Source organism: Microlunatus antarcticus, assembly GCF_014193425.1.
Taxonomy (GTDB): Bacteria; Actinomycetota; Actinomycetes; order Propionibacteriales; family Propionibacteriaceae; genus Microlunatus; species Microlunatus antarcticus.
In genome coordinates, this window is record NZ_JACHZG010000002.1 from 1 (window position 1) to 57,671 (window position 57,671).

The following is a 57,671-nucleotide window of genomic DNA, read 5'->3' on the forward strand; positions in this document are numbered from 1 at the left end:
GTCGAGCGCGAGCGGGCGCACGCGTACGCCGAGAAGGCCATGCGGGAGGCCGCCCAGCACACCGGCTACGTCGACCCGGACGAGGCGTACGAGTCGGCCGTGCACGCGGCGGTCGACCGGGCGTACGACGACCGCGACCTGCGCGGCGCGTGGGACGAGCTGGTCGCCTTCGTGACGCCCCACGGCTGGTCGAACGCGCTCGGCCAGAAGCTGGTGCAGATCACCATGCCCGGGGTGCCCGACGTCTACCAGGGCACGGAGCTGTGGGAGGACTCGCTCGTCGACCCGGACAACCGGCGACCGGTGGACTTCGCGCAGCACCGCACCCTGCTGGCGGGGCTCGACGGTCCTCCCCCGGTCGACGCGTCCGGCCGGGCGAAGCTGTGGGTGACGCGGCACGCGCTGCAGGCCCGGCGGGACCGGCCGGAGCTGTTCACCGGCTACGCGACCGTTCCGGCGAGCGGGCAGCACACCAACCACCTGGTCGCCTTCGACCGGGGCGGGGCGGTCACGCTGGCCACCCGGCTCTCGGTGGGGCTCGCCGGCCACGGCTGGGGCGGTGCGACCGTCGAGCTGCCCCGGGCGAGCGTCGACGTCCTCACCGGGCGCGTGTTCGCGGGCACGGTCGAGGTCGCCGACGTGCTGGACCGCTACCCGGTGGCGCTGCTGCTGCAGGCCTGACGCACTCCCGACGCCGTGGGCCGCTCACCGCGGCCCACGGCGAGCTGGGCCGCGCTGTGAGCTCGACCCGTCTCAGATGGGGTCGAGGACCCGGTGCAGGAACGTGCGCGTCCGCGCCTCGCGGGGATCGGTCAGGACCGCGGCCGGCTCGCCACGCTCGACGACCACCCCGCCGTCCATGAAGAGCACCTGGTCCGACACCGACTGGGCGAAGCGCATCTCGTGGGTGACGACGACCATCGTGCGGCCCTGGACGGCGAGGTCCTTCATGACGGCGAGCACCTCCCCCACCAGCTCGGGGTCGAGCGCCGAGGTGGGCTCGTCGAAGAGCAGGAGCTGGGGGTCCAGGGCGAGCGCCCGGGCGATCCCGACGCGCTGCTGCTGACCGCCCGAGAGCTGGTACGGGTGCTGCTCGGCCTTGCCGGCCAGACCCACGCTCTCCAGCAGGGCGCGCGCCTCGGCGTCGGCCTCCTCCTGCGGGCGGCCCTGCACGACGACGGGGCCCTCGGTGATGTTCCGCAGGACGGTGAGGTGCGGGAAGAGGTTGTGCGCCTGGAAGACCATCGCGCTCTGCGCCCGCAGCTTCGACAGGGCCCGCTTGCCCGGCCGAGTGGAGTAGTCGACGCTCACGTCCCCGATGCGGACGAGCCCCGCGTCGGCGGTCTCGAGCGCGTTCAGGCAGCGCAGCACCGTCGTCTTGCCCGAGCCGGACGGGCCGATGAGCACGGTCACCGACCCGGGCTGCACGGCGAACTCGACGTCGCGCAGCACCTCGACGCCGTCGAAGGCCTTGGCCAGGCCGGTCACCTCGAGCAGCGGCGGACCGCCCTGCGGGGCTGGGCCCCGGGGCTCGTCGCGGCTCTCGTCGTGCGGCTCGGTCATCGCGCCACGTACCTCTCCAGCCGGTGCTCGAGGCGTCCCTGCACGAAGGACAGCACCAGGCAGATCACCCAGTAGTACGCCGCGGCGACGCCGTACAGCGCGAAGAACTTGAAGGTCGGCGCGGCCGCCACCTGGGCGACCCGCAGGAGCTCGGTGACCAGGACCACCGAGGCCAGCGAGGTGTCCTTGACCAGCGAGATGAGCGTGTTCGACAGCGGCGGGACGGCCGTGCGCGCGGCCTGCGGCAGGACGATGCGCCGCAGCGTGGTCGCGTACCCCATGCCGATGGTCTCGGCCGCCTCCCACTGCCCGCGGGGGACCGAGAGGATGGCGGCCCGGATGATCTCGGCCGCGTAGCCGCCGACGTTGAGGCTGAACGCGATGATCGCGGCCGTGAACGGGTTGAAGGTCAGCCCGATGGCGGGCAGCCCGTAGAAGATCAGGAACAGCTGGACGAGCAGCGGCGTGCCGCGGATGACCGAGACGTAGAAGCGCGCGACCTGCGAGACGACGCCGACCTTCGACAGCCGCATCAGGGCGATCACGAGGGCGATCGCGAGCCCGACGACGAAGCTGATCGCGGTGAGCGGGATGGTCCGGTTGAGGGCGGCGATCGCCATGGGGCCGGCCGAGTCGCGGACCAGGTCCCACGTCGACTGCTGGACGACGGCCGTGCCCGCCTGCTCCGGGGACGCCTCGCCCTGGCTGACGTCCTGGCCGAAGTACTTCTCCGAGATCGAGGTCAGCTGGCCGTCCGCCCGCACCTGGCCGAGCGCGGTGTTGACCGCGTCCCGCAGGGTCGTGTCGGCCTGCCGCATCGCGAAGACCTGCTCGCTGGTGTCACCGGTCTTGGCCGCGATCTTGACCGTAGTGTCGCCGGTGGTCTTGCTGTACTCGGCCACGGCGAGGTTGTCGTTGACCGTGGCGTCGACGCGCTTCTGCTTGACGAGCGTGACGGCCTGGGTGAAGCCCTCGACGGCCTCCACCTTGGCGCCCGCGTCCTTGGCCACCTGGGCCCAGTTGCTCGTGGAGCTCTGCGCGGTCGTCTTGCCCTTCAGGTCGGCGAGGCTCGTGATCGAGTCGTCGTCGGTCCGCGTGACGATGACGCCGTCGGAGACGGTGTACGGCGCCGAGAGCGCGTACGTGGCGTCACGCTGAGCGTTCTTGGTGACCTGGTTGGCGACGAGGTCGAAGCGGTCGGACTGCAGGCTCGCGAAGATCGAGTCGAACGGCGCCTCGACGAACTCGGTCCGCAGGCCCATCTTGGCCGCGACCGCGGTGATGACCTCGACGTCGTAGCCGGTCAGCTGGTTGTTGGTGGGGTCGTGATAGGTGAAGGGCGCGTACGTCCCCTCGGTCCCGACCCGCAGCACCCCGGCAGCCTGGACCTTGCCGAGCGTCGTGTCGGGCGCGGGCGCTGAACTGTCTGACCCTCTCGAGCACGCGGTGCCCAGGAGCAGCAGCACGAGGGCGACCAGCACCCCGACGACGCGTCTGATGACGACCTCCTGCAGCACGACCATTCCCGAGTCCGGCGACCGGGAATGCCGACCTTACGCGACCCGGCCTCAGCGGCACGGCGTCGTCCGTCGGCGCTCCGGCTCCTGGTGCGTCTTCAGACCGGTGCGGAGGTTTTGCTCCGTCGTTGGCTCGTCTGTTCGCGTCTTCAGACCGGTGCGGACACCTGCGACCCCGACGGAGACATCGGCGCCACGTCTTCAGACCGGTGCGGACCCTAGGTCCGGTCGCTGGAGCGCCCTGGGAAGTAGCGCTCCCACTCCGGGCGGTACGAGCGTCGTACGCGCACGCCTCGTTCGCGCAGCGCGCCGGCCACGCGGTCCAGGGTCTCGAGCGGCCGCTGGTAGATGCCGTCCTTGAGCACGGCCAGCAGCCGGAGCCCCAGCCCGTCGAGCGTCTCCCGGCGCCGTACGTCGCTCTTCCACTGCGTCTCGTCCTCGGCGTGCTGACGACCGTCGTACTCGATCAGCAGCTTCAGCGCCGGGTAGGACAGGTCGAACCGCATCAGGACCGTGCCGACCTCGTCGCGCAGCCGGTGGTCGACCTCGGGCTCGGGCAGGCCCGCCAGGACGATCAGGAGACGGAGCCGGGTCTCCATCGGCGAGTCGACGCCGACCCGCGCCAGGCTGACCGCCCGCCGGCCCACGCGGGAACCGCGACCCCGCCAGTGCTGGGCCGCCTCGTGCAGCTCGTCGAGGTCGAGCGCCTCGGCGCGCAGCAGGCTGTCGGCCGCGATCACCAGATCGACGAGGTCGACGCCATCGGCTGCCATCTCGAGCAGCGCCTGACCCGGGGCCGAGACACGTACGCCCTTGCTCAGACGGACGTCGGGCCGGGGTACCGAGCGGTGCGCACAGATACCTCGACGCTCGGAGCGCGGCTGGCCGTCGGGCACGCTGACGTGGACGGGCCCGGGCTCCGGGGCGACCCCACCCCACAACTCGACGGAGGTCGCGTGGCTGGCGTACGTGCCTAGGGCATTCAGCCCGACCGCCGCCTGGGCGCGGACCCTCAGGGTCGGACGGGCTCCGGCTCGCAGGTGCACGTCGTAGAAGAGGCGGCGGTATCGCCGGGTGAGCAGCTCGTCGAGCGGTAGCCCGGCCGCCCGTGCGTCAGCGCGGGTGAACGGCCGGCTGTCGTCGAACGGCTCGTCCCGTTGAAGGCGCATCCCGGTAGTCAAGGGCTTCGTGGACGGCCCCAGCCCGCGATCCACAGGCCTCGGGCGGACGGACAACACCGACGAGCAGACGGGAGACGGATTGCTCCCGGGTCTGCCTCTGCCGTGGTCTGGAGAGGTCGTACGGGGTCGTCCTGTGATGCCGAACGACCCCGCACCGGTCTGAAGACGAAGCTCTGAGCGGCCGTACTTGCACCCTGAGTCGGCACCGGTCTGAAGACGCGATTTCGCGAGGCCCGCGAGGTTCAAGGTCGCCGCACCGGTCTGAAGACGACGACGGGAGCGGCAGAGAACCTCCCAGAACGCAGCAAGGCCCCGGGCCGAAGCCCGGGGCCTTGCTGATGGAGCTAGGTCAGATCACTTGAGGATCTTGGTGACGCGACCGGCGCCGACCGTACGGCCACCCTCACGGATGGCGAACTTCAGCTCCTCCTCCATGGCGATCGGCTGGATCAGCTGAACGCTCATGTCGGTGTTGTCACCCGGCATCACCATGTCGGTGCCCTCGGGGAGGTTCACCACACCGGTGACGTCGGTGGTGCGGAAGTAGAACTGCGGGCGGTAGTTGTTGAAGAACGGCGTGTGACGGCCGCCCTCCTCCTTCGACAGGATGTAGACGCGCGCCTCGAAGTCCGTGTGCGGGGTCGTGGTGCCCGGCTTGATGACGACCATGCCGCGCTCGACGTCCTCGCGCTTGGTGCCGCGGAGCAGGAGGCCGACGTTCTCGCCCGCCTGGCCCTCGTCGAGCAGCTTGCGGAACATCTCCACGCCGGTGACCGTCGTGGTCTGCTTCGTGGTGCGGATGCCGATGATGTCGACGGTCTCGTTGACCTTGACGACGCCACGCTCGATACGGCCGGTGATGACGGTGCCACGACCGGTGATCGTGAAGACGTCCTCGACGGGCATGAGGAACGGCTTGTCGATCTCGCGGACCGGCTGCGGGATCGCGGTGTCGACGGCCGCCATGAGCTCCATGATCGACTCGCCCCACTTGGCGTCGCCGTTCAGGGCCGGGAACGCCGCGACCTTGACGACAGGGATGTCGTCGCCGTCGTAGTCGTACTCGCTCAGCAGCTCACGGACCTCGAGCTCGACGAGCTCCAGGATCTCCTCGTCGTCGACCATGTCGCACTTGTTGAGCGCCACGACGATGGCCGGCACGCCGACCTGACGGGCGAGCAGCACGTGCTCACGGGTCTGCGGCATCGGACCGTCGGTGGCGGCGACCACGAGGATCGCGCCGTCCATCTGGGCCGCACCGGTGATCATGTTCTTGATGTAGTCGGCGTGACCGGGGCAGTCGACGTGCGCGTAGTGACGCGCCTCGGTCTGGTACTCGACGTGCGCGATCGAGATCGTGATGCCGCGCTGACGCTCTTCGGGCGCCTTGTCGATCTGGTCGAACGCCGACGCCTGGTTCAGGGTCGGGTACTTGTCGTGCAGCACCTTCGTGATCGCCGCGGTCAGCGTGGTCTTGCCGTGGTCGATGTGCCCGATGGTCCCGATGTTGACGTGCGGCTTGGTCCGCTCGAACTTGGCCTTGGCCACTGCTGGGGCTCCTTCTGGTGGTCGCCACGCGTTCGCGCAGCGCTATCTCTGGGGTTACGGACTGGTTGCCGGACGTGACCCGGCTATGAAGTTTTCCCGCCCGTACGTCTCAGGTCAAACCGAGACGTACGGAGCGGGAGGCGTCCACTGCTGGACGCCGCGGGTCACTCGCCGCGGGCCTTCTGGATGATCTCGTCGGAGATCGACTTCGGCGTCTCGGCGTAGGAGTTGAACTCCATCGAGTACGAGGCCTGCCCGGACGTCTTCGACCGCAGGTCTCCGACGTAGCCGAACATCTCCGACAGCGGCACCAGGGCGGCGACCACCTTGTTGCCGTGCATGTCGTCCATCGACTGGATCTGACCGCGACGAGCGTTCAGGTCGCCGATGACCGTGCCGAGGTAGTCCTCGGGCGTGGTGACCTCGACGGCCATCACGGGCTCGAGCAGCGCGGGGTCGGCCCGGCGGGCGGCCTCCTTGAAGACCATCGAGCCGGCGATCTTGAACGCCAGCTCCGAGGAGTCGACGTCGTGGTACGCGCCGTCGGTCAGGGTCACCTTGATGTCCTCGACCGAGTAGCCCGCCAGCACGCCGAACTGCATGGCGTCCTGGATGCCCTCGTCCACCGCGGGGATGTACTCGCGGGGGATGCGACCACCGGTGACCGCGTTGACGAACTCGTACCCCGAGCCCGCCTCCTGCGGCTCCAGGCTGATGATCACGCGGGCGTACTGACCCGAGCCACCCGACTGCTTCTTGTGGGTGTACTCGACCTTGGAGACCGCCTTGCGCAGGGTCTCGCGGTAGGCCACCTGCGGCTTGCCGATGTTGGCCTCGACGCGGAACTCACGCTTCATGCGGTCGATCAGCACCTCGAGGTGCAGCTCGCCCATGCCCGCGATGATCGTCTGACCGGTCTCCTCGTCCGTGTGGACGCGGAAGGTCGGGTCCTCCTCGGCGAGCCGCTGGATGGCGGTGCCGAGCTTCTCCTGGTCGGACTTCGTCTTGGGCTCGATCGCCTGCTCGATGACCGGCGCCGGGAAGTCCATCGACTCCAGCTGCACCGGGTTGGCGATGTCGGACAGGGTGTCGCCGGTGGTGGTGTCCTTCAGACCCATCACGGCCACGATCTGCCCGGCGCCGACCGACGCGATCTCCTCACGCTTGTTCGCGTGCATCTGGTAGATCTTGCCGATCCGCTCCTTGCGGCCCTTGATCGTGTTCAGCACCGTCGAACCGGCCTCGAGCTTGCCCGAGTAGAGCCGGATGTAGGTGAGGCGACCCAGGTGCGGGTCGGCCGCGATCTTGAACGCGAGCGCGGAGAAGGGGTCGGTCGAGTCCGGGTGGCGCTCGATGACGACCGACTCGTCGCCGGGCTTGAACCCGTTGATGGCCGGGACGTCGAGGGGCGACGGCAGGTAGGCGATGACCGCGTCGAGCAGGGGCTGGACGCCCTTGTTCTTGAAGGCGCTGCCGCAGAGCACGGCGGTGAACCGGGCCGCCAGCACGCCGCGACGGATCGCGGCCTGGAGCAGCTCGGGCGTGACGGCGTCCTCGAGGTAGGCCTCGGCCAGCGCGTCGTCGTGGTCGGAGACCAGCTCGACGAGCTCGCGACGCGCCTCGTCGGCGGCGTCGACCATGTCGGCCGGGATGTCCTCGACCGCGTAGTCCTCACCGATCGTGGTCTCGCCACGCCAGGTCAGCGCCTTCATGGTGACGAGGTCGACGACGCCGAGGAACCCGCCCTCGGAGCCGATCGGCAGCTGCAGGACCGCGGGAACCGCGTTCAGCCGCTGCTTGATCGTGGAGACGCAGAAGTCGAAGTTGGCGCCGGTGCGGTCCAGCTTGTTGACGAAGCAGATGCGCGGGACGCCGTAGCGGTCGGCCTGACGCCAGACGGTCTGGCTCTGCGGCTCGACGCCGGCGACACCGTCGAAGACGGCGACGGCACCGTCGAGGACGCGCAGCGAGCGCTCGACCTCGACCGTGAAGTCGACGTGGCCCGGGGTGTCGATGATGTTGATCTGGTGGTCGTGCCAGTGGCAGGTCGTCGCGGCGGACGTGATGGTGATGCCGCGCTCCTGCTCCTGCTCCATCCAGTCCATCGTGGCGGCGCCCTCGTGGACCTCGCCGATCTTGTAGTTGATGCCGGTGTAGAAGAGGATGCGCTCGGTCGTCGTGGTCTTGCCCGCGTCGATGTGCGCCATGATCCCGATGTTGCGGACCTTGGACAGGTCGGTCTTGATGTCGACAGCCATGAAGGTGGCTACTCAACCTCTCGTGTGCTCGTGTGCCGTGGATACGCAGGAATCAGCAACGCGGATGCGCTGCTGATTCCCGCCACCACGAAGGTGAAGGACGTACGGACGACCAGCGACTACCAGCGGTAGTGCGCGAACGCCTTGTTGGCCTCGGCCATCTTGTGGGTGTCCTCGCGGCGCTTGACCGCGGCACCCAGACCGTTCGAGGCGTCGAGGATCTCGTTCATGAGGCGCTCCGCCATCGTCTTCTCGCGACGGGCGCGGGAGAAGCTGACGAGCCAGCGCATGGCCAGCGTCGTGGCGCGGGCCGGCTTGACCTCGATCGGCACCTGGTAGGTCGCGCCACCGACACGGCGGCTCTTGACCTCCAGCGCCGGGCGGACATTGTCCAGGGCGCGCTTGAGGGTCTGCACCGGGTCGATACCCGTCTTGGTACGGGTGCCTTCCATGGCGGTGTAGACGATGCCCTGCGCGACGGTCTTCTTGCCGTCGAGCAGGATCTTGCTCACCAGCTGGCTGACCAGCGGGGAGCCGTAGACCGGGTCGGCCGGGAGCGGCCGCTTCGGGGCGGGACCCTTGCGGGGCATGTTACTTCTCCTTCTTGGCGCCGTAGCGGCTGCGCGCCTGCTTGCGGTTCTTGACGCCCTGGGTGTCGAGCGTGCCGCGGATGATCTTGTAGCGGACGCCGGGGAGGTCCTTCACACGGCCGCCGCGCACGAGCACCATCGAGTGCTCCTGCAGGTTGTGGCCGACGCCGGGGATGTAGGCGGTGACCTCGACCCCGGAGCTCAGCCGGACACGGGCGACCTTCCGAAGCGCCGAGTTCGGCTTCTTCGGGGTCGTCGTGTACACCCGGGTGCACACGCCCCGGCGCTGGGGCGAACCCTTGAGGGCCGGCGTCTTGGTCTTGGAGACCTTGTCCTGCCGGCCCTTGCGGACGAGCTGCTGAATGGTGGGCACCGCGTCAATTCTCTTTCTGTCCAGCGAAGTGGTCTGTGCTCCTCGCGCACCAGCGAACCCTTGTCGCTGCTGCAGGTGTGCGACCACCTGCCCTGCTCGACCGCTCCGGGAGACCCTCATCGGGCCTTCGGAACGGGAGTCGCAGACACAGAGCTCGCGCAAGAGGTCGGGCACGCCCGAACACACAAGGAATCAGATTACGTTGCCGGGGCAAGGGGGTCAAAAGGACGACTCCCGACGCCTCCGGCCGGAGGGCCCGCGGAGGGCGCTCAGGCGTCGTCGAGGACGACGGTGGCGTTGCGCTCGACGAGCGACACGGTCTCCGCGTCCAGGTACTGCCGCGCCCCGAGCAGCCGGGGCAGCAGCTCGCGCTGCGTGGTCGTCGCCCGGAAGAGCAGGCCGATCGTGACCTCGTGGTCCGGGACGAACGAGCGCCGGATCTCGTCGCCAGCGCGGACCGTCCCCGCCCGGACGACGGAGAGGTAGGTGCCGGGGCGGGCGTCGAGGGTGAAGCGCTTGACCCAGCCGCGCTCCTCGAGGAAGCCCGAGAACGTCCGGCACGGGACCCGGGGGTCCGTCACCTCGAGCTCGAGGACGTCGCCGTCCTCGGGGTCGCCCACCGTCCACCGCTCCCCCACCAGGACCTCGGCGAGATCGATCCCGACCGTGGTGAGGTTCTCGCCGAAGCAGCCGTTCGGCAGGTGGCGGCTCAGCTCGCGCTGCCACCGGTCGAGGTCCTCGCGCTGGAACGCGTACACGGCCTGACGGTCGCCGCCGTGGTGCCGGGCGTCGCCGATGTAGTCGCCCGCGACGCCGCTGGACCCGCGCTTCGGGCCGGGAGCCCGGACCTCCACGGGCCCGTCGGCGGCGCGCTTGTCGATCCCGGTGAGCTTGACCTTCGCGTACGCCTTCTCGGCGGCCGCACCGACGTTGACCGACTGCACCTGGGGCACGGCGCCACAGTAGTGCTCCCGCGTTACGGGGAGGGTCGTCCCGGGGACGCGTCGCCCGACGACCTGCCCCGATGAGTTCGGGGCAGGTCGTCGGTCAGCACCTCGACCCGGCCACCCGAGGCCGGAGACCTGTCAGAGGGAGTCGTTACCGTCATGGCCATGGAGCTGGCGATCGAGGCGCAGGGGCTCACCAAGCGCTACAAGGACGTGGTGGCGCTGGCCGGCGTGGACCTGGCGGTGCCGCGGGGCACGGTCCTCGGCCTGCTCGGGCCGAACGGGGCGGGCAAGACGACCACGGTGCGCGTGCTCACGACCCTCCTGGTCCCGGACTCGGGCTCGGCGCGGGTCGCCGGGGTCGACGTCGTCGCCGACCCCGCCGGGGTCCGGAGCCGGATCGGGCTGTCCGGCCAGTACGCCGCCGTCGACGAGTACCTGACGGGCTACGAGAACCTCGAGATGGTCGGGCGGCTCTACCACCTGGGGCGGCGCCGGAGCCGTGAGCGGGCGAGGGAGCTGCTGGAGCAGTTCGGGCTGGGCGACGCGGCCAACCGGCCCGCGAAGACCTACTCGGGCGGCATGCGCCGACGCCTCGACCTCGCGGGCGCGCTCGTGGCCGACCCCGAGGTCATCTTCCTCGACGAGCCGACGACCGGGCTGGACCCGAAGGCCCGCCTCGACATGTGGGAGGTGATCGCCTCGCTGGTGGCGGGCGGGACGACCCTGCTCCTCACCACCCAGTACCTCGAGGAGGCCGACCGCCTCGCCGACGACATCGTGGTGATCGACCACGGCCGGGTCATCGCGCGGGGCACCTCGAGCGAGCTGAAGTCGATGATCGGCGGCGAGCGCGTCGAGCTCACCGTGCTCGACCGCGACCAGCTCGAGCCCGCCCGCGCCGCGCTCGCCGGGCTGGCCTCCGGCGAGCCGACCGTCGACCGGTCGTCGCGCTCGCTGGTCGTGCCGGTGTCGGGCGGTGCCGGGGCGCTGGCCGAGGCGCTCCGACGGCTCGCCGACGCGGGCGTCGGGCTGGAGGACGTGGGGCTCCGCCGGCCGACGCTGGACGAGGTGTTCCTGACGCTCACCGGCCACCCCAGCGACGAGCCGGCCGGGAAGCCGAAGGCCAAGACGAAGGAGACGAGGGCATGAGCGCCGCGACCACGCTGACCGACGGGCTGATCGTCGCCAAGCGCAACCTCATCAAGATCCGCCGGGTGCCCGAGCTGCTGGTGTTCACCACGCTCTCGCCGATCATGTTCGTGCTGCTGTTCGCGTACGTCTTCGGCGGCGCGATCGCCGGCGGTGACCCGCAGCAGTACCGCGAGTTCCTGATGGCCGGGATCTTCGCGCAGACGGTGATCTTCGGCGCGACGACGACCGGCGCCGGCCTGGCCGACGACGTGCAGAAGGGCATCATCGACCGCTTCCGGTCGCTGCCGATGGCCCCGTCCGCGGTGCTCACCGGGCGGACCCTCTCCGACGTCCTGAACAACGTGATCGTGCTCGTCGTGATGTCGCTGACCGGGCTGCTGGTCGGCTGGCGGATCCGGACCTCCGTGGTGGAGGCCGCGGGCGGCTACCTCCTGCTGCTCCTGTTCGCGTACGCGATCTCCTGGGTGATGGCGTACGTCGGTCTGCTGATCCCGAGCGTCGAGGTGCTCAACCAGGCGTCGTTCATCGTGATCTTCCCGCTGACGTTCCTGGCCAACACGTTCGTGCCGCTCGAGTCGTTGCCCGGCCCCCTGGAGACGTTCGCGGCCTGGAACCCGGTCTCCGCGATCACCCAGGCCGCGCGGGAGCTGTTCGGCAACACGGCCCTGGTGGCCCCGAGCGACCTGTGGCCGCTGCAGCACCCGGTGCTCTACACCCTGATCTGGGTCGTCATCATCCTCGCCGTGTTCGTCCCGCTGACGAACGTGCAGTACCGCCGGGCCGCCAGCCGCTGACTCGCTCCTGCGGGCGCTCAGTGGCCGCTGACGCGCTCGTAGCGCCCGCGGAGGAAGGGGACCGCCTCCTGGTCGCCCAGCGCGACGTCGATCGCGTACGCGAGCCGGCCGCCGTCGAGCTCGAAGCGGTGGTGCGCGCTCCCCCGCGGCGTCGCCCGGACCAGCTCCAGCGCCCCGCCGGCCCAGCGCCCGCGACCGGGCTCGGGCGCGTTCCCGAACGAGTCGAAGAGCCACCACCGGACGCCGGCGTCGTCGACCGCGCCGGCGTCACCCAGGAACACCCCGTGCGCCAGGAACTCAGCCCCGTCGTCGCGGACCTGGCGGTAGTCCTGGACGACGACGGTGCCGCCCAGGTCCAGCTTGAAGGTCAGCGCGGCCCGCGTCCGCGCGGCGGGCGCCCAGGGCGAGGCCGACTGCTCCTCGACCCCGGACCAGTTCCCGAGCAGGTCCCAGAACCGTTCGCCGAGGATCACGCGCACCACGCTAGCCAGGTCGTGGAACGCCCGAAGGGCGGGCCCGGCCGAAGCCGGACCCGCCCTTCGCGGTCTCTTGCGGTGGAGACGTACCGACTAGCGATAGTCGCCCAGGTCGAACTCCTCGAGCGGGACCGCCGCACCCGAGGCCTGGCCGAAGTCGTAGTCGAAGGTGTCGTACCCGACCATCGAGTACGCCTGCGCCTTCGCCTCCTCCGTGGCCTCGACCCGGATGTTGCGGTAGCGGTCCAGGCCGGTGCCGGCCGGGATCAGCTTGCCGAGGATGACGTTCTCCTTCAGCCCCAGGAGGCTGTCGGACTTGCCGTTGATGGCCGCGTCGGTGAGCACCTTGGTCGTCTCCTGGAAGGAGGCGGCCGAGAGCCACGAGTCGGTGGCCAGCGACGCCTTGGTGATCCCCATCAGCACGGGACGACCCGAGGCCGGCGTGCCGCCCTCGGAGACGACCTGACGGTTCGCCGCCTCGTACGCGCGACGATCGACCAGGTCACCCGTGAGCAGGTTGGAGTCGCCCGACTCGATGACCGTCACCCGGCGGAGCATCTGCCGGATGATGATCTCGATGTGCTTGTCGTGGATCGGCGCGCCCTGGGTCCGGTAGACCTGCTGGACCTCGTCCACCAGGTGCTCCTGCACCCGACGGACACCGAGGATCCGCAGGACGTCCTGCGGGTCCGGGGTGCCGGCGGTGAGCTGCTGGCCCACCTCGACGTGGTCGCCGTCCTCGACGAGCAGCCGCGAACGACGGCTCACCACGAACTCGGCCGGCTCGGAGCCGTCGTCAGGGGTGACGACGACCTTGCGCGAACGGTCCGCGTCCTCGACGCTCACGCGACCGGCGGCCTCCGAGATCGGCGCCTTGCCCTTGGGCTGACGCGCCTCGAACAGCTCGACGACACGCGGCAGACCCTGCGTGATGTCGTCACCCGCCACACCACCGGTGTGGAAGGTACGCATCGTGAGCTGCGTGCCGGGCTCGCCGATCGACTGCGCGGCGACGATGCCGACGGCCTCGCCCACGTCGACGATCTTGCCCGTCGCGAGCGAACGGCCGTAGCACATGGCGCACGTGCCGGTCACGGCCTCGCACGTCAGGACGCTGCGCACCCGCACCTTGGTCACGCCGTGCCCGACCAGGATGCCGATGTTGACGTCGCCCAGGTCGACCCCGGCCGGGAGCAGGACGTTGCCGTCCGCGTCCAGGACGTCGGTGGCGAGCGTGCGGGCGTAGACCGCGGCCTCCACGTCGCCGTCCAGGACGACGACCCCGTCGTCACCCTTCTGACCGATGACCTTGGTCAGGCCGCGCTCGGTGCCGCAGTCCTCCTCGCGGACGATGACGTCCTGGCTCACGTCCACCAGACGACGCGTCAGGTAGCCCGAGTCGGCCGTACGCAGGGCGGTGTCCGCCTGACCCTTTCGACCACCGTGGGTGGAGATGAAGTACTCCAGGACCGACAGGCCCTCACGGAAGTTCGACTTGATCGGGCGGGCGATGATCTCGCCCTTCGGGTTCACCACCAGGCCACGCATGGCGGCGATCTGGCGCATCTGCACCATGTTCCCGCGGGCACCGGAGTGGACCATCATGTAGATCGGGTTGGTCTTGGAGAAGTTGGCCTCCATCGCCGCACCGAGCCGCGAGGTCGCGTCGGTCCAGATCTCGATGAGCTCCTGGCGACGCTCGTCCTCGGTGATCAGACCGCGCTCGTACTGACGGTCGATCTTGCTCGCCCGGTCCTCGTAGCCGGCCAGCAGCTCCGCCTTGTTCGGCGGCGTCTCGACGTCGCCGATGGACACGGTCACCCCGGAGCGCGTGGCCCAGTGGAAACCGAGGTCCTTCAGGGCGTCGAGGCAGTTGGCCACCTGGACCTTCGGGTACCGCTCCGCCAGGTCGTTGACGATCTGGCCGAGCTGCTTCTTGCCGACCTCGTAGTCGGTGAAGGGGTAGTCCGTCGGCAGGGCCTCGTTGAAGAGGGCCCGACCCAGGGTGGTCTCGAGCGTGATCCCGCCACGCTCGTTGAGCTCGAAGCCCGCCGGCGGCACGATGCCGGTCAGCCGCAGCTTGATCTTCGCCTGGACGCTGAGCTCGCCCCGGTCGAAGGCCATGATCGCCTCGGGCACGGAGCCGAAGGCCCGACCCTCGCCCGCGACGCCGTCGTTCTGCATCGTCAGGTAGTACATCCCGATGATCATGTCCTGGGTGGGCATGGTCACCGGCCGGCCGTCGGCCGGCTTGAGGATGTTGTTGGTCGACAGCATCAGGATCCGGGCCTCGGCCTGCGCCTCGGCCGACAGCGGCAGGTGCACGGCCATCTGGTCACCGTCGAAGTCCGCGTTGAACGCGGTGCAGACGAGCGGGTGGATCTGGATGGCCTTGCCCTCGATCAGCTGGGGCTCGAAGGCCTGGATGCCGAGGCGGTGCAGGGTCGGCGCCCGGTTCAGCAGGACCGGGTGCTCGGTGATGACCTCTTCGAGCACGTCCCAGACGACGGGACGCTGACGCTCGACCATGCGCTTGGCGGACTTGATGTTCTGCGCGTGGTTGAGGTCGTCGAGCCGCTTCATGACGAAGGGCTTGAACAGCTCCAGCGCCATCGCCTTGGGCAGGCCGCACTGGTGCAGCTTGAGCTGCGGGCCGACGACGATGACCGAACGGCCGGAGTAGTCGACGCGCTTGCCGAGCAGGTTCTGACGGAACCGGCCCTGCTTGCCCTTGAGCATGTCGGAGATCGACTTCAGCGGCCGGTTGCCCGGGCCGGTGACCGGACGTCCACGACGGCCGTTGTCGAACAGCGAGTCGACGGCCTCCTGGAGCATCCGCTTCTCGTTGTTGACGATGATCTCGGGCGCGCCGAGGTCGAGCAGCCGCTTGAGGCGGTTGTTCCGGTTGATCACACGGCGGTACAGGTCGTTCAGGTCGGACGTCGCGAAACGGCCACCGTCGAGCTGCACCATCGGGCGCAGGTCCGGCGGGATGACCGGGACGGCGTCCAGCACCATGCAGGTCGGGCTGTTCTTGGTCGACAGGAACGCGGAGACGACCTTGAGCCGCTTGAGGGCACGGGTCTTGCGCTGGCCCTTGCCGGTCACGATCGTGTCGCGCAGCTCGACGGCCTCGGCCTCGAGGTCGAAGGTGTCGAGGCGCTTCTGGATCGCGTCGGCGCCCATCGAGCCCTCGAAGTAGCGGCCGAAGCGGTTCTTCATCTCGCGGTAGAGGATCTCGTCGCCCTCGAGGTCCTGGACCTTGAGGTTCTTGAACCGCGACCAGACGGCGTCAAGGCGGTCGAGCTCGCGCTGCGAACGGTCGCGCAGCTGCTTGACCTCACGCTCGGCACCCTCGCGGACCTTGCGCTTGGCGTCGGACTTGGCGCCCTCGGCCTCGAGCGCGGCGGTGTCCTCCTCGAGCTTCTTCATCCGGTTCTCGATGTCGGAGTCCCGGCGACCCTCGAGCTGCTTGCGCTCGACGTCGATCTTGCCCTCGAGCGAGGACAGGTCGCGGTGGCGCGAGTCGGCGTCGACGGACGTGATCATGTACGCCGCGAAGTAGATGACCTTCTCGAGGTCCTTCGGGGCGATGTCGAGCAGGTAGCCGAGGCGCGACGGGACGCCCTTGAAGTACCAGATGTGGGTCACGGGAGCGGCGAGCTCGATGTGGCCCATCCGCTCGCGACGCACCTTGCTCCGGGTCACCTCGACGCCGCAGCGCTCGCAGATGATGCCCTTGAAGCGGACCCGCTTGTACTTGCCGCAGTAGCACTCCCAGTCCCGGGTGGGACCGAAGATCTTCTCGCAGAACAGACCGTCGCGCTCGGGCTTGAGCGTGCGGTAGTTGATGGTCTCGGGCTTCTTCACCTCGCCGTGCGACCACTGACGGATCTCGTCGGCGGTGGCGAGGCCGATACGGATCTCGTCGAAGAAGTTCACATCGAGCACGTTGTTGTCTCTCTATCTTTCGTTACGCGCATGGATCTCAGGTGGTGTGCGACTGGGTCGGGCCCGCCGACAGGCCCGGGGAACGTTCCCCGGGCCCGCCGGCGGGCGTCGACCTCAGACCTCTTCGACAGCGCCGAAGCCCTCACCGGGACGGCGGGACAGGTCGATCCCGAAGTCCTCGCTGCTGCGGTAGTCGTCCTCGGAGTCGCGGAGCTCGACCTCGGTGCCGTCGGAGGAGAGCACCTCCACGTTCAGGCAGAGGGACTTCATCTCCTTCACGAGCACCTTGAACGACTCCGGGATCCCGGGCTCGGGGATGTTCTCGCCCTTGACGATCGCCTCGTACACCTTCACGCGGCCGGGGACGTCGTCCGACTTGATGGTCAGGAGCTCCTGCAGAGCCCAGGCGGCCCCGTACGCCTCGAGCGCCCAGACCTCCATCTCGCCGAACCGCTGGCCACCGAACTGCGCCTTACCACCCAGCGGCTGCTGCGTGATCATCGAGTACGGACCGGTCGAGCGGGCGTGGATCTTGTCGTCCACCAGGTGGTGCAGCTTCAGCATGTAGATGTAGCCGACACCGACCGGCTCGGGGAACGGCTCGCCGGAGCGGCCGTCGAAGAGCCGGGACTTGCCGTCGCCGTCCACGAGGCGGTTGCCGTCGCGGCTGGGGAGCGTGTGGCTGAGCAGGCCCGTGATCTCCTCCTCGGTGGCCCCGTCGAAGACCGGGGTCGCGAGGCGGGTGTCGTGAGGAACCTGCCCGATGCCGACGTCGCGCAGGCGCTCGGCCCACTCGCCGTCGACGCCCGTGACGTCCCAGCCGGTCTTGCCGAGCCAGCCGAGGTGGGTCTCCAGGACCTGGCCGATGTTCATCCGGCTCGGCACGCCGAGCGGGTTGAGCACGATGTCGACCGGGGTCCCGTCCTCCATGAACGGCATGTCCTCGATCGGCAGGATCTTGGAGATGACGCCCTTGTTGCCGTGCCGGCCGGCGAGCTTGTCGCCGTCCTGGACCTTGCGCTTCTGCGCCACGTACACGCGCACCAGCTGGTTAACCCCGGGGGCCAGCTCGTCGTCGGAGTCGCGGTCGAAGACCCGGACGCCGATGACGGTGCCGGACTCGCCGTGGGGCACCTTGAGCGAGGTGTCGCGCACCTCGCGCGCCTTCTCGCCGAAGATCGCCCGGAGCAGCCGCTCCTCCGGGGTCAGCTCGGTCTCGCCCTTGGGCGTGACCTTGCCGACGAGGATGTCGCCGGTCGAGACCTCGGCGCCGATGCGGATGATCCCGCGCTCGTCCAGGTCGGCGAGCATCTCCTCGCTGACGTTGGGGATGTCGCGGGTGATCTCCTCCGCCCCGAGCTTGGTGTCACGCGCGTCGACCTCGTGCTCCTCGATGTGGATCGAGGTCAGCAGGTCGTCCTGGACGACGCGCTGGCTGAGGATGATCGCGTCCTCGTAGTTGTGACCCTCCCAGGGCATGAACGCGACGAGCATGTTGCGCCCGAGCGCCATCTCGGCGTTGTCGGTGCAGGGACCGTCGGCGAGCGGCGACCCCTTCTCGACCCGCTGACCCTCGGCCACGAGCGGCCGCTGGTTGATGCAGGTGCCCTGGTTGGAGCGCTTGAACTTCGAGAGCCGGTACGTGGTGTACGTGCCCTCGTCCTCGGCGATCTCGATGAGGTCGGCCGAGACCGAGGTGATGACCCCGGCGTTCTTGGCCACGGTGACGTCACCGGCGTCGACGGCCCCGCGGTACTCCATGCCGGTGCCCACGAACGGGGCCTCGGAGCGGAGCAGCGGCACGGCCTGGCGCTGCATGTTCGCGCCCATCAGGGCACGCGACGCGTCGTCGTGCTCGAGGAACGGGATCATCGCGGTGGCGACCGAGACCATCTGGCGCGGCGAGACGTCCATGTACTGGATGTCGTTGGCCGGGACCGTGTCCGGGTCGGCCTTGCGTCGGCGCGCGAGCACGCGCTCCTCGGCGAAGTGGTTGTTCTCGTCGAGCTTCGCGTTCGCCTGGGCGATCGTGTAGCGGTCCTCGACGTCGGCGGTCAGGTAGTCGATCTGGTCGGTGACCTGACCCTCGACGACCTTGCGGTACGGCGTCTCGACGAACCCGAACGCGTTCACCCGGGCGAAGCTCGCGAGCGAGCCGATGAGGCCGATGTTCGGGCCCTCCGGCGTCTCGATCGGGCACATGCGGCCGTAGTGCGACGGGTGGACGTCACGGACCTCCATGCCGGCGCGGTCACGGGACAGACCACCCGGGCCGAGGGCGTTCAGACGCCGCTTGTGCGTCAGGCCGGCGACCGGGTTGGTCTGGTCCATGAACTGGCTCAGCTGGCTGGTGCCGAAGAACTCCTTCAGCGCCGCGACGACCGGCCGGATGTTGATCAGGGTCTGCGGCGTGATGGCCTCGACGTCCTGGGTCGTCATCCGGTCGCGGACCACGCGCTCCATGCGGCCGAGGCCGGTGCGCAGCTGGTTCTGGATCAGCTCGCCCACGGTGCGCAGGCGGCGGTTGCCGAAGTGGTCGATGTCGTCCTCTTCGACCAGGAGCTCGCCACGGGGGCTGTCGAGCTCCTCCTTGCCGTCGTGCAGCGCGACGATGTAGCGGATCGCGGCGACGATGTCCTCGGTCCGCAGCACCTGGGTGTCGAACGGCGCGTCGAGGCCCAGCTTCTTGTTGATCTTGTACCGGCCGACCTTGGCGAGGTCGTAGCGCTTCGGGTTGAAGTAGTAGTTCTCCAGCAGCGCCTGCGCGGCCTCACGGGTCGGCGGCTCGCCGGGGCGCAGCTTGCGGTAGATGTCGAGCAGCGCCTCGTCCTGGGTGGTGACGTGGTCCTTCTCCAGGGTGAGCCGCATCGACTCGTACTGGCCGAACTCCTCGAGGATCTGCGCGTCGGTCCAGCCGAGCGCCTTGAGCAGCACGGTGACGTTCTGCTTGCGCTTGCGGTCGAGCCGGACGCCGACCATGTCGCGCTTGTCGATCTCGAACTCGAGCCACGCACCACGGCTCGGGATCATCTTGCAGGTGAAGATGTCCTTGTCCGAGGTCTTGTCGGTCGTCTGCTCGAAGTAGACGCCCGGCGAGCGGACGAGCTGGGAGACCACGACGCGCTCGGTGCCGTTGATGACGAAGGTGCCCTTGTCCGTCATCAGCGGGAAGTCGCCCATGAAGACGGTCTGGCTCTTGATCTCGCCGGTCTCGTTGTTCATGAACTCGGCGGTCACGAAGAGCGGCGCGGCGTACGTGACGTCGCGCTCCTTGCACTCGTCGACGGAGTTCTTCGGCGGCTCGAAGCGGTGGTCGCGGAAGGACAGCGACATGGTGCCGCTGAAGTCCTCGATCGGGGAGATCTCCTCGAAGATCTCCTCCAGGCCGGACTTGGTGTTGATGTCGGTACGACCCTCGCCCAGGGCGGCGTCGACGCGCGCGCGCCAGTCACCGTTCCCGACGAGCCAGTCGAACGAGTCGACCTGCAGGTCCAGCAGGTCGGGGACTTCCATGGGTTCGGCGATCTTCGCAAACGAGATCCGGCCTGTGGTCGAGATGACCGGGTTGATCAGGTTCTTCGAGGCGTTGCGCGAGGCGGCCAACTGCTATGTCCTTCCGAGTGCTCTCGGTATGAGCGATACGCCCTCGCGCGCATGCCAACGGACCCGAGTCAAACCGAACCGGGTCGAAGGAGATGGCGAGGGCAAACCCCGAGGTTAGCCGCTCAGACCGGACAAGTCAAGGTCACGGGAGCAGGCCAAGCCGAACCACACAAATCCTGCGCGGCTCGGGCAAGAGCATACCTGTCGGGGACGGCCTGACAAGGAGCGCCGCGAAAACACGCGGTGCGGTGTCGGAGCGGTCCGCGCACGAGAAAAATGCTGCCTCGCAACGAATTCTAGTCGGGCGCGGGAGGCGCTGCGCCCTCCTCCGCCCCCTCACCGTGTACGACCACACCGGTCTGAAGACGCCGACCGAGCCGGTCCAGTCGACGACGTCCGCCCGCACCGGTCTGAAGACGCCGTCGAAGCCGGCCCAGATGGAGCCGTACGCGCGCACCGGTCCGAAGACGCGGATCCGCTCCGGACGCGCCGAGGCCCGGCCCCTCCGGGTGGAGGGACCGGGCCTCGGTGCGCGTGCGCTGAGCTCCCCGGCAGGGCCGGGGATCAGATCACTTGTAGGAGACGGTGGCGCCGGCAGCCTCGAGGGCAGCCTTGGCCTTGTCCGCGGTCTCCTTGGTGACCTTCTCCAGGACGGCCTTCGGCGCGGCCTCGACCAGGTCCTTGGCCTCCTTGAGGCCCAGGCTGGTGAGCGTCCGCACCTCCTTGATGACCTGGATCTTCTTGTCGCCGGCCGCCTCGAGGATGACGTCGACCTCGTCAGAGGCCTCCTCCTCCTCGACAGCGGCGCCGCCGCCGGCACCGGCCGGGGCCGCCGCAGCGACCGGGGCCGCCGCGGTGACGTTGAACGTGGTCTCGAACTCCTTCACGAACTCGCTGAGCTCGATCAGGGTGAGCTCCTTGAACGCGTCCAGGAGCTCGGAGGTGCTGAGCTTCGCCATGGTGGCAGTCCTTCCTTAGTTTTCGTCCGCAGCCGGGGCTGCCGTGGTCTCGGCGGAGTCGTCCGCCAGGGGTGCAGCGGCTGCTGCGGTGTCGTCGGCCGCGGGTGCGGCCTCGATCGTGTCGGGCTCCGGATCGGTGCTCGGCGCAGGCGTGCCGGCCCCGGCGATGAGCGCCGGGTCCTCGGTGGCGGCCTGCTCCAGCGCGGCCAGCAGGCGGGCCGTCTGGGCGAGCGGCGCGGCGACCAGGCTGACGGCGTTCTGCAGGACTCCCTGCATGGCACCGACGGCCTTGGCCAGGAGCACCTCGCGGGACTCCAGGTCGGCCAGCTGGCGGAACTCGTCCGCCGACATGGCCTTGCCGTCCAGGACGCCGCCCTTGATGATCAGGAGCGGGTTGGCCCGTGCGAAGTCACGCAGGCCCTTCGCGACGGCGACGGCGTCGCCCTCGATGAAGGCGATCGCGGTCGGCCCGCTGAGGAGCGGCTCGACGCCGGGGACCCCTGCCTGCCGCGCGGCGATCGTGGTGAGCGTGTTCTTCGACACGGCGTAGGTCGCGTCGTCACCGAGCGAACGGCGCAGGTCCTTCAGCGCCTTCACGGTGAGCCCGCGGTACTCGGTCAGCACGGCGCCGGACGAGCCCTGGAACTTCTCCGTGAGCTCGGCGACCGCGGCTGCCTTGTCAGGCCTCGCCATGGGTCTCCTCTACTTCGTGAGCGCGCTACGGACGTAGCGCTTCCGAAGGACCCGACCCAGCGGCGGGAGGGACACGCGCGGGAAGCACGAGAGCGGGAGGCGAGCGGCACACAGACGTGCGTCCTGCTCGGGCCAGCTGGTCGAACTCACCTGCGCGGGTCCCCGTGTCACGGGATCTTCGGGCGCCCACGAGGGGCAGCCGACCAGCGGTCTTCGGTGAGCCCACCGTACCCGGGCGCCGAGCGCGCACCCAAATCCGCACCCCGGAACGTGTCACACCGAGCAAGTTCTCAGCGATGACCACGGCGTGTCGACTTGATCACGACGCCGTGATCTCTTCTCGGGCTCTTCACAGCCGTGTCTCAAGTTGATAACGTCCCGGCCTGTCGGCTTGATGAAGGAGTGAAGGATGAGATCTCTGCTCACGCGAGTGGCAGTCGGAACCGCTGTGGCGGCCGTGTCGCTCGGGGCTCTGGTCGGCACCGCCGCGCCCGCCTCGGCCGCCGGGTGCACGACGAAGTTCGACACCTACGCGACCGTCAAGGTGGGCAAGACGGGCAGCAAGGCCCGCGCGGTCGAGTGCCTCCTGCACCAGGCCGGCTACGCGACGAGCCAGAACAGCTCGTTCTCGGCGACGGACGCGAAGAAGCTCAAGGCGTTCCAGAAGAAGCACGCGATCAAGGCCACGGGCCAGACGAACGGTTCCACCTGGGCCGCGCTGATCGCCCAGGGCTCGACCCCGGCGCTGGAGCACGGCGACACGGGCGCGAGCGTCCGGCGCCTGCAGCTGTCGCTGCGGGCGCTCGGTCACGCCGAGCTGCCGGGCACCACGCTCTACGGCGACCTCACGCGCGCGGCGGTGAAGGACCTGCAGGCGAAGGTCGGGCTCGCGGTCACGGGCACCGTCTCCGCCGCCGAGTGGGCGGCGCTGCAGGCGGGCGGCCAGGCCGGCTCGGGCGGTGGCGTCCCTGTCCCCGTCCCGGTCCCGGCTCCGGCGCCGACCTCCCCGGGCGAGACCGCTCTGGCCTTCGCCAAGGAGCAGCTCGGCGAGAAGTACAAGTACGCCGCCGCCGGGCCCGACAAGTGGGACTGCTCGGGCCTCACGATGAAGGCGTGGGCCGAGGCAGGGGTCACGCTGCCGCACAACTCTGCTGCCCAGTACAAGATCGGCAAGAAGGTCAAGAAGGCCGACCTGCAGCCCGGCGACCTCGTCTTCTTCTACGACGGTCCGTCCCACGTCGGCATCTACGCCGGTGACGGCCAGATCATCCACGCGCCGAAGCCCGGCAAGACGGTCACCTACATCAAGGTCTCGTCCATGCCGTGGAAGGGCGCCCGCCGCCCCGGCTGAGGTCGGGCGGCAGCCGTACGTGCCCTGAGGCGTCCGCGAACATCCGGCAGAGTAGCGGCGTGAGCACCTCCGACGCCGCCGTCCCCCGCCCGACCGTTACCGTCCGCCCCGGTCGGGAGTCCCACGTAGCGGCGGTCGTGGAGATGGTGCGGGAGCTGGCCGCGTACGAGCGGGCCGCCGACCAGGTGCATCTCACCGCGGAGCAGCTGCACCGCGCGGTCTTCACCGGAGCGGCGCCCGACGGGAGCCCGGCGGCGTACCTGCTGGTGGCCGAGGTGGACGGCGAGGCGGTCGGCTTCGCCCTGTGGTTCCTGAGCTTCTCCACCTGGGAGGGCGTGCACGGGATCTACCTGGAGGACCTCTACGTCAAGGCCGACAGGCGCGGGACCGGGGCCGGACGGGCCCTCCTGACCGAGCTGGCCCGCATCGCCCGCGACCGTGGCTACGCCCGCGTCGAGTGGGCGGTCCTGAACTGGAACGAACCCGCCATCGGCTTCTACCGCCGGATCGGGGCGACGCCGATGGACGACTGGACGACCTACCGGTTGACCGGCTCGGCGCTGGAGTCGCTCGCCCGCTGAACCCGGGCTTCCCGCCCGAGCCCGAACCAGCTGACGACCGCGCCGACGAGCACGGCACCGGCCCCGATCAGCATGGCCGTCGGGAAGCCCTGCTGCAGGGCGGACGGGTCGCTGGTGGTCGCCTTCGACAGCCCGGCCAGGGACGGCACGACGGCGACCGCGAGGAGTCCGGCGGTGCGCGCGACGGCGTTGTTCACCCCGGAGGCCGCGCCGGACAGCTGCTCGGGCGCGGCGGCGAGCACGGTCGCGGTCAGCGGGGCGACCGTCAGCGACATCCCGAGCCCGAGCAGGACCGCCGACGGGGCGACGTCGGTGAGCCAGCGCGCGTCCGGCCCGATCCGCGTGGCCAGCGCGAACGACGCGGCCGCCAGCAGGATGCCCGCGGTCATGAGCACGCGGGGTCCGGTTCGCGAGGCCAGACCGCCGACCCGCGAGGACAGCAGGAGCATGAGCACCGTCGCCGGCAGCATCGCCGTCCCGGCCGCCAGCGGGGACCACCCGGCCACCACCTGCAGCTGCAGGATCACCAGGAAGCCGTAGACGCCGAGGGCGCCGTAGACGAAGAACGTGGCGACGTTGGTCGCGGAGAACACGCGGTTCTTGAAGATCTCGAGCGGGACGAGCGGGTGGCTGCTGCGCTGCTCGACCACCACGAACACGACGCCGGCGGCGACCCCGCCCACCCCGGCGAGCACGACCGGCCACGTCCAGCCGCGCGCACCCGCCTCGGTCAGCGACCAGGTGAGACCGGTCAGCGAGGCGACGATCGCGAGCGTCCCGACGAGGTCCAGCCTCTTGACCGCGTCGCGGGTGTCCCGCGACTCCGGGACGTGCCGGAGCGTGCCGTAGAGGACCACCGCGGCGATCGGCAGGTTCACGAGGAACACCAGCCGCCAGTCCACCGCCACCAGCCAGCCCCCCAGGAACGGTCCGACCGCGCCCGACAGCCCGCTCAGCCCGGCCCACGTCCCCACGGCGCGCGGCTGGTCCTCCGACGCGAAGACCGACGAGATGATGGACAGGCTGCCGGGGGTCAGCAGCGCGCCGCCGATGCCCTGCAGCGCCCGCGCCGCGATCAGCACCTCGGTCGACGGGCTGAGCGCGCACAGCGCGGAGGCGACGGCGAACCACACCACCCCGACCAGGAAGACCCGACGCCGGCCGAGCCGGTCGCCGAGGACGCCGCCCAGCAGGATCAAGGCGGCCAGCGTCAGCGTGTACGCGTTGGTGATCCACTGCAGGGCGGTGAAGCCCGCGTCGAAGTCGTCGCCGATCTGTGCCAGGGCCACGTTGACGACCGTGGAGTCGAGGAAGGCCATGCCCGACCCCGCGATCGTCGCGGCGAGCACCCAGCGTCCCTGGGCCGTTCCGAGCCGCACGGACGGGGCCACGAGGTCACCTCTCTGGCCGCTCCGCGCGCCGCTCGGCTGAGCTGCGCTACTCGGCGAACCGGACGAGGGAGACCGTACCGCCGACGGCGAGGACGAAACCCAGCACGGCCACCGGACCCAGGCCGGGCAGCACGCCGTCGCCGAACAGCCACAGGCCCAGCAGCGACGGGACGAGGAGCTCGAGCATGAAGGTCACCGCGGTGACGGTGGTGACGTCGCCGCGCTGCAGCGCCAGCGCGAAGAAGACCGTGCCGAGCACCCCCTGCACGACGACCGTCCACACCAGCGGGTGGGCCAGGGCGGCCCAGGTCAACGGCTCGGCCGAGAACGCCCGGGAGGCGAGCGCGACGCCGGTCCAGGCCAGACCCGCCGCGGCGGCGAGCACCGCGGCGGCGGGACGACCCCGCAGGCGGAGGCCGACGAGACCCAGGGCGACCGGGACGACGGTGGCGCCCAGCAGGACCCACTGGCCCGGCAGGGCCAGCGGAGCCGCCGGTCGCGGGTCGGCCGTGACGCAGAGGAGGACCAGCCCGGCGCCGAGCGCGCCGAGCGAGGCCCAGTCCTTGCCGCCCAGCCGCTGCCCGCGGAAGGCGGCGATCACGGCCGTCACGCCGACGCTGCCGACGAGGATCGACTGGACCAGGAACAGCGGGAGGCGCTGCAGGGCGACGACGTTCGCGAGGAACGCGACCCCGTCCAGCCCGAGGCCGAGCAGGTACGGCAGCTGCCGCAGGATCCGGGTGACCCCGCCCAGGCCGGTGACCTCGGCGGTCTGCCGGGCCCCGACGGACTGCAGGACCGAGCCGACCCCGTACCCCAGGAGCGCGACGAAGGCCGCGACCCAGCTCAGTGCGAGCAAGGTGCGGCCTTCGACGTGGAGATGATGCGGAGGAGCCGAGGGCTACTGCTCGCCGTCCACCTTGACCTTGGCCGGGTCGACCGGGACGCCCGGGCCCATCGTGGTCGAGAAGGTGATCTTGCGGATGTAGCGGCCCTTGGACGCGCTCGGCTTGAGCCGGAGCACCTCGTCGAGCGCGGCGAAGTAGTTCTCCTGCAGCTGCTCCTGGGAGAAGGAGGCCTTGCCGATGATGAAGTGCAGGTTCGAGTGCCGGTCGGCCCGGAACTCGATCTTGCCGCCCTTGATGTCGGTCACGGCCTTGGCCACGTCGACGGTCACGGTGCCCGTCTTCGGGTTCGGCATCAGACCGCGCGGGCCGAGGACGCGGCCCAGCCGGCCGACCTTGCCCATGAGGTCCGGCGTGGCGACGACCGCGTCGAAGTCCAGGTAGCCACCGGCGACCTTGGCGATCAGCTCGTCCGAGCCGACCTCGTCGGCGCCGGCGTCGAGCGCCTGCTGCGCCCGGTCACCCGTCGCGAAGACGAGGACCTTGGCGGTCTTGCCGGTGCCGTTCGGCAGGTTGACGGTGCCGCGCACCATCTGGTCCGCCTTGCGGGTGTCGATGCCCAGCCGCATCGACACGTCGACCGTCTCGTCGAACTTCGCCTTGGCGTTCGCCTTCGTGAACTCCAGCGCCTCGACGGGCCCGTAGAGCTTGTCGGCGTCGACCTTCTCGGCGACCTCGTTGTAAGCCTTGCTGCGCTTCATGTCTGGTTCCTTTCACCAGTTGTGGTCAGAGCCGCGCGACTCCCCCACGTCCTTCTTGGGTCAGTGCAGAAAGTGGTCGATCCGGCGCCGTTCTGAGGCTCAGGACGGGGTACAGGCGACCACTTTCAGTGGTGCTACTTGTCGACGGTGACGCCCATGGAACGGGCGGTGCCCTCGACGATCTTCATCGCGGCGTCGACGTCGTTCGCGTTCAGGTCCGGGAGCTTCGTCTCGGCGATCTCGCGCACCTGGTTGCGGGTGAGCTTGCCGACCTTGGTGGTCTGCGGGACGCCCGACCCCTTGGCGATGCCGGCGGCCTTCTTGATCAGCTCGGCGGCCGGCGGGGTCTTCGTGATGAACGTGAACGAGCGGTCCTCGTAGATCGTGATCTCGACCGGGATCACGGTGCCACGCTGGGCTTCCGTCGCGGCGTTGTACGCCTTGACGAACTCCATGATGTTCACGCCGTGCGGACCGAGAGCGGTACCGACGGGCGGGGCGGGCGTCGCGGAGCCGGCGTTGAGCGCGACCTTGACGAGCGCGGCGACCTTCTTCTTGGGAGGCATTGCGGTGTGGTCCTTCGTTGTGGGTTGGTGCGACGTCCTTCGGCTGGCTCCGGACGCGGTGGAAGACCGGGTCGGGCTAGGTCTTCTGGATCTGGGGGAAGGTCAGGTCGACCGGGGTCTCGCGACCGAGGATCTCGACCAGCGCCTTGAGGCGCTGGTTGTTGACGTTGATCTCCGTGATGGTGGCGTGCACGCCCGCGAACGGGCCGTCGACGACCATGACCGAGTCCCCGACCTCGAAGTCGGCGACCTCGACCTTCTTCTTGCGCTTCGACGGCGTGTCCGAGCCGGCGGTCGCGGCGGCGATGACGGCCGGGGCCAGCATCTTCTCCACCTCGTCGAGGCTCAGCGGGACCGGCGAGTTCGAGTGGCCGACGAAGCCGGTGACGGACGGCGTGTGCCGGACCGTCGACCAGGACTCGTCGGTGAGGTCCATGCGGACGAGCACGTAGCCGGGGAGCACCGTGCGGCGGACCTGCTTGCGCTGGCCGTTGCGGATCTCGGTGACCTCTTCGGTGGGGACCACGATCTCGAAGATGTAGTCCTCCATGTTGAGGGAGGACACGCGGTTCTCGAGGTTCTGCTGCACACGGTTCTCCATGCCGGAGTAGGTGTGGATGACGTACCAGTCGCCGAACTTCGCGCGGAGCTCGCCGCGGAACGACTCCAGCGCGACCGCGCCGAGGTCCTCCTCGCCGTCGGCCGCCTCCTCCTCGTCGTCGGCCTCGTCCGCCGCGCCGAAGTTCAGGTCGATGTCGTCGGTCTCGGGCTCGGCCGGGGCGGTGCCGCCGGCGAAGTCGAGGTCGATGTCGTCGTTGGTGGCAGCAGCGGTGCTCGAGCCGCCGAAGTCGAGGTCGATGTCGAAGTCGACGTCGTTCGAGCCGGAGCTCGCCTCGGTGGTGGGGGCAGAGCCTTCCGCCGACTCCGCCTGAGGGCGTGAGTCGTCGTCGAAGGTGTCGGGCACGTCAGGGTTCTCCAGGTCTATCGAGGTCAAGGGGTGGGGCTCAGCTGAAGATCGCGAAGACCAGCTTGCCGATGCCCAGGTCGAGCAGGCTCACGAGCGCGATGATGAACAGCACGAAGACCAGCACGACCACGAAGTAGTTGCCGAGCTGCTGCCCGGTCGGGTAGACGACCTTGCGGAGCTCGCCGACGGACTGCTGCACGAAGGCGACGGGCGTGGTGCGCTTCTCCGTCTCCTCGACGTCACGCTTGGCCGTGGGCGTCCCCTTGGGGGAGGTGCCGGCCTTGCGCTTCTCGGGGAGGGTCGCGCCGGTGCCGGTCGCGGCTGCTCCGACGCCAGCCGTCTCGAGCTCGGCCGGAGCCGCGTCGAGGTCGTCGGGCTCGGTGCGGGCCTCGTCCGACGCGTCGTCGGCGTCAGCCTCGGCGAGCTCGGGAGGCAGGTCTTCGGCGTCCGACGAAGGCCCAGAGGGCACTGCCTCGTCCTTGTCTGCCACGTGTCCTCCCGGTCTCGTTCCGCGTCCTGCAGGGCAAGAGGGACTTGAACCCCCAACCTTCGGTTTTGGAGACCGATGCTCTGCCAGTTGAGCTATTGCCCTCCGGTGACCGGCTCCACGCCACCGCGCCCGGATCCCGGGCACAGCGGAGCAGGGGTCCTGCCACCAAAAGTCGAGTGTAGTGCACCTTTCGTCTGTCCTCGCTCCGCTCGGACGCGGCCCGCGCTCTGACCCGATGCCTTCCTCCCTCCCGCGCAGGACGAAGAGCGTGTCCTGCGCGTCCGGTCGTCCAGGCACCGGCGCGCGGACCGGCGGTGGTCTCGTCGGGGAGCCGACGGCCCGCGCACGAGACGAGCGGGACGGGCGGACTCAGACCGCGAGGCGCTGCTCCGCGGCGGCGAGGAGCACGCAGGTGGCGAGCCCGTCGATCGCGGCGGCGACGTCGTCCGGGGTCGGCATGGAGGGCGCGATGCGGATGTTCCGGTCTCGGGGGTCGCGGCCGTACGGGAACGCGGCGCCCGCCCCGGTCATGGCGATGCCCGCGCCCTTGGCCAGGGCGACGACCCGGCTGGCGGTGCCGTCCGGCACGTCGAGGCTGATGAAGTAGCCGCCCTCGGGGTCGGTCCAGGTCGCGAGGTCCAGCTCGCCGAGCCGCTTGGCCAGGATCTCCTCGACCTGGTCGAACTTCGGCCGCAGGATCGCGCGGTGCGCGCGCATCAGCTCGCGCACCCCCTCGGCGTCGCGCAGGAAGAGCGCGTGCCGCAGGTGGTTGACCTTGTCCGGGCCGATGGTCCGCTTGCTCAGGTGGCCGAGGTACCAGGCCACGTTCGCGGGGCTGCTGCCGAAGAACGAGACACCCGCACCGGCGAAGGTGATCTTGGAGCTCGAGGCGAAGACGAACACCCGGTCGGGGTGCCCGGCGGCCGCGGCGAGGCCGAGCACGTCGACCGCGGGACGCTCGTCGTCGGTGAGGTGGTGGACGGCGTACGCGTTGTCCCAGAAGATCCGGAAGTCGGGCGCCGCGGTCGGCATCTCGACCAGCGCCCGGGTGACCGCCTCGGAGTAGACGGCGCCGTCGGGGTTGGCGTAGGTCGGCACGACCCACATGCCCTTGATGCTCGGGTCGTCGGCGACGAGGCGGCGGACCTCGTCGAGGTCGGGGCCGTCCGGGCCGAGCTCGACCGGGACCATCTCGATGCCGTAGGCCTCGCAGAGCGCGAAGTGCCGGTCGTAGCCGGGCACGGGGCACAGGAACTTCGCCGGTCCGTCGACCCAGCGCGGGCCGTCGGTCGTGCCGAGCAGCAGGCTGAAGACCAGGGTGTCGTGCATGATCGACAGGCTCGCGTTGTCCCCCGCGACGAGCTGGGCGACCGGGATGCCGAGCAGCGGCGCGAAGATCTCACGGACCTCGACCAGCCCCTGGGTCCCGCCGTAGTTGCGGCAGTCGACGCCCGAGGCGTCGGTGTAGCGGCCGGCACCCGGGAGGCTGAGCAGCTCGTTCGACAGGTCGAGCTGCGCGGCCGAGGGCTTACCGCGGGTGAGGTCGAGCTTCAGCCCCTGGGCGACCAGGGCCTCGTACGCGGTCGTCTGCTCCGCGTGCAGGGCGAGCAGGTCGTCGTGGGACAGGTCGGCGAGACGCATGGCGCCAGCCTATCGACCGACGACGGCGGCACCCCTGCCATTCTTGGCCCGTGACTGCGACGTCGGGGCCCACCAAGACCAGCGGCGCGACGGGGGGTCAGGTCAACCTGGCCCACTGGGTGCACGACCGCGCGACGAGCAGCCCGGACAAGGTGGCGGTCCGGCAGGGCGACGTCGAGCTGACCTACGCGGGGCTGGACGCCGCGTCGGCCGCCTTCGCCGACCAGCTCCGGGGCCTGGGCGTCGCCCCGGGGGACCGGGTCGCCATGATCGTGCCCAACGTCCTCGCCTTCCCTGTCGCCTACTACGCCATCCTCCGCGCCGGCGCGGTCGTGGTGCCGATGAACCCGCTGCTCAAGGCGGGCGAGGTCGCGTACACGTGGTCGGACTGCGGGGCGCGCGTGGCGGTCGTGTTCGCGCTGTTCGCCGAGACGGCACGCACGGCGGCGGAGACGACGGGCACGCGGGTCGTCGTCGTCGGGCCGGACGACCTCGGGGCGCCCGACGAGCCAGCTGACCCGACTGACGGGAGCGCGCTCGCCGTCGTCGAGCGCGAGCCCACCGACACCGCCGTCATCCTCTACACGTCGGGCACGACGGGCCGGCCCAAGGGGGCCGAGCTCAGCTTCGCCAACCTGCGCTCCAACACGCTGGCCTGCGTCGAGACCCTCTTCCTGAACGGTCCGGACGACGTGCTCTTCGGCGGGCTGCCGCTCTTCCACTCCTTTGGCCAGACCTGCGCGCTGAACGCCTCCGTCGCCGGCGGCTCCTGCCTGACCCTGCTGCCGCGGTTCGCCCCGCGCGAGGCGCTCGCGACCGTGGCCCGGGACGGCGTGACCGTGTTCCTCGGCGTGCCGACCATGTACATGGCCCTGCTGGCCGCCGCGCAGGCCGACCCGGCGTTGGCGGGCCAGGCCGCGACGGTCCGGTTCGCGGTGTCCGGCGGCTCCTCGCTGCCCGTCGAGGTCCTGCGCGGGGCCGAGGAGACCTTCGGCCTCCGGGTGCTCGAGGGCTACGGGCTCTCGGAGACCTCGCCCGTGGCGTCCTTCAACCACCCGGACCGGCCCAGCCGGGCGGGCTCGGTCGGCGTCGCCATCCGCGGCGTGGAGCTCGCGCTCGGCCGGCCTCCGCAGGAGGACGAGGCGGACAGTCCCGACGCGTCGGTCGACCTGCTCGACGGGGACGACCCGGACGCGATCGGGGAGATCCTGGTCCGCGGCGAGAACGTCATGCTCGGCTACTGGGCCAACCCCGAGGCCACGGCCGAGGCGGTGCGGGGCGGCTGGTTCCACACCGGCGACCTGGCCCGCCGCGACGCCGACGGCTTCTACTTCATCGTCGACCGGGTCAAGGACCTGATCATCCGCAACGGCTTCAACGTCTACCCCCGCGAGGTCGAGGAGGTGCTGTACGCGCACCCGGCCGTGGCGGAGGCGGCGGTCGTCGGCATGCCCGACCCGCTCCGCGGCGAGGAGGTCGGCGCGCTCGTCCAGCTGCGCGAGGGCGCCGAGGTCGGCGAGGACGAGCTGCGCGACTTCGTCGCCGAGCGCGTGGCCGCGTTCAAGTACCCCCGCGTGATCCGCTTCGGCCCCGTGCCCAAGGGCCCGACCGGCAAGATCCTCAAGCGCGAGATCCACCTGCGGGGCTGAGCCGCGCTCGCGAGAACGCTCTCCGAGCCTTCGTCACGCTCCCTGAGCCTGTCGAAGGGCCCGGAACGGGTCGGCTCCGTCCGCCGTGTCCCGCAGCATCACGCCGGAGAAGCCAACCTGCGCGAGGCCCTTCGACAAGCTCAGGGGGCGCTGCCGGGAAGCGTCGGGCGCCTCTCGAGAGCGCTCAGCCGCCGGGCGTGAACGAGGTCGGCAGGTTCGGGAGCTCGACCTGGGTCACGAGCGCGCTCGTCGGACCGAGGCGGACCGTCGTCCCGTCGACCTCGACCTGGCCGACCTGCAGGAGCGTGGTCGTGGCGGCCTGCTCGAGGTGCACCTCGGCCGGCTCGGACCCGAAGTTGACCACGATGGCGGCGTCGTCGCGGGTCAGCACCAGCCAGTGCTCGTCGTCGTCGGAACGCGCGTGGCCCGCGTCGAAGCGCGGGTCAGTGAAGGCCGGGAGCGAGCGGCGGATCTCCAGCAGCCGGCGGTAGAGCGCCAGCAGCTCGGCGTGCGCCGCCTGCTCGGGCTCGGCCCAGTCGAGCTTGGAGGAGGTGAAGGTGGCGGGGTCCTGGGGGTCGGAGACGTTGGCCGGGTCCCAGTCCATCGCCTTGAACTCTTCCTTGCGCCCCTCCCGGACCGCCTCGGCGAGCTCGGGCTCGGGGTGCGCGGTGAAGAAGCGCCACGGCGTGCTCGCGCCCCACTCCTCGCCCATGAAGATCATCGGCGTGAACGGGCTGAGCAGGGTGACGACCGCGGCGATCGCGAGCTGGTCGCCGGACAGCCGGGAGGAGAGCCGCTCCCCCGTCGCCCGGTTGCCGATCTGGTCGTGGTTGTCGGAGCAGACGACCAGGCGCCAGGTCGGCGTCCGGAGGGTGTCGATGGGGCTGCCGTGGCTGCGACCGCGGAACGTGCTGCGCGTGCCCGTGTGGAAGAAGCCCGCCTCGGTGACCTTGCCGAGGGCCTCGAGGGAGTCGAAGTCGGCGTAGTAGCCGCTCGTGTCCCCGGTCAGGCTCACGTACAGGGCGTGGTGGAAGTCGTCGCTCCACTGCCCGGTCAGCCCGTAGCCGCCGCCCTCGCGGGAGGTGATCAGGCGCGGGTCGTTGAGGTCGGACTCGGCGATCAGGGTGAGGGGACGGCCGACGAAGGCGCTCAGCACCTCGGCCTCGATCGCCATCTCCTCGAGGATGTGGGTCGCGCGGGTGTCGTGCAGCGCGTGCACGGCGTCGAGCCGCAGACCGTCGACGTGGTAGTCGCGCAGCCACTGGTGGACGTTGTCGACGATGTACGCGCGGACCTCGTCGGAGTCCTCGCCGTCGAGGTTCGGGGACTCGCCCCAGGTGTTGGTGCCGCCGGCGTTGAGGTACGGGCCGAACTCGGGCAGGTAGTTCCCGCTCGGGCCCATGTGGTTGTAGACGACGTCCTGGATGACCCCGAGGTCGCGGGCGTGGCAGGCGTCGACGAAGCGCTGGTAGCCCTCGGGACCGCCGTACGCCTCGTGCACCGCGAACCAGAGGACGCCGTCGTAGCCCCAGTTCCAGATGCCGTTGAAGTCGTTGACCGGCATGATCTCGACGAAGTCGACCCCGAGCTCGACCAGGTGGTCGAGCCGCTCGATCGCGGCCTCGAGGGTCCCGGCCTCGGTGAAGGTGCCGACGTGCATCTCGTAGATCACGCCGCCGGGCAGCTGCCGACCGGTCCAGCGCTGGTCGGTCCACGCGAAGGCGAAGGGGTCGTACGTCCGCGACCAGCCGTGCACGCCGTCGGGCTGGCGGCGCGAGCGCGGGTCGGGACGGACCTCACCGGAGCCGTCGAGCTCGTAGCCGTAGTCGAACTCGCCCACGCCGGGCTGGCCCGAGTGGCCGGCGGGCAGCGGTCCGTCCACGGTCCACCAGCCCTCGGCGTCGCGCACCATCGGCACGGTGGTGGCGGTGCCGCCCACGGGGCGGATGTGCAGGGTCACCGCGCTGGGCACGGGGGCCCAGACGGCGAACTGAGGGATGCTCACGGCGCGTTGCTCCTGGTCAGGAAAAGTTCGTGGCTGGTCAGGCGGCGGCGATGACGGCGCTGAGATTAGCGGGGATCACGCCGCCGTGGGGGCGGGTCTTGTCGGGCCCGAGGGCTGCGGGGCCGGACGTCCGAGCGTCAGAGCGTGCAGCCGACGAGCACGGGCTCGGGCTCGAGGGTGATGCCGAAGGTCCGCCCGACCCCGTCGCGCACGGCGCGGGCCAGCGCGACGACGTCGGCCGAGCGTGCCGTGCCCCGGTTGGTCAGGGCCAGCGTGTGCTTCGTCGAGACGCGCGCGGGACCGTCGCCCCACCCGCGGCCGAAGCCGGCGTGCTCGATCAGCCAGGCCGCGCTCGTCTTCACCCGCCCGTCGGGCTGGGGGTAACGGGGAGCGTCGGCGGGCAGGGCCTGGGCCCCGGTCGGGTCGAGCACCGGGTTGGTGAAGAACGAGCCGGCGCTCCAGGTGTCGGGGTCGGCGTCGTCGAGGACCATGCCCTTCGAGCGGCGCAGCGACAGCACCGCCTCGCGGACCTCGGCGGCGGGCGCGCGGACCCCGACCTCGACGCCGAGCACGCGGGCGAGCTCGGCGTAGCGGACGGGCGCCGAGAGCGAGCCGAGCTTGAGCTGGAACGTCACGTCCAGCACGACGTAGCGGCCCGGGTCCCGCTTGAGCACGGAGGTCCGGTAGCCGAAGCCGCACTCCACGGCGAAGAGCGTCCGGACCTTCCCGGTGCTGCGGTCGAGCGTCCGGACGGTGGTGATGAGCTGACCGACCTCCGCGCCGTACGCCCCGACGTTCTGGATCGGGCTCGCGCCGACGGAGCCGGGGATGCCCGACAGGGCCTCCAGGCCACTCCAGCCGTTCGCCACGGTGAGGGCGACGAACGGGTCCCAGGGCTCGCCGGCCGCGACGGACACCACGGCGCCGGAGCAGGACGCGACGTCCTGGTCGACTCCGCGGGTCGCCACGAGCACGACGGTCCCGTCGAAGCCCGCGTCCCCCACCAGCACGTTCGAGCCGCCGCCGAGCACGAGCACCGGCTCGCCCGCGGCGTCGAGGGCGCGGACGACCTCGACGAGCTCGCGCTCGGAGGTCACCTCGACGAGGTCGCGGGCCGGTCCCCCGACCCGCAGCGTGGTGTGCGCGGCCAGCGGCTCGTCGTGACGGGCCACGAGGCCGCCCAGCACCGCCGCGCTCACGCGGGTCCTCCGGCCAGGACGACCCGGGCGGCGCCCAGCACCTTCTCGCCGTCGCAGGTCGCGTCGAGCGTCACGGTCACGGTCTCGGCGTCGACCGCCGTCACGGTCGCGGCGACGAGCAGCTCGGCGCCGACGCCGTCGTCGGGCACCGGGACGGGCCTGGTGAACCGCACGCCGTACGAGACGAGGCGGGCGCCGGGGCCGGCCCAGTCGGTGACCGCCCGGACGGCCAGGCCCATCGTCAGCATCCCGTGGGCGATCACCCCGGGGAGCCCGAGGTCCGTCGCGGCGTGGTCGGAGAAGTGGATCGGGTTGAAGTCGCCCGACGCGCCGGCGTAGCGGACGAGCGTCTCGCGGGTGACGTGGAGGGTGAGCGGGGGCAGGGCCGCGCCCACCTCGACGACGGGGCCGCTCACGCCGCCGCCTCGCGGCTGTGCACGAACGTGGCGTCCGCCACGAGGACGGTCTGCTCGACGGCGTCGCGGACGTCGACCGACGTCGTGATGATCTCGGTCGCGCCGCGCACACGCACCTTGGCGATGCTCAGCGTGGCGGTGACGACGTCGCCGGGCTCGAGCGGTCGGTGGTAGCGGAACTGCTGGTCGGCGTGGACGACCCGGCGGAGCTGCAGCCCGAGCTCGGGGTCGGTGAAGAGGACGTCCCACGCCGGGCCGGTGACGACGGCGCCGAAGGTCGGAGGGGCCACGACCGGACCGTTCCCCTCGACCAGCGGCGTGCCGAGCGCGGCCGCGAACTCTGCGACCTTGCCGCGGGTGACCTCGTACGCGGGCGTCGGCTCGTACGTCCTGCCGGCGTGGTCGGGGGTGATGGGCACGGTCGTCAGACTAGGACGCCGGGCTGACGGTCCCGGGCGGCGGCGTAGCGCGCCAGCACGAGCGGCGCGGCCTGGGCGCCCAGCGGCTCGACCAGGGTCCAGCCGCGTTCGTCGGCCAGCCGGCGCAGCGGGTCGAGCAGGAGCCCGTCGGCGAGGAAGAGCGGCCAGAGCGCGACCGGCGCGGTGAGGTCCTCGAGCACGTCGGCGACCCGCGGGGCGCAGGTTCCGAAGGCGGCGCGGACGTCACCACGACGTCCGTCGGCCAGCCGGGCGGCCAGATCAGCAACGGCCGCGTTGGCCTCGGGCCTCGAGGAGCCGACGGCGAAGAGCAGGGCGTCGTCGTCGCCGCTGACCCCGGCTCCGTCGAGCGCGCCACGCAGGACGGCCGCGATGTCGTCGCCGGTGCCCAGGATGTCGGACACGACGAGCTCGACGCCGTGGGCCTCCGCGGCCTCGGTCACGGCGTCGGGGACGTCGACGGTCGCGTGGAACGCGGCGGTGAAGAGGAGCGGGACGACGACGGCGCGTCGGTGGCCCTCGGCGGCGAGCTGCTCGACCACGGCCGCGAGGTCGGGCTGCGCCAGGTCGAGGTAGGCGGCGTGCGCGGGGACGCCGGCCGCGGCTCCCACGGCGATCATCAGCGCCTCGATCGCGTCGGCGCCGCGCGGGTGGCGGCTGCCGTGCGCCAGGCCGATGACCGGGACGCCGGCCGGATGGGCTCCGGAAACGGACGAGCCGCCCGCGGGTGCGGACGGCTCGTACGGGTACGTCATGGGCTGACCCTGGTCAGACGTGAGGTCAGCGGGTCTCGCGGTGGATGGTGTGGCGACGGTCGCGCGGGCAGAACTTCTTCAGCTCGAGCCGGTCGGGGTCGTTGCGCCGGTTCTTCTTGGTGATGTAGTTCCGCTCCTTGCACTCCGTGCAGGCGAGCGTGATCTTCGGTCGGACGTCCGAGGACTTGGCCATGGTGGTGCTTCTTCCTGATGGGGTGCTCGGACCGACTGGGTGATGCCCGAGCCCTGGCCGCCTCTCGCGAGGCGGGTCGTGCGGGTCGTACGCGTAGCGGGAGCGGGACTTGAACCCGCGACACAGCGATTATGAGCCGCTTGCTCTACCACCTGAGCTATCCCGCCGTGGTCGACCACCGGGTGACCCGGCCGGACAACGCCCACGTGACGGCAGGTGTTCCGCCAGCGCACGCGCTGGAGCCATGAGACCGAGCCCCCATGCGGATTCGAACCGCAGACCTTCTCCTTACCATGGAGACGCTCTACCTACTGAGCTATAGGGGCCTTCCGGAGCTCGGCCCCGAGGGGCCTGCACCGGCGCACAAAGATACACGGGCGGACGGGTCCGAGGCGAACCGAAAGGTTCCGCGGACCGTGACCCGCCCTATCGTGTGCGCGTGAAGACCACGGAGCGGCGCGTGACGATCCCGGGAGCGGGAGTCGAGATCCAGGCGGTGGTCGTCGAGCCGGTCGGGCCACCGGCCCGGTGCGGCGTCGTCTACTACACCGACATCTTCCAGATCACGGAGTCGACGCTGCGGACCGCACGCCGCCTGGCGGCGGAGGGCTTCGTGGTCTACCTGCCGGAGATCTACCCGCGCGAGCTCGCCGGGGTGGCCCTGGAGTTCGACGACGCCGGCAAGGCCGCCGGCCTCGCCGGGGCGGCGCACACGAGGACCGCGGAGTTCGACGCCGACCGCGCCGCGGTCCTGGCCCACCTCGCCGATCGCGAGGACCTCGACACGATCGTCGCGGCGGGGTTCTGCCTCGGCGGGCACCTCGCCTTCCGGGCCGCGTTCGACCCGCGGGTATCCGCGACGGTCTGCTTCTACCCCACCGGGCTGCACGACGGCTCGCTCGGCGCCGACGTCGCCGACTCCCTGGACCGGGCCGCCGAGATCGAGGGGCGGCTGATGGTGATCTTCGGCAGCGCGGACCCGCACGTCCCGGCGACCGCCCGGCTGCGGACGGTCGAGGCCCTGTACGCGGCGGGGCACGAGGACCTCGAGCTGCACGTCTTCCAAGGCGGCGAGCACGCCTTCATGCGCGACGTCGGCCCCCGGCACGACCCCGAGCTCACCGACCGGGCGCTCGCCGAGGCGGTCTCGTTCCTCCGCGGGCGTTCCTGACGTCGCTCCGAGGGTCCACGCGGTCCTGACGTCGCTCCGAGGGTCCACGCGGTGCTGGCACGGGCCGCAGGTCGCGAGGCGTCACTTCCTCCGTCGCGCGCACCCTGCACGGTGCGCGCGACGAGGGAAAGTACGCCTCGTCGTCATGAGGAATCCGCACGCGGTGTCGAGGAAGCAGAGAAGCGCCCGATCCGGCTGCTGGACCGCTCTCGCGACCCAGGCCGCGTCGAGCGCTTCGTCCTGACGGGGGTGGTGCTGTGTGGCAGGTGTTGGGTTCGAACCAACGTAGGCGATGCCGGCAGATTTACAGTCTGCTCCCTTTGGCCACTCGGGCAACCTGCCATGCCGGGCGAGCCCGGCGGAGATGAACCATACCGTGCCGGACGCCCGCCGCCGAACGGGATCGGACGGCGGTCCGTACGGGGCCCCGACCCGCGCGCGGACGGGTGCGGCAGGATGGGGGCGTGGCTTCGGAGAGCTCGTTCGACATCGTCAGCAAGGTCGACCGTCAAGAGGTCGACAACGCCCTCAACCAGGCGGCCAAGGAGATCCGGCAACGCTTCGACTTCAAGAACACCGAGGCGTCGATCGTCTGGTCGGGCGAGTCGATCGAGATGGAGGCCGTCTCGGAGGAACGCGTGAAGGCGGTGCTGGACGTGTTCGAGTCCAAGCTCGTCCGTCGCGGCGTCAGCCTCAAGTCGCTCGACGCCGGCGAGCCCCGGTCCTCCGGCAAGATCTACAAGATCACCGCCACGACGACCGAGGGCATCAGCACCGAGAACGCCAAGAAGGTCGCCAAGCTGATCCGCGACGAGGGTCCCAAGACCGTCAAGACCCAGATCCAGGGCGAGGAGCTGCGCGTGAGCAGCAAGAGCCGCGACGACCTGCAGGCCGCGCAGAACCTGGTCAAGGGCGCCGACTACGACTTCGCCGTGCAGTTCACCAACTACCGCTGACCGCGTACGACGAGCACTGGAGCGACCATGGGCATCCTCGACGACCTCAAGAACAACCTCGAGAAGCTGGGCGACAAGGCCAAGGAGGGGTTCGACGACGTCAAGGACAAGGCCGGTGACCTCCTGGACGACGCCAAGGAGCGCTTCGGCCAGGACGACGACGAGACCTCGCCCCTGACCGAGAGCTCCGACGTCGGTCCCGACAGCTCGAGCACCGACGCCACGCAGCCCGGCTACGTCACCGCGGAGGACGACGTCACCGAGGAGACCGACGAGACCTCGCTGGACGCGGAGTCGTCGGACGGCCCCCTGGACGACGAGCTGGACGACGAGGTGACCGCCTCCGACGTCGTGCCCCCGGCGGCCGCTGAGCTGGACCCGGTCGAGCTGGACGCCGAGGAGACCGACACCGACCTGTCGGAGCCGGCCATCAGCACCTCCGCTGAGCCGACCGTCGAGCCGGTCGTGGAGAAGGACGTCGACCCGTACGACCAGCCGCTGACCGAATCGATCGGCGACGCGCTCGGGGACGGCTCGGTCGACCGGGAGGCGCTGGACGCCGCCGTCGACCCCGACCAGGACGCACGCGCCTGACCGGACCGACGGGCGTGGACGTGCCGGCAGACGGCGACCGCCCCACCGACCTGCCCTACCCCGACGTGGACGAGCTCGAGGCGGCCGCGGCCCGGGTGCTGCCCGAGCACGTCGTCGGCTACTTCCGTGGCCCGACCGGCGCGTACGGGATCCCGACCGAGGCCGAGCGGTGGTCGCAGCTGCGGTTCCGGCCGCACGTGCTCCGGGACACGAGCCGGCTCAGCCTGGCCACGACCGTCCTCGGCACCCCGGTGGCCAGCCCGGTGCTGGTGGCCCCCATGGCGCAGCAGCGGGCGGCCCACCCCGAGGGCGAGGTCGCGACCGCACGCGCCGTGCGCCGGCGGGGCGTCCTGCTCGGCGTCTCCACGAACACGGGGGTGCGGTTCGCCGACATCGGCGCCGTCGGGGCGCCGTGGTGGTTCCAGGTCTACGTGATGGACGACCGCGCGATGACCGCCGACCTCGTGCAGCGGGCGGCGGCCGAGGGCGCGACCGCGCTCGTGCTGACCGTCGACACACCCGGCGTGGACCCGCGCCGTCCGCAGCTCGAGCCCCGTTCCTGGCCCGAGCGCTACGGCATGCAGGCGAACCTGCCGGGCGGCGACACCGGGCGCCCGATCTTCTCCGGCACCCGGAACCTCTCCGTCGACGACATCGGCTGGCTCCACGACCTGACCGGCCTGCCGGTCGTGGTCAAGGGGGTCCTGCGCGCCGACGACGCGGTGCGGTGCGTGGACACGGGCGCCGCCGGGGTGATCGTCTCGACGCACGGCGGCCGCTGCCTCACCCAGTCGATCGTCTCGGCCGACGCCCTGCCCGAGGTCGCCGCCGCGGTCGGCGACCGCGCCGAGGTGTACGTCGACAGCGGCCTGCGCACGCCCGAGCACGTGGCGGCCGCGCTGTGCCTGGGCGCGCGGGCCGTGTTTCTGGGACGCCCGGTCATGTGGGCGCTGGCGACGGGCGGCGACGCCGGCGTCGAAGAGCTCCTGGGCAGCATCGACACCCAGCTCGAACGCGTCCTGCGCTCGCTCGGCGCCGGCTCCCTGGACGAGCTCGGTCCGGACCTGGTGGTCTGACGCCATGGCCCTGCGGATCAGCCACCTCACGTTCGACGCCCACGACGCGAACGCCCAGGCCCACTGGTGGGCCGAGGCGCTGGGCTGGTCGGAGGACCCCGAGGACCCGAACCTCCCCGGCCACGAGGAGTGCATGATCTTCGCCCCCGACGGCCGGCAGCGGCTGCTGTTCATCGAGGTGGGGGACGACAAGGTGGTCAAGAACCGCCTGCACCTCGACCTCGTCCCGACCGACGTGTCGCGCGAGGCCGAGGTCGAGCGGCTGGTCGCGCTGGGCGCGACCCAGGTCGGTGACCACCGGCGCGAGGACGGCAGCGGCTGGATCACGCTGGCCGACCCCGAGGGCAACGAGCTCTGCGTGCTCCGTAGCGAGCTCGACCGGCCGGACCCGTACGCGCACCTCGTGCACTGAGGACGGCGAGGTCGACGCCCCACCTGATCGCCTAGCCTTCCGTCTGTGGCCATGACGACGCGGGTGGACGGGACCGAGCTCGAGGTCTCGCGCCTGTGGTCGCGCCGGCCCCTGATCACCGTCGCCGGCCGCGAGCTGCCCAAGAACGAGCTCGGGCATTACCAGCTGCGCGACCGGCGTGGCGCCGTCCAGTCGGTGTCGACGACCTTCGACTGGCGTCAGTTCGGTCCGCGGCTCCGCGTGGGCGACAACGACCAGCTCCTTGGACGCCCGCTGCCGGGCTGGGTCCGGGTCGGCTACCTCGTGCTCCTCGTCGTCGGCGTCGGCCTCGGCGGCGCCCTGGGCGGGCTCCTCGCCGTCGCCGCGGCCATGGGCAGCGCGGCGCTCCTGCGCCGTGAGGACCGTCCGCCCTCGATCGTGTTGGCGGCCGCCCTCGTCCCTCTCGTGGCCGTCGTCGTCTACCTGGGCCTCGCCACGCTGCTCGCGACCCGCTGACCTCGCCCCCGAACCCGTCGACCGGGTCAGGGGTCGTTCAGGCCAGCTCGTCAATGCCGTGACGGAGGTCGGTGGCCGCCGTCCCGGCGGCGGGGTGGGCGGTGTCCCACGCGAGCGCGTCGAAGGGGCACTCGTCGACGCAGATGCCGCAGTACATGCAGAGGTTCCAGTCGATGACGAAGCGGTCGAGCACGTTGACCAGCCGTACGCGGGCCCCCGGCGCCACGTCCGGGTCGGGCTCGGTGTGGGAGTCGAGCGTGATGCACCAGACGGGGCACTCGCGGACGCAGAGCATGCAGGAGGTGCACGCCGGCTCGATGAGCCGGATCCGCCCGTGCGCCCCGGCCTCGGTCGGGCTCATCGCGCGCGCCGACGCACACGGCCGCCGGTGACGGCAGCGGCGACCTCGGCCGGGTCGGGGGCCGGGGCCTGCGGGTCGCGGTCGCCCCACACCTCGGGGGCGGGCACCCCCGGCGGAACCATCCGGCGTCGGCTCGGCGACGCGGCCCCGGCCGTCCCGGCACCGGCGTCGCTCTCCCCCGGCTCCTTCGCACCCGGCCACGGCTCCGCGGTCCGGGCCGCGAGGACCTCGTCCTTGCGCAGCGGCGCCGGGGCCGACCCGACGTCGAGCAGCAGCCGCCGGCGGTCGCCGCCCACGAACTCGACCCCGAACTCCTCCGCCGCCTCGCGCTCGTGCCAGGCCGCGCCGGCGAACACGTCGCGCACGCTCGCCAACCGCGCTGCGGAGCGCGGCACCCGGCAGGCCAGCAGCAGCTCGGGCGCCCCCGGTTCGTCGAGCCGGCGCAGCGACAGGACGACGCGGAGCTCGTCGGAGACGCCGATCTCGTCGGTGCACCCGAGCCAGTCGAACCAGTCGTAGCCGTCGGCCCGCACGGCGACGACGGCGTCGTGCCAGGTGTCGGCCGGGACCTCTCTCATGCGCGCGTCCCGCCCTGCGCCGCCACGGCGTCGACGACCTCCCGCAGCGCGGCCGGCGTCGGGGGGCAGCCGGGGACGTAGACGTCGACCGGCACGAGTGTGTCGACGCCCTTGGTCACGGCGTACGAGTCCCAGTACGGCCCGCCCGAGCACGCGCACACCCCGTACGCGACGACGACCGGGGGCACGGACTGCCGCGCCCGTACGGCGTCGATCATCGACGCGACGGCGGGGGCGAGCCGGTCGGTGACGGTTCCGGAGACGACGACGGCGGTCCGTCCGTCGACCGGCGGCTCGACCGCGGCACCCGAGCGCGCGCCGGCCGCGGCGTCGAACTCGAGCGAGCAGCAGGCCAGCGCCACGTCGAGGACGTGGAGCGAGCCGTCCCCGTACCAGTCGACCCAGCGCACGCGCTCACCGTACGCGGACGCGGCCGCCGGTCGTGGCCGCCGTCAGCCGACCGTGACCGCCAGCGTCGCGCGGGCGGTGGCGCCGTTCGCGTCGGCGACCTGGTAGCCGACCATCGGGACCGGGCCCGTCGCCGCCCCGAGCGGCACGAACGTGATCTGACCGGTGCCCGACACGAGGAACACGCCGCGACCGGCGACCTTCAGGGTCTTGGCGTCCCCGTACAGCGCCGAACCGGCCGGCAGCGCCGCACTGGTCCGGAGCCGGACGCTCGAGGCGACCAGGGGCGCACCGGGGCCACCCGGGCGGTCATTGGTCAGCACGTCGACGACCACCGGCCCGCCGGCCGACGTGCTCGCCGTGTCGGCGTTCGCCGTGGGGCCCGGCCCGGGCACGGGCGCGGGGACGACCGGCGGGCTCCCCACCTCGACCGGCACCGTGACCGTGGTCGCCCCGTTCGCGGCGGTCGCGTGGAAGCCCGACACGGGTACGGCCGTGCCCTTGGCCGTCGCGGTCAGCGAGGTGGCGCCGAGGTCGGCGGCGGTCACGATGCGGCTCGCGGTGCAGGTCGTCGTCCGGTTGTCCCCGAGGGTTCCGCCCAGTGCGACCGGCGCGCAGACCAGCGCCGAGACGCCCGGCGAGCTGGAGCCGACGACCAGGTCCTTGACGCTGCGGTTGCCCCGGTTGCGGACGGCGAAGGTGTAGTCGACCCGCTGCCCGACCGTCGTGACCGTGGCCGGGCTCGCCGTGCCGGTGACCGTCAGCCCCTGGGTGATGCGGCTCGCCGTGGAGCTGCCGCTATGGGCCCGCAGCGGGAGCGACTGCCCCCCCTGCGTCGTGGTCCCGGTCGCGACGACGGTGTCGGAGATCGTGGCCGCCTCGGCGTCGAGGTCACGCTGGTTGGCCCGCGAGGTCGCGGTGCAGGTCGTCGACGACCCGGGGGGAAGCGCGCTGCCCAGCGCCACCGGCGTGCACGTCTGGGTGAGGATCCGGGCCCCCAGCGAGTGCGTGAGCGCGAGCCCGGCGACCGGGGTGGTCCCGGCGTTGGTGATCGTGGTCGTCCAGGTGATCGTGTCGCCCACGTGGAAGAAGAGGTCCGGGCTGACCCGCTCGCTCACGGCCAACCGGTCGGCGGTGACGGTCCAGCGGACCTGCCCGGTGATCACGTGGTGCTCGGTGGCCCCGCTCGCGGTCCGCGTCGTGTCCTGCGCGGTGTAGTAGAGCGCATAGCTGTCGTTGATCGTCACGTACGCGACGTCGGGGGCGAAGGTCGCCAGCCGGGTCCTCGGGTCGATCGTGAAGACCCCGATCTTCGGAAAGGTGAGCACGAGGCCGTCCGAGGACACGGTCACCGGCGCGCCCTGCGCGGCCCGGAACCGGAGCGACGAGCGGTCGAGCGTCCCGAGGGACCCGTCGGCGTTGCGGCCCGGCTTGTCGTTCGCGAGCAGGTCGAGGGTCAGGCTCCGACCCTGGGTCGTCTCGAAGCGGTCGTCGCCGGCGCCGGCGGTCACCACCACGGTCTGCAGCCCCTCGGCGGTCAGGCCGGCGGCGTCGGTGATCCGGTAGCGCACCGACCGGGTCCCGGTCACCCCGGCGGTGTCGAACGTCATCCGACCGTCCCCGGCGATCTTCCAGGTGCCGAACCCGGAGTCGAAGAGCACCTTCTCGGACACGGAGCTCCCCGCCGGGAGCGGGGCGGGCTGGGCGGCGGTGAACGCCGTCAGCCCGAACTTGATCGCCGACGAACCGGCGACGTCGTCGCGGGCACCGGGCAGCAGCACCTCGTAGGTGCTGACCGAGACGGTGCCGCCGCCGTCCACCACGGTCGGGCCGCTCGCCGCGGCCGCCGACGACGGATGGGCGACCTGGAGCCCGAGCACGACGGCGAGGGCGAGCAGCGCCGCCAGGAGCAGCAGGCCCGTGCGACCGGGAACCCCACCCGCGCTCCGAGACGAGGTGGTGGCCCGGACGGGGCGGGGGTCGACGTGCTGCATGGAGCCACCTCCGGACGACGCCGACCCGCCACCGGCACCCGACGGGCGTCGGGGACCTCGGGTCCGGCCAGGCCTGACTCTAGGGACGTTCCGGGGCCCTGCCAAGACTCGGTCGAGCACGACAGGACCACCCGATCCCGCTAGGCACGCCATGGAGCTCGACCGCCGTTCAGCTGTCGTCGCCCAGCGGCTACCGGACCGTCACGTCGAGCGTCGAACGCGCGGTCCTCCCGCCCGCGTCGGCCACCTGGTACCCGATCGTGGGCACCGGGCCGGTAGACGCCCCGAGCGGCACGAAGGTGATCTGCCCGGTACCGGAGACGAGGAGCACGCCCCGCCCGGGCACCGTGAGGGTCTTGGCGTCCCCGTAGAGGACGGAGCCGGGGGGCAGCGCCGTCGTGGTCCGGAGCCGCACGCTCGACCCGACCAGCGGCACGTCCGGCGAGCCCGGCCGGTCGTCGGCCAGGACGTCCACGACGACGGGCTGCCCGACGGTGGTGCTCACGGTGTCCGGAGCCGCGGTGGGAGCGGGCGCGGGCGGCACCGGCGACACCGTGACGCCTCGCGAGTCGACCGGCGTGCGCACGACGAGACCGGTGCTGACCGCCGTGCGGTGGGCACCGGACACCGGCACGGCCCTCACCTTGACGACCGCGTCCAGGCCGGCGTACTGCAGGTCGGTGGCCCGGACGGTCCGGGTCGCGCGGCAGGTCGTCGTCCGGTTGTCGCCGAGCGTCCCGCCCAGGGGCACCGGCGCGCACACCAGCGCCGGCACGTCGGCCGTCGACGAGCTGACGACCAGGTCGCGGACGCTGCGGTTGCCGTTGTTGCGGACGACGAGGGCGTACGCGAGCTGCTGGCCGGCCGCCGAGACCGACGTCCGGTTCGTGGTCGCCGTCATCGTCAGGCGCTGCGTGATGCGCGTCGCCGTGAACGCGCCGTTCTGCGCGCGGACCGTGACGGGGCTGCCGCCCGCCCTGCTGGTCCCGGTCGCGACGACCACGTCGCTCACCCGGGCCTCCTCGGAGTCGATGTCGCCCTGCTTCGCCCGGGTGGTCGTTGTGCAGGTGGTGGAGGACCCGGCGGGCAGGGTCCCCCCGAGGGCCACGGGCGCGCACGCGTCCGCCGACAGCCGGCTGCCGAAGCTGTGCGTCAGCCTCAGTCCCGCGAGCGGGCTCGTCCCGGCGTTGGTGATCGTGGTGGTGAAGGTCAGCAGGTCCCCGACGTGGAAGAAGAGGTCCGGGCCCGCCTTCTCGGCGACCGCCACCCGCGCCGCCGTGGTCACCCGCCAGCGGACCGTGGAGCTGATCTCGTGGTGCACCACCCTGGCGTCTGACGCCCTGGTCGTGTCCTGAGCGGTGTACGTGAGGGTGCCGTCGTCCGGCGTGACGTAGCCGGCCTCGGGCACGAAGGTGACCAGCCCGGTCGTCGCGCCGATGGTGAAGACGCCGACCCCGGGGACGGTCACGACGAGGCCGTCGCGGGACACGATGCCGGGCGAGGTCTCCGACTCCAGCCAGCGGACCGACGTGCGGTCGACCGCTCCGGGCGACCCGTCGGCGTCGCGGCTGGGGACGTCGTTGGCCAGCACGTCGACCGTGGCCGACGCGCCCTCGACGGTGGCGACGACGTCGCTGCGGGCTCCGGCCACCGCCGACACCGTCACGGTCGCGGTCCCCTCGTCGGTCCGCTCGTTGCCGTCCACGACGCGGTAGCGCACCGTCCGGGTCCCCGTCACCCCGGTCGGGCGGAAGGTGATCCGCCCGTCGGCGTCGCCGATCGACCAGGTACCGAAGCCGGCGTCCACGATCCGGTAGTAGGTGACGGAGCTGCCCGGAGGCAGCGACGCGAGCTGGTCGGTGGGGAAGGCCGTCAGGCTGGGCTGGATGAACGCCGAGCCCGCGACGTCGTCGTGCGAACCGGGTAGGACGATCTGAGGGCTGCCGAGCGCCAGGACGGCGGAGTCGTCGACGGCGGTCGGCCCCGTCTCCGCCGCGGAGGCGGCCGGCGGCCGGCCGAGCTGGAGGGCGAGGACGATCGCGAGGGCGGTCAGCGCCCCGAGGAGGCGCCGCCGGGCGCGACGTCGCACGGGCGTGCCGGCGAGTGCGGACATGGTGGACCTCCAGGGGTGGTGCCGGGTGCGGGCTACGAGACGTCGACCGACAGTCCCGCGTACTCCTTCGTCCCGTTCGCGTCGAGCACGGTGTAGCTGGTGAAGGCCGTTCCCGTCACGCCGGCGAGCGGGTAGAAGGTGATGTTCCCGTCCCCCGCCACCGCGTACGACCCACGACCGGGCAGGACCGCGATCTGGCCGTCGGCCGTCGTCGTGCTCGGTGGCGTGGTGAGCGGGCCGGGCGCCATCCGGACGCTGCCGGGCACGAGCGGTCGTTCCGGCACACCCGGCTGGTCGTTCTGCAGCACCCGGACCCGCTTGCTCGTCCCCGGCGTCGTCGTCGCGAAGTCGGCGTTCAGGCGCGGGTCCACGTCGGCGAGGATCACCTGGAACCTCGACGCCCCGCCCGGCACCGTCAGGTAGAAGGCGGTCGCGCTGCCGCGGAACGTCGGATCGGGCACGAACCGGACGTCCCCGGTCCCCTGGTCGACCGTGTAGGTGCCCTGGCCCGGGACCACCAGCCGGGTGTTGGCGCTGCCGGCGGTGAGGGTCGAGCCGGTCGGGCGGCGGGCCGGGTCGAAGGTGACCGTGCCGGTGACGTCGTACGGACGGCCGGACGGGTCGAGCTCCGGGGTGTCGTTGGCCAGGGTGCGCACGACGACCGGGACGCCCTGCGGCGTGTAGGCGGTGTCGGCCTTCGGCACCGCCGGCGGCAGCACGGTCACGGTCTCGGTGCCCTCGCCGAAGTGGAGGAAGGCGAAGTCGAAGATCGTGTAGCGCACGGGCGACGTGGTCCCGACGAACCCGGCGTCGGGCTTGAACGACATGTACCCGCCCCCGCTGATCCGCCAGACCCCCTCGTCAGGCACGACCAGCGAGTACTCGTGGTCGTGGCCGTGCTCCTCGTCGACGACCTGGCTCCCCGGCGGCTGCCCCGTCGCGGAGAAGCTCATCTCGTCGAAGGAGAAGGGGAAGAAGCCGGGCGCCGGGTTGTCGTTGGAGGCACCCGGGAGCGAGGCGGTCTTTCCTGAGCGCACGGTGACGTGGTCGTCGCTGGTGACGATGTCGCCGCCGACGACGGTGAGCTGCAGCGTCGACCGCGTGTAGAGCCGGCGGGCGACGCCGGTGCTGTCGACGACGTCGCTGAGGACCGAGTACGCGATCGTCGGGAGGGTCCCGTGGAAGCTCTTGTCGAGCGTGACGACGACCAGTCCGCTGTTCGTGCCGCTGTCGACGTGGAAGCCCGGCCGCGACCCGGACGCGGCGACGTGCAGGCTGCGGCCACCGTCGCCGGTCGTCGCTCCCGCCGGCTGCCCGGTCGTCGGGAACAGCACCGAGCCCGCGACGATCGTCCCGAGCCGGCCGTCCGCCGACCGCCCCGGGTTGTCGTTGAGCACCAGGTCGACCGCGATCGAGCCGTCGGCCGCGGGGTCGCCCTCGAGCCGGGTCGCCACGTCCGGTACCGCGACGGGCCCGGCCGCCACGCTCACCTGCAGCGACGCCCTGGCCGTGGCACCGCCGGCGCCGCTGATCTGGTAGGTCACGGGCGCCGTCGTGCCCGCGTACTTGACCGCGGGCGTGAAGGTGACGGTGGTCGTCGCGGAGGTCGCCGTCCAGACGCCCTGGCCGGGCACGGTCAGGGTGAGCCCGTTCGCGGACCGCGTGCTGCCGCTCGGCTGACCCACGGCCGGGAAGGTCGGTCGCAGCGCCGTGGTCGTCGACCCCGGGTCGTCGTTCGTCGCCGCGGCCAGCACGACCGGCTGGTTGAGCACCGTCGTCGCGCTGTCGTCGGTCGCGGTCAGCGCGTCGGACGTGGCGAGGACGCTCAGGCGCCCCACGACCGCGATCCCTCGCTGCGCCCCGGGGCGCGACGTGTCCTCGACCTGGTAGGCGACGGTGCCGGCGAACCCGCGGAAGCCGGCCTGCGGACGGAAGACGACCGACCCGGACGAGAACCAGAGCGTCCCGCGCCCGGGCAGGGTCAGGGTCTTGCCGTTGGCGGAGACCACGGCCCCCGCCGGCTGACCGTTCGCGGGGAACACCGACCAGCGCGGGTCGAACGTGCCCGGTGTCCCGTCGACCCGAAGACCCGGCGTGTCGTTGGCCGACGGGTCCGTGGTGCCGTCCGCCCCGGCCCGCGTGGCCAGGGTGTCCGGCCGCGCCACCGGGCCGGGCTGGACGTTCGCGGTCAGGGCCGAGACGGTCTCGCCGCCACCGCTGTCCTTCGCCAGGTAGTACTGCACGAACGGCCCCGTGAAGCCCCAGGCCGGCGTGAACAGGACGTGCCCGTCGGGCACGAGCGACCAGGTCCCGCGCGGGGTGCTGACGGTGTCGCCGAGGTTCGTCGCGTGGTCGAAGTCGACGAAGCCGCCGAAGGAGACGGTGTGGCCCGGTGCCGCCGGGGTGTCGTCGAGGACGCCGGGCAGCTGCACGGGGGTGGCGAAGGTCGTGGTCGCGACGTCGTGGGTGACGGTGGGTCCGGGCCCGCCACCGCCGACCCCGCCGGCCCCGACCGTGCCGGTGGCCGTGACACCGCTCGTGTCGGTCACGGCGTACTGCACGCCGACGGCGTCGACGTTCTCGAAGGTCTGGGTGAAGGTCACGAGGCCGCCCGCCAGGGTGAAGACGCCGGCGTTCGGGATCGTCCGGGTGAGGCCGTCGGCCGAGGTCGTCCCCCGCCCGCCCGGGTTGGCCGTGAAGCGGAGCGTGCTGGCGTCGAGGCTCGCGTCCGCGCCGTTCAGCAGCTGGCCGGGCTTGTCGTTGGCCAGGGGGTCCACCGTCCCTCGCTGGTCGCTGCCGAGCGCGATCGAGTCGGGGGCGGTGACCGGCGGGCGGCGCACGACCACCGTGGCGGTGGCGGTGGTGCTCTTGCCGGCGAGGTCGTACGTCCGGTAGGTCACGGTGTCGGTCCAGCCCGAGGTGTACGGGTCGTAGCCGGGGGGCGTGACCGCGTACCGGATCGACCCGTCCCCGAGGACCAGGAACGTCCCGTGGCCGGTGGCCCTGGACCGGGTGGCGGGCCCGGTCCCGGACGCGGGCGGCAGGTCGGTGCGCGTGCCGTCGACGGCCGGGCCACCCGTCTCACCGGGGCTGTCGTTCGTGCTGCCCGGCAGGACCACCGGGCCGGTGCTCGCGAGCACCGTCACCGAGTCGTTCGTGACCCGGGGTGCGAGCGTCGTGACCGAGGTGCGGACCGAGGAGGTGGCGGTGACCGCCGTCCCGTCCGAGGCGAAGCCGGCGGCGCTCGCGCTGACGTCCTGACCGCTGCTGCGCAGGTCGTCCGCCGTCGAGGTCCGCGTCGCGGTGCAGGTCGTGGTGGTCGACGTGTAGAGCGTGGCACCCAGGGCGACCGGCGCGCAGACCAGCGTGGGCAGGCCGGGCGCGACGGCGCTGACCGCCAGGTCACGCAGCACCCCGTTCCCGGTGTTCCTGACGGTGACGGTGTAGGTGACGGCCTGGCCCGTACGCGTGATCGTGGTCGGGCTGCCCGCCACCTGCACCGACAGGACAGGAGCGGCGAGAGCGGCAGCTGCCGCAGCAGCCGCCGACGAGCTGGGCGACGGGCTCACCGCCGGGGCAGGAGCCGTCCGGGGCGTGGGTGACGCGCTGGGGGCGGGGGTCACTGCGGGAGTGGCGGTGGGGGTCCCCGACGGCACCGGAGCGGGCGTCGCGGTGGGCGACGGTGACGGACTGGCGTCGGGTGCGGCCGCGGCGGACGGGGCGAGGGCAACGAGGCCGCCGAGCCCGGTGGCGAGGGCGGCGACCGCGGCGACCAGCCGGGACGACGACGGGCGTACGCGTGAGGGGCGGTGAGTCGGCATCGGGGCACCTTCGGGGAGCTCGGCCCTCGGCCGGGTTCTGGTCGGGACGACGAGAACCGTCGAGAGGCAGCAGGTCGACTCTAAGGAGGTTCTCAGGCCTTGCCTAGACCCGCGAACGCGTTGCTTTCTGACCTCGGTCCCCATAGGTGCGCTATGGCACCACCCGTCACAGGACCCGTCCCTGCGAGCCTCACGGGGTCACCGTGACCGTGAGGGTCGACCGCGTCGTCCTGCCGTTCGCGTCGGCCACCTGGTAGCCGATGGTGAGGGGATCGGTCGGGACCGTCGAGAGCGGGACGACGGTGATCTCGCCCCGGCCCGAGACGAGGAACGCGGCACCGCCCACCAGCGGGTCGACCGCCCGGTTGAAGACCGGGCGGACGATCAGCGTCTTCGCGTCGCCGTACAGCTGGGGATCGGCGTGCAGGTCGCCCATCAGCCGCAGCCGCACGCTCGTGCCCACCAGCGGCACCGCCGGCGAGCCGGCCGCGTCGTTGCCGAGCACGTCGACGACGACCGGGTGGCCGACGGTGGTCGACACGGTGTCGGCCCGGGCGACCGGGGCGGGCGCGGCGACCGGCTCCGGAGGAGGCGCCGGCCGGGTCGTCAGCGCGAGGCTCACCGCGCTGGCCGCGTTGCGGGTTCGGAAGTACGTCTGCCCGCTCCCCTTCGCGGTGTCCGTCAGGGTCGCGCGGCCCAGCAGGTCCGGCGGGACCCTCCGGGTGGCCCGGCAGGTGGTGCTGTCCCCCGGGGGCAGGGTGCCCCCGAGGGGGACCGGCGCGCAGACGAGCGCGGAGAGCCCGTGGAACGGGGCACGGACCAGCAGGTTCCGCAGGGTCACCTTGCCGTTGTTCCGGGCGACGAACGTGTACGCGACGAGCTGCGTCGCCGTCGTCACCGTCGCCGGGTCGACCGACGCCGTCAGCGCCAGCCGGGGCTCCTGGACCGGGCTCGCGCTGGCGATGGACGCCGCGGAGGCCCGGTACGTGACGCCGTTCCGCACCGCCCGCCCGGTCACCGTGGACGTGTCGACCCGGACGACGTTCAGGTCGACGAGGTCCTGGGTCACGGTCACGAGCGCCGTGCAGGTCGTCGACGCCCGCGCCGCGAGCGTGCCACCCACGGGCACCGGCGAGCACGTCCGGGCCGGGATGCTCGGCGAGCCGCTCGTCACCGTCAGACCCTCGAGAGCGACGTCGCCGGTGTTGGCGACGGTCGAGGTCAGCCGCACGACCTGCCCGGCGTGGTCGAAGTACACGAACCGCTTCCAGGCCGTGACCCGCAGCCGGGCCCGAACGGCCGGGTCCGGGTCCGCAGCACGGGTCGGACCGGGCTGCACCGTGACACGCAGCCGGGCTCCGTAGCGACCGCCCAGGGTGTCGCTCACGGCGTAGTCGACCACCGTGGTGCCGCCGTCGACCGGGGCGCCGGCCGTCGCGTGGGCGGTGACCGTGCCGTCGTCGTTCACGAGCAGGCCGAGTCCGCCGACGGAGAGCTGTCTGATGCAGCTGTCCCCACTGCCTCCGAGGCACACCGAGGAACGCACCCAGGTCGCCCCGACCGCCGGGTCGTCCACGCCGAGCACGTCGACCGTGAGGACCTCGTCGGCCCTCATCGTCACGCGGGTGTCGCGCGGCGTCCCGTACGGGTAACGGGCCTGGGCCGGAGGTGCGGACGCGACCTGGACCGCGAGCACCACGGCCAGGGCGGCGGCGGAGCACACGAGCAGGCGGGCGGAGGGTCGGGCACCTGGGCCGAGCGACGCTCCTCGCACGCTCGCGACGGTAGGGCGCTGGGCCGTCGCCGGCCAGGCACGAGTACACGGACTGGTCGTCGTGGCGGCACCCTGCTAGGGCGCGACCGCCGACGCCGGCGTGTGACGTTGCCCTCGCGACCGGCTCAGCGGGTGAACGCGCCTGGTGCCCACTAAGGGCGCCCTTATCATGGACGACGGTCCTCCGCCAGAAAGCCCGGCGGTCCGTCGGGCCGGACGACGCCGTCGCGATCGTTCGAGGTCCGGGCCATCCAGGGACCGCGTACACCCCGAAGCATGGGGGTCACGACCGCAAACAGGAAGAAGGCTCCACCGCATGACTGAGGTCCGCACGCTCGACCGCGTGGTCATCCGCTTCGCGGGAGACTCCGGTGACGGCATGCAGCTCACCGGTGACCGCTTCACCGCCGACTCCGCGGTCTTCGGCAACGACATCTCGACCCTGCCGAACTTCCCGGCCGAGATCCGCGCACCCGCCGGGACGCTGCCCGGGGTGTCGAGCTTCCAGCTCCACTTCGCCAACTACGACATCATGACGCCGGGCGACCGGCCCGACGTCCTGGTCGCGATGAACCCGGCCGCGCTCAAGGCCAACATCGCCGACGTCCCGCGCGGCGGGCTGATCATCGCCGACACCGCGGACTTCACGACCCGCAACCTGGCCAAGGTCGGCTACGCGGCCAACCCGCTGACCGACGACTCGCTCGCCGACTACCAGCTGCACGCCCTCGACCTGACCGGCATGACCGTCGCGGCGGTCAAGGAGTTCGGGCTGTCCCGCAAGGACGCCTCCCGGGCCAAGAACATGTTCGCCCTGGGCCTGCTGTCGTGGCTCTACCACCGCCCGACCGAGGGGACGCTGAGCTTCCTCACCACGAAGTTCGCGAACAAGCCGGCGATCCGCGACGCGAACGTCACCGCGTTCAAGACGGGCTACGCCTTCGGCGAGACCACCGAGGTCTTCGCGGTCTCGTACGAGGTCGCCCCCGCCCCGATGCCGTCCGGTCGCTACCGCCAGATCAACGGCAACCTCGCGCTCGCGCTCGGCCTCGTCGCCGCCGCCCGCAAGGCCGACCTGCCCATGTTCCTGGGCAGCTACCCGATCACGCCGGCGTCCGACATCCTCCACGAGCTGAGCAAGCACAAGCGGTTCGGCATCACGACGTTCCAGGCCGAGGACGAGATCGCCGGCGTCGGCGCGGCGCTGGGCGCGAGCTTCGCCGGCCACATCGGCGTCACCACGACCTCCGGCCCGGGCATGGCGCTCAAGGCGGAGACGATCGGCCTCGGGGTCATGACCGAGCTGCCGCTGGTGGTCATCGACGTCCAGCGCGCCGGCCCCAGCACGGGCATGCCGACCAAGACCGAGCAGGCCGACCTGCTGCAGGTCATGTTCGGCCGTAACGGCGAGTCCCCGGTGCCGGTGCTCGCGCCGTCGACGCCGGCGGACTGCTTCGACACCGCGATCGAGGCCGTCCGGATCGCGATCAAGTACCGGACCCCGGTGATCGTGCTCTCCGACGGCTACATCGCCAACGGCGCCGAGCCGTGGCAGGTGCCCGACGTCTCCGCGATCCCGCCGATCGACCCGGGCTTCGCCACCGAGCCGAACGCGACCGACGCCGCCGGCCAGCCGCTGTTCCTGCCCTACCTGCGCGACGAGGAGACGCTCGCCCGCCCGTGGGCGATCCCGGGCGCGACCGGTCTGCAGCACCGGATCGGGGGCATCGAGAAGGCGAAGGACACCGGCGCCGTCTCGTACGACCCGGCCAACCACGACGAGATGGTCCGCACCCGTCAGGCCAAGATCGACGGGATCGTCCGCGACATCCCGGACGTCGAGGTCGACGACCCGACCGGGCCGGACGGGTCCCGGGCCCGCACGCTCGTGCTCGGCTGGGGCTCGACGTACGGCCCCATCGCCGCGGCCGTGCGCCGCGTCCGGAACACCGGCCGCCAGGTCGCGCAGGCCCACCTGCGCCACCTCAACCCGTTCCCGGCCAACCTCGGCGAGGTGCTGCGGGACTACGACCGCGTCATCGTCCCCGAGATGAACCTCGGCCAGCTCGCGCTCCTGCTGCGCGGCAAGTACCTGGTCGACGTCCACAGCTACTCCCGCGTCCGCGGGCTGCCGATCTCGCTGAGCGAGCTGGCGCGCGACCTCGAGCTCGAGATCGACGCGCTGCCCGAGCCAGCACCCTTCGAAGGAGCGTTCGCGTGACCACGATCGACCGACCCGCCCCGGGTTCACGAGTTGTCGGGGGCGGCCTCGCGGGCGTCCCGCTCTCGCTCGAGCCGCTGACCCGCAAGGACTTCACCTCCGACCAGGAGGTGCGCTGGTGCCCCGGCTGCGGCGACTACGCCGTGCTGGCCGCGTTCCAGGCCTTCATGCCCGACCTCGGGATCAAGAAGGAGAACACGGTCATCGTGTCCGGCATCGGCTGCTCCAGCCGGTTCCCGTACTACGTCGACTCCTACGGGATGCACTCGATCCACGGTCGGGCGACGGCGATCGCCACCGGCGTCGCGACCGCACGGCCCGACGCGGCCGTGTTCGTGATCACCGGTGACGGCGACGCGCTGTCGATCGGCGGCAACCACCTGATCCACATCCTGCGGCGCAACGTCAACGTCACGATCCTGCTGTTCAACAACCGGATCTACGGCCTGACCAAGGGGCAGTACTCCCCCACCTCCGAGCTCGGCAAGGTCACCAAGACGACGCCGTTCGGCTCGCTCGACAACCCGTTCAACCCGGTGTCGCTGGCGATCGGCGCCGAGGCGACGTTCGTGGCCCGCACGATCGACTCCGACCGCAAGCACCTCACCTCGGTGCTCAAGGCCGCCGCCGAGCACCGCGGGACGTCGTTCGTGGAGATCTACCAGAACTGCCCGATCTTCAACGACGACGCCTTCGCCGCGGTCAAGGACCGCGAGACCTCCGCCGACGCGATCATCCCGCTGACCCACGGCGAGCCGATCCGCTTCGGCGAGGGCCAGCGGCTCGGCGTGGTGCGCGACCCGCGCACCGGCCAGTTCTCCGTGGTCGAGGTCGACGCCGTCGGCGTGGACGCGCTCGTCGTCCACGACGCGCACATCTCCGACCCGTCGTACGCCTTCGGGCTGTCGCGCCTGACCGACTCCGGTGTCCTGCACCGCGCGCCGATCGGCGTCTTCCGCTCCGTCGACGCCCCGGCGTACGACGACCTCACCCGCGAGCAGGTCGCGCTGGCCAGCAGCGGTCGTTCCAACGACGCCGCCGCGCTCCAGGACCTCGTCAACGGCGGCGACACCTGGCAGGTCGAGGACCCCGAGGACTGAGCCCCCGGCTCGTCCTGCCCACGAGCGGTGGGTTCCCGCGCGATCTCGTCCTCGAGACGCGCCGGAACCCACCGCTCGTCCGGGTTCGGAGGGGCCGCGGAGCGCGGCCTCGATCTCGCCGGTACGCGTGACGTGGGTGCCTAGCCTCGCTACGGGTTAGCGTTCGCAGGACTTGAGGAGGTCGGGTGCAGGACCGAGGACGGCGCGGGATCGCCTACGGGCTCGCGGCCTACGGGCTGTGGGGTGTGGTCCCCCTCTTCTGGCCGCTGGTGGCGCGGGCGGGGTCGATCGAGATCCTGGCCCACCGGATCGTCTGGTCGTTCGTCATCTCGGTCGTGCTCGTCGCGGTCACCGTGCGCCGCGGCTTCTGGACACGGATGGCGCGACGGCGCACGCTGCTGCTGCTCGGGGCCGCCGCGGCGATCGTGTCGGTCAACTGGGGCACGTACATCTGGTCGGTCAACCACGGCCACGTCGTCGAGACCGCGCTCGGCTACTACATCAACCCGATCCTCTCGATCCTGCTCGGCGTGATCGTCCTGCGCGAGCGCCTCAGCGCCCTGCAGTGGGTCAGCGTCGGCCTCGCCGCCGCGGCCGTGGCGGTGCTGACGATCGACTACGGCACGCTGCCCTGGATCGCGCTCGTCCTGGCGGTCAGCTTCGCCACGTACGGCTTCATCAAGAACCGCCTCGGTGCGGGCGCGGTCGACAGCCTGGCCGTCGAGTCCGCGCTGCTCACCCCGCTCGCCCTGGTCTACCTCGGCTGGCTCCAGCTGACCGGCCGCGCGGCCTTCGGCCACGAGGGCTGGGGCCTGAACCTGCTCCTCGCCGCGACCGGGCTCGTCACCCTGGTGCCGTTGCTGTTCTTCGCCTCCGCCGCCACCCGGCTGCCCCTCAGCACGCTGGGTCTGCTGCAGTACCTCGCGCCGACCCTGCAGTTCGTGCTCGGCATCAGCTACTTCGGCGAGTCCATGTCGCCCGGGCGCTGGGTCGGCTTCGGCCTGGTCTGGCTCGCCCTGGTGATCATGACGACCGACGGCCTGCGCCGGGCCCGGCGCCACCGGGTCCAGAGCCGTACGGCTCAGGCCGAGCCCGCCGCCGCCTGAGCCAACGGTCCGGCCAGCCACCGCCGGACGTCGCGCCGGGAGCGCAGCCGGACGACGACGAGCCCGGGCCGGCGCTCCCGCAGGACGGCGACCCGCGGCGCCAGGCGTCGGTGGCTCGTCCACGACCAGCGGACGATGTGCTCGGGGTCGGTGAAGATCGTCAGCAGCGACGGCTCGACGTTGCCGTTCCACAGCACCTCGCGCCGCAGCCGACGCCGGAGGGTGCGCCGGGAGACCTGGGCCAGCACCAGCCAGCGGGGCAGGTCGAGCCAGACGACGAGGTCGGCCCGGTCGGCGAGGAGGTCGCGGACGCCGTCGTACTGCCACTCCGTCGTCCACCCGGCCTGCGCGACCAGGGCCTGCACGTCGGCGAGGAACTCCGGCCGCGGCTCCCAGCCCGGCCCGTGGAAGAGCGCGTCGATCTCGGTGTGGCGGACGCCGAGCCGACGGGCGAGCTCGGCCGCCAGCCGGGTCTTGCCCGCGCCCGAGGCCCCGGCGACGAGGACGCGTCGGGGCGGGCCCGGGAGCGGGTCGTCCGGACCGAGGTCGACCCTGCCCGTCATCCCGCCACACCCTCTCCCGCCCACCGTGTCCTGCCGCCACGTATAACGGAACCATGGACTTCCGCTACCTCGG

The 57,671-nt window shown here is 71.5% G+C and carries 49 protein-coding genes, 4 tRNA genes and 1 pseudogene (1 of these 54 running past the window's edge); 16 read left to right on the forward strand and 38 right to left on the reverse strand.

Features of this window, described 5'->3' with window-relative positions; translation table 11 throughout:
• Positions 1 to 681 (forward strand): annotated as a pseudogene (locus FHX39_RS17920) (malto-oligosyltrehalose synthase); the annotation flags it as partial.
• A gap of 72 nt (positions 682 to 753) precedes the next feature.
• On the opposite strand, the gene FHX39_RS17925 reads toward FHX39_RS17920, so the two are convergent.
• The 8 genes from FHX39_RS17925 to FHX39_RS17960 form a co-directional block, all read right to left on the reverse strand.
• On the reverse strand, positions 754 to 1,497 hold the full coding sequence (locus FHX39_RS17925; protein WP_183341974.1) for an amino acid ABC transporter ATP-binding protein: 744 nt from the start codon (positions 1,495 to 1,497) through the stop codon (positions 754 to 756).
• 62 nt (positions 1,498 to 1,559) lie between these two features.
• Positions 1,560 to 3,086 carry an ABC transporter permease subunit gene (locus tag FHX39_RS17930; RefSeq protein ID WP_183341755.1) on the reverse strand — a complete coding sequence of 509 codons (1,527 nt, stop codon included), beginning with the start codon at positions 3,084 to 3,086 and terminating at the stop codon, positions 1,560 to 1,562.
• A 212-nt stretch (positions 3,087 to 3,298) separates the two neighbouring features.
• Entirely contained in the window at positions 3,299 to 4,249 is a 951-nt protein-coding gene (locus tag FHX39_RS17935; protein ID WP_183341757.1) for a PDDEXK family nuclease, read from the reverse strand.
• Between the two features lie 366 nt (positions 4,250 to 4,615).
• Positions 4,616 to 5,809, reverse strand: coding sequence for an elongation factor Tu (gene tuf / locus FHX39_RS17940; protein WP_183341759.1), 1,194 nt, complete (start codon positions 5,807 to 5,809; stop codon positions 4,616 to 4,618).
• Positions 5,810 to 5,973: 164 nt separating this feature from the next.
• Positions 5,974 to 8,067, reverse strand: coding sequence for an elongation factor G (fusA, locus tag FHX39_RS17945; protein ID WP_183341761.1), 2,094 nt, complete (start codon positions 8,065 to 8,067; stop codon positions 5,974 to 5,976).
• 119 nt (positions 8,068 to 8,186) lie between these two features.
• The gene (rpsG, locus tag FHX39_RS17950) at positions 8,187 to 8,657 is read right to left on the reverse strand and encodes a 30S ribosomal protein S7 (RefSeq protein WP_183341764.1); all 471 of its coding nucleotides are present in this window, start codon (positions 8,655 to 8,657) and stop codon (positions 8,187 to 8,189) included.
• 1 nt (position 8,658) lies between these two features.
• A complete protein-coding gene (gene rpsL, locus FHX39_RS17955) occupies positions 8,659 to 9,030 on the reverse strand; it encodes a 30S ribosomal protein S12 (protein WP_091075652.1) in 372 nt (123 codons plus the stop codon).
• Positions 9,031 to 9,299: 269 nt separating this feature from the next.
• Positions 9,300 to 9,983 (reverse strand): MOSC domain-containing protein, encoded by a 684-nt coding sequence (locus FHX39_RS17960; RefSeq protein ID WP_183341766.1) that lies wholly within the window; start codon positions 9,981 to 9,983, stop codon positions 9,300 to 9,302.
• Between the two features lie 159 nt (positions 9,984 to 10,142).
• Here FHX39_RS17960 and FHX39_RS17965 point away from each other — a divergent pair, with 159 nt between their 5' ends.
• Entirely contained in the window at positions 10,143 to 11,129 is a 987-nt protein-coding gene (locus FHX39_RS17965; protein ID WP_183341767.1) for an ATP-binding cassette domain-containing protein, read from the forward strand.
• On the forward strand, positions 11,126 to 11,926 hold the full coding sequence (locus FHX39_RS17970; protein ID WP_183341769.1) for an ABC transporter permease: 801 nt from the start codon (positions 11,126 to 11,128) through the stop codon (positions 11,924 to 11,926). Before FHX39_RS17965 ends, FHX39_RS17970 begins: the two co-directional genes overlap by 4 nt.
• Positions 11,927 to 11,943: 17 nt before the next feature.
• Here FHX39_RS17970 and FHX39_RS17975 read toward each other — a convergent pair whose 3' ends face one another.
• The 5 genes from FHX39_RS17975 to rplJ form a co-directional block, all read right to left on the reverse strand.
• Complete coding sequence (locus FHX39_RS17975) at positions 11,944 to 12,399, reverse strand: DUF1579 domain-containing protein (protein WP_198424013.1); 456 nt, start codon at positions 12,397 to 12,399, stop codon at positions 11,944 to 11,946.
• A gap of 96 nt (positions 12,400 to 12,495) precedes the next feature.
• Positions 12,496 to 16,353, reverse strand: a complete 3,858-nt coding sequence (locus FHX39_RS17980) for a DNA-directed RNA polymerase subunit beta' (RefSeq protein ID WP_183341771.1) — start codon at positions 16,351 to 16,353, stop codon at positions 12,496 to 12,498.
• A 114-nt stretch (positions 16,354 to 16,467) separates the two neighbouring features.
• Positions 16,468 to 19,956, reverse strand: a complete 3,489-nt coding sequence (gene rpoB, locus FHX39_RS17985; RefSeq protein WP_183341773.1) for a DNA-directed RNA polymerase subunit beta — start codon at positions 19,954 to 19,956, stop codon at positions 16,468 to 16,470.
• A gap of 569 nt (positions 19,957 to 20,525) precedes the next feature.
• Positions 20,526 to 20,915, reverse strand: a complete 390-nt coding sequence (gene rplL / locus FHX39_RS17990) for a 50S ribosomal protein L7/L12 (protein ID WP_183341776.1) — start codon at positions 20,913 to 20,915, stop codon at positions 20,526 to 20,528.
• A gap of 15 nt (positions 20,916 to 20,930) precedes the next feature.
• The gene (rplJ, locus tag FHX39_RS17995; RefSeq protein ID WP_183341778.1) at positions 20,931 to 21,608 is read right to left on the reverse strand and encodes a 50S ribosomal protein L10; all 678 of its coding nucleotides are present in this window, start codon (positions 21,606 to 21,608) and stop codon (positions 20,931 to 20,933) included.
• A gap of 409 nt (positions 21,609 to 22,017) precedes the next feature.
• On the opposite strand from rplJ, the gene FHX39_RS18000 reads away from it, so the two are divergent.
• Positions 22,018 to 22,959, forward strand: a complete 942-nt coding sequence (locus FHX39_RS18000; RefSeq protein ID WP_183341779.1) for a C40 family peptidase — start codon at positions 22,018 to 22,020, stop codon at positions 22,957 to 22,959.
• 59 nt (positions 22,960 to 23,018) lie between these two features.
• The gene (locus FHX39_RS18005) at positions 23,019 to 23,540 is read left to right on the forward strand and encodes a GNAT family N-acetyltransferase (RefSeq protein WP_332836962.1); all 522 of its coding nucleotides are present in this window, start codon (positions 23,019 to 23,021) and stop codon (positions 23,538 to 23,540) included.
• Here the strand turns inward: FHX39_RS18005 and FHX39_RS18010 are convergent.
• From FHX39_RS18010 to FHX39_RS18045, 8 genes are all read right to left on the reverse strand, one after another.
• Positions 23,498 to 24,931, reverse strand: a complete 1,434-nt coding sequence (locus FHX39_RS18010; protein ID WP_183341781.1) for an MFS transporter — start codon at positions 24,929 to 24,931, stop codon at positions 23,498 to 23,500. The two genes, FHX39_RS18005 and FHX39_RS18010, sit on opposite strands and share 43 nt — an antisense overlap.
• A gap of 46 nt (positions 24,932 to 24,977) precedes the next feature.
• Complete coding sequence (locus tag FHX39_RS18015) at positions 24,978 to 25,790, reverse strand: hypothetical protein (protein ID WP_183341784.1); 813 nt, start codon at positions 25,788 to 25,790, stop codon at positions 24,978 to 24,980.
• 42 nt (positions 25,791 to 25,832) lie between these two features.
• Entirely contained in the window at positions 25,833 to 26,537 is a 705-nt protein-coding gene (rplA, locus tag FHX39_RS18020; protein ID WP_183341786.1) for a 50S ribosomal protein L1, read from the reverse strand.
• Positions 26,538 to 26,671: 134 nt separating this feature from the next.
• The gene (gene rplK / locus FHX39_RS18025) at positions 26,672 to 27,103 is read right to left on the reverse strand and encodes a 50S ribosomal protein L11 (RefSeq protein ID WP_183341788.1); all 432 of its coding nucleotides are present in this window, start codon (positions 27,101 to 27,103) and stop codon (positions 26,672 to 26,674) included.
• Between the two features lie 76 nt (positions 27,104 to 27,179).
• The gene (gene nusG, locus FHX39_RS18030) at positions 27,180 to 27,962 is read right to left on the reverse strand and encodes a transcription termination/antitermination protein NusG (RefSeq protein WP_332836975.1); all 783 of its coding nucleotides are present in this window, start codon (positions 27,960 to 27,962) and stop codon (positions 27,180 to 27,182) included.
• Positions 27,963 to 28,107: 145 nt separating this feature from the next.
• Positions 28,108 to 28,539 (reverse strand): preprotein translocase subunit SecE, encoded by a 432-nt coding sequence (gene secE, locus FHX39_RS18035; RefSeq protein WP_183341792.1) that lies wholly within the window; start codon positions 28,537 to 28,539, stop codon positions 28,108 to 28,110.
• A gap of 50 nt (positions 28,540 to 28,589) precedes the next feature.
• Positions 28,590 to 28,662, reverse strand: a tRNA-Trp gene (locus tag FHX39_RS18040).
• Positions 28,663 to 28,929: 267 nt separating this feature from the next.
• Positions 28,930 to 30,201 carry an aminotransferase class I/II-fold pyridoxal phosphate-dependent enzyme gene (locus FHX39_RS18045; protein WP_183341794.1) on the reverse strand — a complete coding sequence of 424 codons (1,272 nt, stop codon included), beginning with the start codon at positions 30,199 to 30,201 and terminating at the stop codon, positions 28,930 to 28,932.
• A gap of 50 nt (positions 30,202 to 30,251) precedes the next feature.
• Here FHX39_RS18045 and FHX39_RS18050 point away from each other — a divergent pair, with 50 nt between their 5' ends.
• The gene (locus tag FHX39_RS18050) at positions 30,252 to 31,850 is read left to right on the forward strand and encodes a long-chain-fatty-acid--CoA ligase (RefSeq protein WP_332836963.1); all 1,599 of its coding nucleotides are present in this window, start codon (positions 30,252 to 30,254) and stop codon (positions 31,848 to 31,850) included.
• A 184-nt stretch (positions 31,851 to 32,034) separates the two neighbouring features.
• Here the strand turns inward: FHX39_RS18050 and treZ are convergent, their stop codons facing one another.
• The 8 genes from treZ to FHX39_RS18090 form a co-directional block, all read right to left on the reverse strand.
• Complete coding sequence (gene treZ, locus FHX39_RS18055; protein ID WP_332836964.1) at positions 32,035 to 33,855, reverse strand: malto-oligosyltrehalose trehalohydrolase; 1,821 nt, start codon at positions 33,853 to 33,855, stop codon at positions 32,035 to 32,037.
• 137 nt (positions 33,856 to 33,992) lie between these two features.
• Positions 33,993 to 35,054: a UDP-N-acetylmuramate dehydrogenase gene (locus tag FHX39_RS18060; RefSeq protein ID WP_332836965.1), complete on the reverse strand. Its 1,062-nt coding sequence runs from the start codon at positions 35,052 to 35,054 to the stop codon at positions 33,993 to 33,995.
• Positions 35,051 to 35,470, reverse strand: coding sequence for a MaoC/PaaZ C-terminal domain-containing protein (locus FHX39_RS18065; RefSeq protein WP_332836966.1), 420 nt, complete (start codon positions 35,468 to 35,470; stop codon positions 35,051 to 35,053). Before FHX39_RS18065 ends, FHX39_RS18060 begins: the two co-directional genes overlap by 4 nt.
• Entirely contained in the window at positions 35,467 to 35,889 is a 423-nt protein-coding gene (locus FHX39_RS18070) for an FAS1-like dehydratase domain-containing protein (protein WP_183341796.1), read from the reverse strand. The genes FHX39_RS18065 and FHX39_RS18070 overlap by 4 nt, the downstream gene beginning before the upstream one ends.
• Positions 35,890 to 35,894: 5 nt before the next feature.
• Positions 35,895 to 36,662 carry a sirohydrochlorin chelatase gene (locus tag FHX39_RS18075; protein ID WP_183341798.1) on the reverse strand — a complete coding sequence of 256 codons (768 nt, stop codon included), beginning with the start codon at positions 36,660 to 36,662 and terminating at the stop codon, positions 35,895 to 35,897.
• Positions 36,663 to 36,687: 25 nt separating this feature from the next.
• Positions 36,688 to 36,855, reverse strand: coding sequence for a 50S ribosomal protein L33 (gene rpmG, locus FHX39_RS18080; protein WP_183341800.1), 168 nt, complete (start codon positions 36,853 to 36,855; stop codon positions 36,688 to 36,690).
• Between the two features lie 94 nt (positions 36,856 to 36,949).
• Positions 36,950 to 37,022 (reverse strand) — tRNA-Met (locus FHX39_RS18085).
• An 86-nt stretch (positions 37,023 to 37,108) separates the two neighbouring features.
• A tRNA-Thr gene (locus FHX39_RS18090) sits at positions 37,109 to 37,181 on the reverse strand.
• Between the two features lie 113 nt (positions 37,182 to 37,294).
• Between FHX39_RS18090 and FHX39_RS18095 the strand changes: the two genes are divergently transcribed.
• Positions 37,295 to 38,026 carry a dienelactone hydrolase family protein gene (locus FHX39_RS18095; RefSeq protein ID WP_183341802.1) on the forward strand — a complete coding sequence of 244 codons (732 nt, stop codon included), beginning with the start codon at positions 37,295 to 37,297 and terminating at the stop codon, positions 38,024 to 38,026.
• Positions 38,027 to 38,286: 260 nt separating this feature from the next.
• Here FHX39_RS18095 and FHX39_RS18100 read toward each other — a convergent pair.
• A tRNA-Tyr gene (locus FHX39_RS18100) sits at positions 38,287 to 38,368 on the reverse strand.
• Positions 38,369 to 38,490: 122 nt separating this feature from the next.
• Between FHX39_RS18100 and FHX39_RS18105 the strand changes: the two genes are divergently transcribed.
• Genes FHX39_RS18105 through FHX39_RS18125 form a run of 5 tightly spaced genes read left to right on the forward strand, consistent with a single transcriptional unit; the run spans position 38,491 to position 41,559 of the window.
• Positions 38,491 to 38,982, forward strand: coding sequence for a YajQ family cyclic di-GMP-binding protein (locus FHX39_RS18105; protein ID WP_183341804.1), 492 nt, complete (start codon positions 38,491 to 38,493; stop codon positions 38,980 to 38,982).
• A gap of 27 nt (positions 38,983 to 39,009) precedes the next feature.
• Complete coding sequence (locus FHX39_RS18110; RefSeq protein ID WP_183341806.1) at positions 39,010 to 39,576, forward strand: hypothetical protein; 567 nt, start codon at positions 39,010 to 39,012, stop codon at positions 39,574 to 39,576.
• A 14-nt stretch (positions 39,577 to 39,590) separates the two neighbouring features.
• Entirely contained in the window at positions 39,591 to 40,652 is a 1,062-nt protein-coding gene (locus FHX39_RS18115; protein ID WP_332836967.1) for an alpha-hydroxy acid oxidase, read from the forward strand.
• Positions 40,653 to 40,656: 4 nt separating this feature from the next.
• On the forward strand, positions 40,657 to 41,064 hold the full coding sequence (locus FHX39_RS18120; RefSeq protein ID WP_183341808.1) for a VOC family protein: 408 nt from the start codon (positions 40,657 to 40,659) through the stop codon (positions 41,062 to 41,064).
• 45 nt (positions 41,065 to 41,109) lie between these two features.
• Entirely contained in the window at positions 41,110 to 41,559 is a 450-nt protein-coding gene (locus FHX39_RS18125; RefSeq protein WP_183341810.1) for a hypothetical protein, read from the forward strand.
• A 37-nt stretch (positions 41,560 to 41,596) separates the two neighbouring features.
• Here the strand turns inward: FHX39_RS18125 and FHX39_RS18130 are convergent, their stop codons facing one another.
• From FHX39_RS18130 to FHX39_RS18160, 7 genes are all read right to left on the reverse strand, one after another.
• Positions 41,597 to 41,920 carry a 4Fe-4S binding protein gene (locus tag FHX39_RS18130; RefSeq protein WP_183341812.1) on the reverse strand — a complete coding sequence of 108 codons (324 nt, stop codon included), beginning with the start codon at positions 41,918 to 41,920 and terminating at the stop codon, positions 41,597 to 41,599.
• Positions 41,917 to 42,498, reverse strand: coding sequence for an NADH-quinone oxidoreductase subunit C (locus FHX39_RS18135; protein ID WP_183341814.1), 582 nt, complete (start codon positions 42,496 to 42,498; stop codon positions 41,917 to 41,919). Before FHX39_RS18135 ends, FHX39_RS18130 begins: the two co-directional genes overlap by 4 nt.
• Complete coding sequence (locus FHX39_RS18140) at positions 42,495 to 42,908, reverse strand: NADH-quinone oxidoreductase subunit B (RefSeq protein WP_183341816.1); 414 nt, start codon at positions 42,906 to 42,908, stop codon at positions 42,495 to 42,497. Before FHX39_RS18140 ends, FHX39_RS18135 begins: the two co-directional genes overlap by 4 nt.
• 42 nt (positions 42,909 to 42,950) lie before the next feature.
• Positions 42,951 to 44,900, reverse strand: coding sequence for a DUF7507 domain-containing protein (locus FHX39_RS18145; protein ID WP_183341818.1), 1,950 nt, complete (start codon positions 44,898 to 44,900; stop codon positions 42,951 to 42,953).
• Between the two features lie 190 nt (positions 44,901 to 45,090).
• The gene (locus FHX39_RS18150; protein WP_183341821.1) at positions 45,091 to 47,013 is read right to left on the reverse strand and encodes a DUF7507 domain-containing protein; all 1,923 of its coding nucleotides are present in this window, start codon (positions 47,011 to 47,013) and stop codon (positions 45,091 to 45,093) included.
• A gap of 32 nt (positions 47,014 to 47,045) precedes the next feature.
• Positions 47,046 to 50,834: a DUF7507 domain-containing protein gene (locus FHX39_RS21875; RefSeq protein WP_183341823.1), complete on the reverse strand. Its 3,789-nt coding sequence runs from the start codon at positions 50,832 to 50,834 to the stop codon at positions 47,046 to 47,048.
• Between the two features lie 190 nt (positions 50,835 to 51,024).
• Positions 51,025 to 52,608, reverse strand: coding sequence for a DUF7507 domain-containing protein (locus FHX39_RS18160; protein ID WP_183341825.1), 1,584 nt, complete (start codon positions 52,606 to 52,608; stop codon positions 51,025 to 51,027).
• A 316-nt stretch (positions 52,609 to 52,924) separates the two neighbouring features.
• On the opposite strand from FHX39_RS18160, the gene FHX39_RS18165 reads away from it, so the two are divergent.
• The 3 genes from FHX39_RS18165 (at position 52,925) to rarD (ending at position 57,035) form a co-directional block, all read left to right on the forward strand.
• Positions 52,925 to 54,829: a 2-oxoacid:acceptor oxidoreductase subunit alpha gene (locus tag FHX39_RS18165; protein WP_183341827.1), complete on the forward strand. Its 1,905-nt coding sequence runs from the start codon at positions 52,925 to 52,927 to the stop codon at positions 54,827 to 54,829.
• Positions 54,826 to 55,929: a 2-oxoacid:ferredoxin oxidoreductase subunit beta gene (locus tag FHX39_RS18170; protein WP_408631505.1), complete on the forward strand. Its 1,104-nt coding sequence runs from the start codon at positions 54,826 to 54,828 to the stop codon at positions 55,927 to 55,929. The genes FHX39_RS18165 and FHX39_RS18170 overlap by 4 nt, the downstream gene beginning before the upstream one ends.
• Positions 55,930 to 56,114: 185 nt before the next feature.
• Entirely contained in the window at positions 56,115 to 57,035 is a 921-nt protein-coding gene (gene rarD, locus FHX39_RS18175) for an EamA family transporter RarD (protein WP_183341829.1), read from the forward strand.
• Here rarD and FHX39_RS18180 read toward each other — a convergent pair.
• On the reverse strand, positions 57,011 to 57,598 hold the full coding sequence (locus tag FHX39_RS18180) for a P-loop NTPase family protein (protein WP_183341831.1): 588 nt from the start codon (positions 57,596 to 57,598) through the stop codon (positions 57,011 to 57,013). The genes rarD and FHX39_RS18180 overlap by 25 nt on opposite strands.
• Positions 57,599 to 57,651: 53 nt before the next feature.
• Here FHX39_RS18180 and FHX39_RS18185 point away from each other — a divergent pair, with 53 nt between their 5' ends.
• A protein-coding gene (locus FHX39_RS18185) for an aldo/keto reductase family protein (protein ID WP_183341833.1) crosses the window boundary here: on the forward strand, positions 57,652 to 57,671 show its 5' end (the start). Its footprint extends 985 nt past the window's final position; 20 of the gene's 1,005 nt are visible here — the first part of the coding sequence; the start codon lies at positions 57,652 to 57,654; its stop codon lies beyond the right edge, outside the window.

Coding starts and splice junctions, on each gene's coding strand:
- FHX39_RS18130 (WP_183341812.1), bottom strand. CDS start 41,920: ATGAGCCCGACCGAGGCCGGGGCGCACGGGCGGATCCGGCTCATCGAG.
- rplK (WP_183341788.1), bottom strand. CDS start 27,103: ATGCCTCCCAAGAAGAAGGTCGCCGCGCTCGTCAAGGTCGCGCTCAAC.
- FHX39_RS21875 (WP_183341823.1), bottom strand. CDS start 50,834: ATGCCGACTCACCGCCCCTCACGCGTACGCCCGTCGTCGTCCCGGCTG.
- FHX39_RS18045 (WP_183341794.1), bottom strand. CDS start 30,201: ATGCGTCTCGCCGACCTGTCCCACGACGACCTGCTCGCCCTGCACGCG.
- FHX39_RS17970 (WP_183341769.1), top strand. CDS start 11,126: ATGAGCGCCGCGACCACGCTGACCGACGGGCTGATCGTCGCCAAGCGC.
- FHX39_RS18135 (WP_183341814.1), bottom strand. CDS start 42,498: ATGAGAGAGGTCCCGGCCGACACCTGGCACGACGCCGTCGTCGCCGTG.
- rpmG (WP_183341800.1), bottom strand. CDS start 36,855: ATGGCCAAGTCCTCGGACGTCCGACCGAAGATCACGCTCGCCTGCACG.
- FHX39_RS18165 (WP_183341827.1), top strand. CDS start 52,925: ATGACTGAGGTCCGCACGCTCGACCGCGTGGTCATCCGCTTCGCGGGA.
- FHX39_RS18120 (WP_183341808.1), top strand. CDS start 40,657: ATGGCCCTGCGGATCAGCCACCTCACGTTCGACGCCCACGACGCGAAC.
- FHX39_RS18145 (WP_183341818.1), bottom strand. CDS start 44,900: ATGCAGCACGTCGACCCCCGCCCCGTCCGGGCCACCACCTCGTCTCGG.
- rpsG (WP_183341764.1), bottom strand. CDS start 8,657: ATGCCCCGCAAGGGTCCCGCCCCGAAGCGGCCGCTCCCGGCCGACCCG.
- FHX39_RS17935 (WP_183341757.1), bottom strand. CDS start 4,249: ATGCGCCTTCAACGGGACGAGCCGTTCGACGACAGCCGGCCGTTCACC.
- FHX39_RS18150 (WP_183341821.1), bottom strand. CDS start 47,013: ATGTCCGCACTCGCCGGCACGCCCGTGCGACGTCGCGCCCGGCGGCGC.
- rplA (WP_183341786.1), bottom strand. CDS start 26,537: ATGAAGCGCAGCAAGGCTTACAACGAGGTCGCCGAGAAGGTCGACGCC.
- rplL (WP_183341776.1), bottom strand. CDS start 20,915: ATGGCGAAGCTCAGCACCTCCGAGCTCCTGGACGCGTTCAAGGAGCTC.
- rplJ (WP_183341778.1), bottom strand. CDS start 21,608: ATGGCGAGGCCTGACAAGGCAGCCGCGGTCGCCGAGCTCACGGAGAAG.
- FHX39_RS18110 (WP_183341806.1), top strand. CDS start 39,010: ATGGGCATCCTCGACGACCTCAAGAACAACCTCGAGAAGCTGGGCGAC.
- FHX39_RS18180 (WP_183341831.1), bottom strand. CDS start 57,598: ATGACGGGCAGGGTCGACCTCGGTCCGGACGACCCGCTCCCGGGCCCG.
- fusA (WP_183341761.1), bottom strand. CDS start 8,067: ATGGCTGTCGACATCAAGACCGACCTGTCCAAGGTCCGCAACATCGGG.
- FHX39_RS17965 (WP_183341767.1), top strand. CDS start 10,143: ATGGAGCTGGCGATCGAGGCGCAGGGGCTCACCAAGCGCTACAAGGAC.
- FHX39_RS17930 (WP_183341755.1), bottom strand. CDS start 3,086: ATGGTCGTGCTGCAGGAGGTCGTCATCAGACGCGTCGTCGGGGTGCTG.
- FHX39_RS18075 (WP_183341798.1), bottom strand. CDS start 36,662: ATGACGTACCCGTACGAGCCGTCCGCACCCGCGGGCGGCTCGTCCGTT.
- FHX39_RS18000 (WP_183341779.1), top strand. CDS start 22,018: ATGAGATCTCTGCTCACGCGAGTGGCAGTCGGAACCGCTGTGGCGGCC.